The organism is Klebsiella sp. R390, from assembly GCF_051131745.1.
In the GTDB taxonomy this organism is placed as follows: domain Bacteria; phylum Pseudomonadota; class Gammaproteobacteria; order Enterobacterales; family Enterobacteriaceae; genus Klebsiella.
Genome location: NZ_CP180445.1, coordinates 3,663,710 through 3,721,380, shown reverse-complemented (window position 1 = coordinate 3,721,380; position 57,671 = coordinate 3,663,710). Strand labels below are relative to the sequence as shown.

Genomic DNA, 57,671 nt, shown 5'->3' with positions numbered 1-57,671 from the left:
TTGGCGCCAATGCAGCGGTGACCGACATCACTGTGAATATGGTAGGCAAAGTCGAGCGGCGTGGAACCGGCGGGTAAATCCACCACGTCGCCTTTCGGCGTAAAGACATAGACCCGGTCGTCGAAGACCTGGCTACGGACTTCATCCAGCATTTCACCAGAATCGGCCATCTCTTCCTGCCAGGCAATCAGCTTACGCAGCCAGGCGATACGGTCTTCATAGCCGCGTCCGCCGCTCACGCCCGCGCTGGCGCCCTCTTTGTACTTCCAGTGCGCCGCCACACCCAGTTCGGCATCTTCATGCATCTGCCGGGTACGGATCTGGATCTCGACCGTTTTTCCCCCTGGCCCCAGTACCACCGTATGAATCGACTGGTAGCCGTTCGGTTTGGGGTTGGCAACGTAATCATCGAACTCATCTGGCAGGTGGCGATAGTGGGTATGGACGATCCCCAGTGCGGCATAGCAGTCCTGCAGCCGTTCAGCAACGATGCGCACGGCCCGCACGTCAAACAACTCATCAAAGGTGAGGTGTTTTTTCTGCATTTTCCGCCAGATGCTGTAGATATGCTTTGGACGCCCGTACACCTCGGCCTTGACGCCTTCGGTTTTCATTTCGGAGCGTAAATGCCCCACGAACTCATCAATGTAGTGTTCACGATCGATGCGGCGTTCGTGCAGCAGTTTGGCAATACGTTTGTATTCGTCCGGATGCAGATAGCGGAAGCAATAGTCCTCCAGCTCCCATTTCAGCTGGCCGATACCTAAACGGTTGGCCAGCGGCGCATAGATATTGGTGCACTCTTTTGCCGCCAGGACGCGTTCGTCTTCGGGCTCATCTTTGACTTCCCGCAGATGGGCGATACGCTCGGCAAGCTTGATGACCACGCAGCGGAAATCGTCGACCATCGCCAGCAGCATGCGGCGGATATTATCGACCTGTTCTGAAGAGACGGAATCGGTGTGGGTGGCTTTAAGCTGGCGAATGGCCGCCATATCGCGCACGCCGTGGATCAACGTGACGACAGATTTACCGACGCTCTCTTGCATCACCTCTTCGCTAACGACGTTGCCGTCCGCCAGCGGGAAAAGCATGGCGGCCCGAAGCGTGTCGATATCCATACTCAGCGTGCAGAGTATTTCCACCATCTCCACGCCGCGCCATAGCAGAAGGTCCGCTCGAGGATGTCCCTGTGTTTTCTCGCGACAGTAGTCCCAGGTTTCGGCTAAGCGTTCACACGACTGCTGGCTGGAAATTCCCAGACTCGCGATCCATTTCTTCGGGTCAAATTCACCAGCTTTATTAAGATGTGCACTTCTTACCGCAACCATTGTCCTCTCCTTAAGGGACCTGGCCTGCCGAAGTCGGCAAGCCTCAACTTTTACACGTCATCCTTCAAACCGCATCAGCGTTGGCTTTTTCATTCACCTCAGCCACCGACCTGGGCCAGCGCTTGAGCATTCACTCTGTTGCCACCTCGATACGATTCGAGTGATGTTATGTAAGCTTATGCTCAAACAACACCATCGATTCCAGATGTCCGGTATGCGGGAACATGTCCAGCATCGCCAGGCGTTGGATCGTATAGCCTGCCTGTAACAGGTGTTCGCTATCACGTGCCAGCGTCGCCGGGTTACAGGAGACATAAACCACGCGGCGTGGCGCGAGCTTTATAATCTGTGGGATCACCGCTGGCGCCCCGGCTCGCGCCGGATCGATCAATATTTTGTCAAAGCCACGCTTCGCCCACGCCTGACGGGTGACATCTTCCTCCAGATTTTCATGAAAGAATGTCACGTTGTGCAACTGATTGAGCGCGGCATTTTCCCGCCCTTTCTCTACCAGCGCCGGAACGCCTTCAACCCCGACGACCTCAGCGGCACGTGTCGCCAGCGGCAGCGTGAAATTGCCCATGCCGCAAAACAGATCGAGCACCCGGTCCTGCGGCTGAACGTCCAGCCACGCCAGGGCGGTCTGTACCATCTGCTGATTGACACCGTCATTCACCTGAATAAAGTCGCGCGGACTGAACATTAAGCGTAGTCCGTCTGACGTATACCATGGCGCTTCCCCACGAATATGCTCCAGTATCTCGCTTTGTGGAGCCAGATACAGGGCAAGATCATGAGTTTGCGAAAATCGTTCCAGTTTTTCTCTGTCGCCGGCCGGCAGCGCCGCCGTGTGGCGCAGGATCATCACCGGGCCATTATCCGCCAGCACCAGTTCAACATGCCCCAATTGACGCTGAGATTTCAGCCCCGTCAGGCAGGTGCGCACCGCGGGCAGCAATGCCTCAAGATCGGGCACCAAAACAGGGCATTGCACCACATCGACGATGTCATTGGTGTTGGCCTTGCGAAAACCCATCTGTAATTGTTGGGACTTCGGCTGGTAATTCAAGCTCAGACGCGCACGCCGGCGATATCCCCACGGCGAAGCGGCTATAATATCGTCGACCTCGTGTTTCATGAGCCGAGCAAGCGCGGCACGTTTGCTGTGCTGCTGTAATTCAATGCTGGCATGCTGTTGCTGGCAGCCTCCGCAGACGCCAAAATGCGGGCAGTGCGGTGCCTGACGCTGAGGACTGTCACTCAGACGGCGTTTGACCTGAGCCCGGGAGTACTGTTTTTTGTCTTCCACCAGGACAACTTCGGCCTGTTCCTGCGGCAGTAAACCACTAACAAATAGCGCTTTACCATGGTGACGCGCAACGCCCTGGCCAAAGGGATCGAGGTCGTTTACTGTCACGGTTATGATCTGGCGCGTCGTCACACGCCGTTTTGCAGAGTAGAATTGCGCCATCGTAGAGATTTGTCTCAATCAAATAAACTGACTCTATACACGAGTCCTTTCAAGGTACATCAGCGCGGCGGGCAGCAGTCCACGACGGCGTGTGTAAGCCCGACACTGACGCCACCAACGCAGAGGCACTTGAAGGATGAAGCGTATATTCTCCCATAACGGAACCGCATGACCAACTACAGCCTACGTGCTCGCATGATGATTCTTATTCTGGCACCTACCGTCCTCATTGGTTTGCTGCTGAGTATTTTCTTCGTTGCCCATCGCTATCACGACCTGCAGCGTCAGTTGGAAGACGCCGGAGCCAGCATTATTGAACCACTGGCGGTCTCCAGTGAATATGGCATGAATCTGCAAAACCGCGAGTCAATCGGCCAGCTCATTAGCGTATTGCATCGCCGCCACTCCGAGATTGTACGCGCGATTTCCATCTATGATTCGCAGAATCGCCTGTTTGTCACCTCTAACTTTCAGCTCAACCCCAGCGAACTGCGCCTGCCGAAAGGGGCAAAATTTCCCCAGCAGCTCACCGCGATACGCGAAGGCGACGTGATGATTTTGCGTACCCCGATCGTCTCCGAAAGCTATTCGCCAGATGAATCACCGGGGACCGATGCCAAGATGCCCGGCAATATGCTGGGCTATGTTGCCCTCGAGCTCGATCTGAAATCGGTACGCCTGCAGCAGTACAAAGAGATTTTTATCTCCAGCGTTATGATGCTGTTCTGTATTGGCATTGCGCTCATTTTTGGCTGGCGCCTGATGCGCGATGTCACCGGCCCAATCCGCAACATGGTCAATACCGTTGACCGTATTCGTCGTGGGCAACTGGATAGCCGCGTCGAGGGCTTTATGCTCGGCGAGCTGGATATGCTGAAAAACGGCATTAACTCGATGGCGATGTCGCTGGCGGCTTACCACGAAGAGATGCAACATAATATCGATCAGGCAACTTCCGATCTCCGCGAAACCCTCGAACAGATGGAGATCCAGAACGTTGAGCTGGATCTGGCGAAAAAGCGCGCCCAGGAGGCCGCACGTATTAAGTCGGAGTTCCTTGCCAATATGTCCCACGAGCTGCGAACCCCGCTCAATGGCGTGATTGGCTTTACCCGCCTGACGCTGAAAACCGATTTGAATACCACCCAGCGTGATCATCTCACCACGATTGAACGTTCGGCAAATAACCTGCTGGCGATCATCAATGACGTGCTGGACTTCTCCAAGCTGGAGGCCGGTAAGCTGATTCTGGAAAGCATTCCGTTCCTGCTACGCAATACGCTGGATGAAGTCGTCACCCTGCTGGCGCATTCGGCCCATGATAAAGGGCTGGAACTGACGCTAAACATCAAAAACGATGTGCCGGATAATATTATCGGTGACCCGCTACGCCTGCAGCAAATCATCACTAACCTGGTCGGCAATGCCATCAAGTTTACCGAACATGGCAATATCGATGTGCTGGTCGAACAGCGGGCGCTCAGCAACACCAGCGTGCAAATAGAGATTCAAATCCACGATACCGGCATCGGTATCCCCGAACGCGATCAGTCCCGGTTGTTCCAGGCCTTCCGCCAGGCCGATGCCAGCATTTCCCGCCGTCACGGCGGCACCGGGCTTGGGCTGGTGATTACCCAACGGCTGGTCAAAGAGATGGGCGGTGATATCTCTTTCCACAGCCAGCCGAATCGCGGCTCCACTTTCTGGTTCCACATCAGTCTCGACCTCAACCCGAACGCCGTTCAGGAGAGCCCGATGACGCCGCTTCTGGCGGGCAAAACGCTGGCCTACATTGAGGCCAACGCCACGGCGGCGCAGTGCACTCTGGAGCTGCTGGCTACCACGCCGCTGGAGGTAGTCTACAGCCCGACCTTCTCCGCGCTGCCGAAAGCACACTACGATATTCTGCTGGCCGGGCTCCCGGTGTCGATGCGCGATATTAACCAGCAGAAGGACAATCTGGCGAAAGCCTGTGCCATCGCCGATCATTTGCTGCTGGCGCTCCCCTGCCACGCGCAGATAAATGCCGAAACGCTGAAGCAGGATGGCGTTGCGGCCTGCCTGCTCAAACCGCTGACCGCCACGCGTTTAGTGCCGGCGCTTATCGCCTCCAGCCGCAGCAGAACACCGATCGCCCTTCCCCACACCGACAGCGACAAGCTGCCGATGACGGTAATGGCGGTGGATGATAATCCGGCCAACCTCAAGCTTATCGGCGTGTTGCTGGAGGATCTGGTGCAGCACGTTACGCTGTGCGAAAGCGGTCAGCGTGCCGTAGAGCAGGCCAAAGAGATGCAGTTGGATCTGATCCTGATGGATATCCAGATGCCGGATATGGACGGCATTCGTGCCTGCGAGCTGATTCGTCATCTTCCCCATCAGCAGCAGACGCCGGTGATCGCCGTAACCGCCCACGCCTTTGACGGCCAGAAAGAAAGGCTGATGAACGCCGGCATGAATGACTATCTGGCGAAACCCATCGAGGAAGAGAAGTTACACACTCTGCTGCTGCGTTATCAGCCGGGAGGCCATGTCGCGCCGCCGTTAGCGGCAGAGACCATCGAGCCGCCCATCGACCATAACGTGACGCTCAACTGGCAGCTGTCGCTACGCCAGGCTGCCATGAAGCCGGACCTGGCGCGAGAAATGCTGCAAATGCTGATCGCCTTTATGCCGGAGGTACGCAATAAAGTGGAAGAGCAGCTGGTTGGTGAAAAACCGGAGGGGCTGTTGGATCTGATTCATAAACTCCACGGAAGCTGTAGCTACAGCGGTGTACCGCGGCTGAAGAAGTTGTGTCAGACCCTTGAAAGCCAGCTGCGGGCCGGAACCGCGCCTGAAGATCTGGAGCCGGAGCTGCTTGAATTGCTGGATGAGATGGATAACGTCACCCGGGAAGCCTGTAAAATGCCGGGGATCAAAACGCCTTATAACGGATAGCGCGGTGCCTGTCCGGGCTATCATCAGCCTGCCTCCCGGATAGCATTGCGCTTATCCGGGCTACGCAGGGGCCTTAACGTTGCTGGCCTAGTTTCAACACCGCGGCGACGTTTCGCGCCGTCATGCGTACATTGTCGGCGGCATTGGCCAGCGCCTCCTCAAGGGTGCACACCGAATAGATCACGCTGAATACGGCATCCAGGCCATGCTGATGCACAATACCAACATCAGCGGTCAGGCTCCCGGCGATGGCAATGACCGGTACATTGTAGCGTTGGGCGACCTTCGCGACCCCGACCGGCACCTTGCCGTGAATGGTCTGGCTGTCAATGCGCCCTTCGCCGGTGATCACCAGGTCGGCATCGGCGACCAGTTCAGCGAGATGCAGAGCATCGGTCACTATCTCGATCCCCGGGCGTAATCGGGCACCACAGAAAGCATACAGCGCCGCTCCCATCCCACCTGCAGCACCGCCGCCTTCGAGCTGCAGGACATCAACGGCTAAATCACGTTGAATAATCTGCGCGAAATGCGCCAGCGCCCGATCCAGACGGACGATCATCTCCGCCGTCGCCCCTTTTTGCGGGCCAAATACCGCAGTTGCCCCCTCCGGGCCGGTCAGTGGATTCGTGACATCGCAGGCAACATCGATACGACAATCGGCGAGACGGCCGTCCAGCTCGCTAAGGTCAATACGCGCCAGCTGCTCCAGCGCGCCGCCACCGGCAGCAATCTGCTGGTTATCCTGCGTCAGCAATTTCCCACCCAGCGCCTGCACCATCCCGGCACCACCATCGTTGGTAGCACTGCCGCCAATGCCGATAATAATCTGCTGTACGCCGGCATCCAGTGCGTGACGAATCAGTTCCCCGGTTCCCCAGGTGGTGGTGATTAAGGGATTTCGGTTGGCCACCGGGACGCTTTCCAGGCCGCTTGCCGCCGCCATTTCGATAAAAGCGCAGCGTTCATCACCGGACAAACCGTAAAATGCCTGCACCGGTTCCCCCAGCGGGCCGGTCACGGTCACCTGCACCAGATGCCCCTGCGTGGCGGCGACCATCGCTTCGACGGTCCCTTCACCACCGTCGGCAACGGGCAGTTTGACATACTCCGCGTCAGGATAAATCTCCTGAAACCCCGCCTCTATCGCGGTCGCAACCTCCAGGGCGCTCAGACTCTCCTTGTATGAATCCGGCGCAATCACAATTTTCATACGCTGTCCTTAAATGAACAAACACCCGGTATCAATAGGTCTCCGGTTCCCGCAGGAACCGGATCTTCCTTAGCGCACCATGCACGGGCGCTTGTTATCAAACGTCCAGTTCGGGATCAGATACTGCATGGCCATCGCGTCATCGCGCGCCCCCAGCCCATGCTTTTTATATAGCTCGTTTGCCTGCATCACGCGGTCCATATCCAGCTCAACGCCCAGACCCGGCGTTGACGGAACCTGCACCATCCCACCTTTAATTTCAAAAGGTTGTCTGGTTAAGCGCTGGTTACCTTCCTGCCAGATCCAGTGGGTATCGATCGCCGTAATATTGCCTGGTGCCGCCGCGGCGACGTGGGTGAACATCGCCAGCGAAATATCGAAATGGTTGTTGGAGTGTGAGCCCCAGGTCAAGCCAAATTCATGGCACATCTGCGCCACACGAACCGATCCCTGCATGGTCCAGAAGTGCGGATCCGCCAGCGGAATATCCACCGATTGCAGAGAAAGAGTATGCCCCATCTGACGCCAGTCGGTGGCAATCATATTGGTGGCCGTCGGCAAACCGGTGGCGCGACGGAACTCCGCCATCACTTCGCGACCGGAGAACCCTTGCTCTGCACCACAAGGATCTTCAGCGTACGCCAGTACGCCCTTCAACTGCTTGCCAATCTGGATGGCTTCATCCAGCAGCCAGGCACCGTTGGGATCCAGGGTCACTCGCGCCTGCGGGAATCGCTTCGCCAGAGCAACAATCGATTCGGCTTCTTCCTCACCCGCCAGCACGCCGCCTTTGAGTTTGAAATCGTTGAAGCCATATTTTTCGTAAGCGGCTTCCGCCAGTCGGACCACGGCATCCGGCGTCATCGCCTCTTCGTGACGCAACCGGTACCAGTCGCAGCGCTCGTCGGTCTGGCTTTGATAGGCCAACGGCGTGGCATGACGATTGCCGACAAAGAACAGGTAGCCCAGCATTTCGACTTCACTACGCTGCTGACCGTCGCCCAGCAGAGAGGCCACGTTGACGCCAAGATGCTGCCCTAGCAGATCCAGCAATGCGGCTTCAATTCCGGTCACGACGTGAATGGTGGTACGTAAATCAAATGTTTGCAAACCGCGACCGCCGGCATCCCGGTCGGCGAAGCGCTGACGCACGGCGCCCAGCACGTTTTTATATTCACCCAGCGTCTTACCGACCACCAGCTCCGCCGCCTCTTCCAGCGTCTGGCGGATTTTCTCACCGCCGGGGATTTCACCGACCCCGGTATGGCCGGAGTTGTCTTTAATAATCACAATATTACGGGTGAAATAGGGGGCGTGCGCCCCGCTAAGATTCATCAACATGCTGTCATGACCGGCAACCGGAATAACTTGCATGGCAGTAACGACGGGCGTAGAAAATAATGTACTCATCTTGAATCCTTTTCTTATAACGTGGCGACTTAACCACGACCAAATACGGGACGTTTGCGATCGAATTTCCAGCCGGGGATCAGATACTGCATCGGACCCGCGTCATTTCGCGCGCCTCCAGGCAGCGTCTTATAGGCTTCATGGGCTTTTTGCAGCTGGTCCCAATCCAGTTCAATACCCAGTCCTGGCGCCTGCGGTACGGCAATTTTTCCGTGAGTAATCTGCAACGGATTTTTCGTCAGGCGGCAATCGCCTTCCTGCCAGATCCAGTGGGTATCGATAGCGGTCGGGTTGCCCGGCGCAGCGGCGCCCACATGGGTAAACATCGCCAGCGAAATATCAAAGTGGTTGTTCGAATGACAACCCCACGTCAGCCCCCAGTCATCGCAGAGCTGTGCGACCCGAACCGCCCCGGAGAGAGTCCAGAAGTGCGGATCCGCCAGTGGGATATCCACCGCGTTCAGCATCACGGCGTGGCCCATTTCGCGCCAGTTAGTGGCGATCATGTTGGTGGCAACCGGCAGCCCGGTCGCACGACGAAATTCGGCCATCACCTCACGCCCCGAGAAGCCCTGTTCAGCACCGCACGGGTCTTCGGCATAGGTCAGCACATCCTGCATCCCCTTGCACAGCGCAATTGCTTCATCAAGCAGCCAGGCGCCATTGGGGTCGACGGTGATGCGCGCATCCGGGAAGCGCTTCTTCAGCGCACGGGCGGTATCAATTTCCTGCTCGCCGGGCAACACGCCGCCCTTGAGTTTGAAATCCTTAAAGCCATAGCGGTCCTGCGCGGCTTCGGCAAGACGCACCACCGCATCACTGTTCAACGCTTCCTGATGGCGTAGCTGATACCAGTCATGATCGCCTGGGGTTTTCTCCAGGTACGGCAGGTCGGTTTTGTTACGATCGCCAATGTAGAAGAGATAACCCAGCACGGTGACCGCATCACGCTGTTTTCCTGGCCCGAGCAGTTCGCAGACCGGGACCTGCAGCGCTTTACCGAGCAGATCCAGCAGTGCCGCTTCCAGCGCGGCTACCGCGTTCACCCGTAGCTCAAAGGTCCAGGCACCGTTGCCAAAGCTATCGAAGTCTGAAGCCTGATTTCCTTTGTGTACCTGCTGAACCACTTTGTTCAGGCGGGCAATCTCCTGCCCGACCACCAGCGGAACGCTATCGAGCAGGGTCTGATAAATCACTTCGCCGCCCGGAGCCTCGCCGATGCCGGTATTTCCGGCATTGTCGGTCAGCACCACGATATTGCGGGTAAACCAGGCATTATGCGCGCCGCCGATATTCAGCAGCATGCTGTCATGGCCGGCCACCGGAATAACTTTCATATCGATGACGACGGGACTTGACTGTGTATTCATCTTTAGCGCTCCGTTACCGGTTTGAGTTCAATACGTTTGATATCGCCCACCAGCACCAGATAGCTCAGTACCGCCACCAGCGCATGCACCCCAACATATATCAGCGCGCCGTTAAATGAGCCCGTGGTCCCGACAATGTAGCCAATCGCAATCGGCGTCACGATGCCGGAGATATTGCCGAACATGTTGAACAGACCGCCAGACAGGCCGCTGATCTCTTTCGGCGCGGTGTCCGCCATTACGGCCCAGCCCAATGCGCCAATCCCTTTGCCGAAGAAGGCCATCGCCATGAAGCCAATAATCATCCATTCTGCGCTTACGTAGTTGCAGAACACCATGACCATCGACAACAGCATGCCTAAGACAATCGGGGTTTTACGGGCAATATTAAGTGAACCGGTGCGCCGCATTAACCAGTCGGAGATGATCCCACCCAGCACGCCACCGGCAAAGCCGCAGATCGCCGGGATCGAAGCGACAAACCCGGCCTTAAGGATCGACATACCGCGCGCCTGAACCAGATACACCGGGAACCAGGTGATAAAGAAATAGGTCAACGCGTTGATGCAGTACTGGCCGATATAGATGCCAACCATCATGCGGGAACCGATCAGCTGTTTGATTTGCCCCCATTTTTCGCTCATCGGGACTTTATGGGTGCCTTTCTTCTGATCCATGTTGATCAGCGCACCGCCCTCAGCAATATATTCCAGCTCTTTCTTGTTCACGCCGGGGTGCTGATTCGGCTCATGGATGACTTTCAGCCACACAAAGCTGATAACAATCCCCAGCCCACCCATAAAGAAGAACACATGTGACCAGCCCACTTCATGGGTTAACCAGCCCATGATGGGCGCGAAGATCACGGTGGCGAAGTATTGTGCCGAGTTGAAAATCGCTACCGCCGTGCCCCTTTCCTGGGCAGGGAACCAGGCCGCGACGATTCGGCTGTTGCCGGGGAATGACGGGGCTTCCGCCAGGCCGACCAGAAAACGTAGGGTAAACAGCGCGATAATAATGCCGAAGCCGCTGAAGATATCGACGAAACCCTGCAGCAGGGTAAACATCGACCAGATGAAAATGGACCAAAAATAGACGCGTTTAGAGCCGAAGCGGTCGAGCAACCAGCCGCCGGGGATCTGACCAATAACGTAAGCCCATGAGAAGGCAGAAAAAACGTATCCCATGCCAACGGCATCAAGGCCAATATCTTTGGCCATTTCCGAACCGGCGATCGACAGCGTAGCGCGATCGCCATAGTTAAAGGACGTGACGATAAACAGCATCACCACTATCCAGTAGCGAGCATTGGTGCGTTTTTCCGCGCCGCTCGCAGCCTGACTTAATGTACTCATTGTTGCACTCCTGAATCATAGCCGATAGCTACGTTCATTCTGAACGGCACAACCTGTAGGGTAATCAGAATGACGTGTTCGTGTTTCTGTTCATTTTTGTTATGTCTGACGTACTGTTTTTTTAACTGGCTCGGAGAGTATAGAAAGAGGCCCTGGCTGGCTCACCGTGCATATACACAGCTTTCACGGGCATTTAGAAATAGATTTATGGCTTTTGTCTGAGAAGATGGGGGGTAGTTCACGGAAATGAAAAGCAACGGCCGCCAGCCTGGCTAACGGTGAAACAATCCGCAGGAGTGTGAATTGTCTCTCTTGACCCGGTGGAAATGTCGCGGAAAAAACCAGATAAACCTCAAGGTTATCGTGCAAATGCCATAACCATGGGTCAGACGAGGTATACAGGCGCCGGTAGCGGCGAAAAGGCCCCCTGCGACGCAGAGGGCGCAAGTGTTATGATGTTATTCCAGCAGGCTCGCCCACTGTTGCACCCACGGGTTGGAAACACCCTCGGGTTCCGGATCTTCACTGGCATCAATCATCAGCATATCGCCGATCCGTTTTGCGCCCTGCTCCTGCAACAACACATCAAAGGTCTTACCGCCGCCGCAAAAATTGGCGTAGGTGCTATCGCCCAGCGCGATGATCCCGTAGCGCAGATGCGGCTGGTACATGTCCTTCATCCCTTCATACAGTGGGACGATGCTGTCCGGCAGATCGCCCTGCCCGGTGGTGGATGTCACCACCAGCACATATTTGCCGCTGTACGGTTCCCAGTCCTGGATCTCCGGGTCTTCGTACACCTTCGCTTTATGGCCCAGTCCGCTCAGAATGGCTTCCGCCTCTTCGGCGACCAGCAGCGCGTTGCCATACATCGTGCCTACAAAAATCCCGACTTCTGCCATGATTATCTCCCTGGATTGCCCTCAATATCTTCATCCTGACCGCTGTCGTCAGCAAACTCAACCCTTTCATTTAACGGCAGAAGGCCGCGCCAGCCAAACTGCGACAGCGCACGCATCCAGACCTCATCCAGGCCCGCGCGGATCACCAACGGTTCGCCGGTAAAGGGGTGAATTAACGATAGCTGGCTGGCGTGAAGCATCAGGCGGTCTACGGCAAAATGTTCGGCGGCGCTACGATTCTGCCGGAGGTCACCGTGTTTACTGTCGCCAATAATCGGATGGCGCAAATGGGAGAGATGGCGGCGCAGCTGATGTTTTCGTCCGGTTTTCGGTTCCAGCTCCACCAGGCTGTAGCGCGTCGTCGGATAACGCCCTGTCGCGACCGGCATTTCGACCGTCGCCATCCCGCGATAATGGGTGACCGCCGGTTGAGGATCTTTGTCATCGCGGGCGAATTTATCGGCGATTTTATCCAGCTCTTCCACTAGCGGATAATCCAGGACCTCATCGTCGGTCAGCCAGCCGCGCACCACCGCGTGGTAGCGCTTTTGCATCTGGTGTTGTTCAAACTGTTGCGACAGTCGCCTTCCCGCTTCGCTGGACAGCCCCATCAGCAGGACTCCGGAGGTCGGGCGGTCGAGACGATGAGCGGTAAACACGTGCTGACCAATCTGGTCGCGGACGCTCTGCATCACCACCACTTTTTCATCGCGATCCAGCCAGCTGCGATGCACCAGCCATCCGGAGGGTTTGTTCACCGCCACCAGCCATTCGTCCTGATAGATAATTTCCAGCATCAGGCGTCGTCGCTCGTAAACAGCGTATCGAGCAGCAGCAGTTCCGCCAGTACCCGTTCACGCAGCGGATGGGTGGCATCAAGGGCCATCTCATAATAGGGGGCCACGGCAAAATTCTGCGGCAGCGGCTGTTCGCTATCGAGTAGGTGGTGCATCCGCGGGATCAGGACCCACTGAAGCCACTCCAGTGGTTCCAGAGTGTCCATACAGAAAGGTTGATCGCTGGCAAAAGCCCGGCTTTCCGGCGCATTGACTTGCCAGTGTTCTGTTTCGCGCAGCAGCGCTTCAAGGGCGTGCAAACGCTCGCGCACGCTAAGGTGAAGAGTCATGGGAAACCTCGATGAGTTGTAAACCGGACGCAGAATAGCAAATACCGCAGTGAAAACGACTGTATTATACCCAAAATAATTCGAGTTGCTTTTCCCCTGGAGCTTACTCGGGTAAGTGACTGGGGTGACAAATCTGTGTGGAACAGATTTAAACGCTGAGAGCAGCGGCCCTGATAAGAGTGAGGCTCATGGATGAGCCGAATAACGGGTGCAGCCAACACCCAGGCAACTTGAAGGATGAAGGGTATAGAGGCATAAAAAAAGGGAGCACTGTGTTAACAGTGCTCCCGGTTCGTTTCGCAGCAATCCAGCTACATTGGTGCTCCCTGCTCGTCCATGAAAACTTTTCCTGTGGTCTCCTGACCATGTTCATCCATAAACTTGCGCATCCTGCTCCCACACCACCCCGATGTGAAATGACTTATCCCTAAGTGTGTCCCGATCTTCCTGATCCACCGTTCATCATGAGCGGCTCACGTTCTCCATCCTGGAGGTGTCCTTTACGCGTTCCTGCGTGATCCTGTGCTTCATCCTGAAGCCTGTCCTTGCAACGCCTTCCCGGCGGGTCCTGCAAGAAGTGTCATCATCCTGATGTTCACTTCTTCTCGCGACTCCCTGTCGACGTACATAGGATCACTGATTCCGCTTCGTCTTACAAGCCTTCTTGAGAGAATCTCTTAAGATTAACCCCACACAACAAAGCGACAAAAAAGAGTAACAATTTGAATTTTATGAATTTATTACAAATCAATTGATTTAAAAATTGCGTAAATGATGACGATCTCTTACAGGTCTTGTAAGAGATCTCTCACAAACAGGTTGGTAAAATGGATTACAGCACTGGCTCAAGCTGATTAAGGAAACTCGCAAGAGAGGGAGAAAGGGTTGTCCGTTTGCGCGTGCCGAGCGTCTCTTTAAGGACCTCGCCGCTCACGTTACAGACCGAAATCACATCCAGCTCGCTGTCCAGCGTCGCGATAAACAGCGTCGGCGACAGCTTGAGCCGTTTTTGCACCAGCAGATGACCGATTAAATTCTCCTGCACGCGCTGGAAGTCATCCGGACTCCACGTTTGCAACAGCGTCATCGTCTCACCAGCAAAGCTGGCCGCCATATCACCGGCGAACTGAGTGGTATAATAACTATGAATCGGCTGTTGTACCACAATATCAAGCGCTCGTTCAACTGCGTTGATATTGGGTTCTAAAGAAAAACGCTGCGGCTGCCAGAAAACTGCATCATCGTCCGTCGCGCTGATACAGGGGGACGGGACACCATAAAGCTCTTCGCTTCGCGGCAGGCTGGCGTATTGCTGCTGCCAGGCAGCGCAATAGCGTTGAGTAAAGGCTTGCAGCGCTTCTGCAGTTTGATGGTCCACCGGTTTCTCTCTTCACGTTAGCCAGGATACACTTGGTTGCTAGTGTACCCGCTTTCCTATGGTGAAACATGTCTTCTTACGATAATCATCAGGCTCTGGCCGGCCTGACGCTCGGTAAATCAACGGATTACCGCGATACTTATGATGCCTCGCTGCTTCAGGGCGTGCCGCGCAGCCTGAACCGCGACCCGCTGGGGCTGCACGCGGATAATCTGCCGTTTCACGGCGGTGATATCTGGACCCTGTACGAGCTCTCCTGGCTGAACGCCAAAGGTCTGCCGCAGGTCGCCGTCGGTCACGTTGAGCTGAATGACACAACCGTTAACCTGGTGGAATCGAAGAGCTTTAAGCTCTATCTCAACAGCTTTAACCAGACCCGTTTTGCCAGCTGGCAGGATGTTCAGGCAACGCTGACGCGCGATCTCAGCGCCTGCGCCCAGGGCGAGGTCACGGTGTCGCTCTATCGTCTCGACGAACTCGAAGGCCAACCGGTGGCACATCTGCACGGTACCTGCATCGATGAGCAGGATATCGAGATTGATAACTATGAGTTCAGTACCGACTATCTGCAGGATGCCGCGGGCGGCAAGGTCGTCGAGGAGACGCTGGTCAGCCATCTGCTCAAATCCAACTGTCTGATCACCCACCAGCCCGATTGGGGCTCGGTACAGATTCAGTATCGTGGGCCTAAAATCGACCGCGAAAAGCTGCTGCGCTATCTGGTGTCGTTCCGCCACCACAACGAATTCCACGAGCAGTGCGTCGAGCGAATCTTTAACGACCTTCTGCGTTTCTGCCAGCCGGAATCCCTTTCCGTCTACGCCCGCTATACCCGCCGTGGGGGGCTGGACATTAACCCGTGGCGCAGCAACGGCGAATTTGTGCCGGCCATCGGCCGACTCGCCCGTCAGTAGTAAACATTTTCACAATTTGCGTGCGTTAACGCGTGCGCAAGGTTGTGGAAACGTCACCGGCAAGGCTATTGTAATCTCAGGAAGACGATAATCGTCCTGTAAGGAGTTCACTTGATTACACATGTTAGCCCGCTTGGTTCAATGGATATGCTGTCACAGCTGGAAGTGGATATGCTTAAACGCACCGCCAGCAGTGACCTCTATCAACTCTTTCGTAACTGCTCACTTGCTGTACTCAATTCGGGGAGCCTGACCGATAACAGCAAGGAGCTACTGTCTCGTTTTGAAAACTTCGATATTAACGTCCTGCGCCGCGAACGTGGCGTGAAGCTGGAATTGATCAACCCGCCGGAAGAGGCCTTCGTGGACGGGCGGATTATTCGCTCCCTGCAGGCCAACCTGTTTGCCGTGTTGCGCGATATCCTGTTCGTCTACGGGCAGATCCACAATACCGTGCGCCTCCCAAATCTTGATCTCGAAAGCTCGGTACATATCACCAACCTGGTGTTTTCGATTCTGCGTAATGCCCGCGCCCTGCACGTCGGCGAAGCGCCGAATATGATTGTCTGCTGGGGCGGCCACTCGATTAACGAAAACGAATATCTGTACGCCCGTCGCGTCGGCACCCAGCTCGGCCTGCGTGAGCTGAACATCTGCACCGGTTGTGGCCCGGGCGCCATGGAAGCACCGATGAAAGGCGCCGCGGTCGGCCATGCCCAGCAGCGTTATAAAGACAGCCGCTTTATCGGTATGACCGAGCCGTCAATTATTGCCGCCGAGCCGCCAAACCCGCTGGTGAACGAACTGATCATCATGCCGGATATCGAAAAGCGTCTGGAGGCGTTCGTGCGCATCGCCCACGGCATTATCATCTTCCCGGGCGGCGTGGGGACGGCGGAAGAGCTGCTCTATCTGCTGGGTATTTTAATGCACCCGGCTAACCAGTCGCAGGTGCTGCCGCTGATCCTGACCGGACCAAAAGAGAGCGCTGACTATTTCCGCGTGCTGGATGAATTCATCGTGCACACGTTGGGTGAATCGGCCCGTCGCCACTATCGCATTATCGTTGACGATGCCGCAGAGGTGGCACGGCAAATGAAAAAAGCGATGCCGCTGGTGAAAGAGAACCGCCGCGAGACCGGGGATGCCTACAGCTTCAACTGGTCGATCCGTATTGCACCTGACCTGCAAATGCCGTTCGATCCAACACATGAAAACATGGCCAACCTCAAGCTCTATCCGGACCAACCGGTAGAAGTGCTGGCGGCGGATCTTCGTCGCGCGTTTTCCGGCATCGTGGCCGGCAACGTCAAAGAGGTGGGTATTCAGGCGATTGAGAAGTTCGGTCCTTATAAGCTGCACGGCGATCCGGAAATCATGCGTCGGATGGACGAGCTGCTGCAGGGCTTCGTCGCCCAGCATCGTATGAAGCTGCCAGGCGGCAGTGCCTATATTCCTTGCTATGAAATCGGCTCCTGACAGGTAGCCCATTTCCCTGTCATTCCGGGTTACGACGCGTGGTGCCGTAACCCGCTTTTCCTGCTCTGGTTCTTCCCTGGCTCTTCCCTGGCTCTTCCCTGGTTCTTCCCTACGCCCTCCCTTGCTTTCTCCTGCGTGTTGCCTTGCCTTTCCCCGGCGCGGCTTTCCGAATGATTCAATTATTTTAAGAATCGTTTGTTCTGTTTTTACAAAGCCAATCGTTTGCGTTTCCATAAACAGCGATAAATATCACTAATAAAAACGCATTTAAGCGTGAAAACATCGTCTGCATCTCATTTTTACAGCAAAAACATCGTTATTACGCCCCACTCCTTTTATCTCATATCCTGTAAATGATAGCCTTCGCGCCACAAATATCTGGCTGATCACCAGAAACAGACTGTTGAACTAAAAATACCCACATCGAAAGTGGATTATTGCAATTGGGATCGCGATCACTGATGCATTTACCAGATAAATGTATCTTCCCGCCCCACTTGTTACGGAGAAAATCATTAAAAAACCGTAAACAAACGAATTTAGTATTACTTAATTGATTTTAATCATTATATTTGGTCGCTTCCTCCAGGAGAAACAGATGGAAACCACTCAAACCAGCACTATCGTTACGGGCGAAACCCGCAGCGGATGGCGCAAAACTGACACCATGTGGATGCTGGGCCTGTACGGCACGGCAATCGGTGCGGGCGTGTTGTTCCTGCCGATTAATGCCGGTGTCGGCGGTATGATCCCCCTGATTATCATGGCAATCCTTGCCTTCCCGATGACCTATTTCGCTCACCGCGGAATGACCCGTTTTGTGCTTTCCGGTAAAAATCCGGGCGAAGACATCACTGAAGTCGTTGAAGAACACTTTGGCGTTGGCGCAGGTAAACTGATTACGCTGCTCTATTTCTTCGCCATCTACCCGATTCTGTTGGTGTATAGCGTCGCGATCACCAATACCGTTGAGAGCTTTATGACGCACCAGCTGCAGATGACGGCACCGCCGCGTGCGATCCTGTCACTGATTCTGATCGTGGGCATGATGACCATCGTGCGTTTCGGCGAGCAGATGATTGTTAAAGCGATGAGTATTCTGGTATTCCCGTTTGTCGTCGCCCTGATGATTCTGGCGCTATACCTGATCCCTCAGTGGAACGGTGCGGCACTGGAAACCCTCTCCCTGAGCAGCGCATCCGCTACCGGTAACGGCCTGTGGATGACGTTGTGGCTGGCGATTCCGGTGATGGTGTTCTCCTTTAACCACTCACCAATTATCTCCTCCTTCGCCGTGGCGAAGCGCGAAGAGTACGGCGACGGCGCAGAGAAGAAATGCTCCAGCATCCTGGCTCGCGCCCACGTCATGATGGTTATCACCGTGATGTTCTTCGTCTTCAGCTGCGTACTGAGCCTGTCTCCGGCAGACCTGGCGGCGGCCAAAGATCAAAACATCTCGATTCTCTCTTACCTGGCGAACCACTTTAACGCACCGCTGATTGCCTGGATGGCCCCGATCATTGCAATGATTGCCATCACCAAATCCTTCCTCGGCCACTACCTTGGCGCACGTGAAGGCTTTAACGGCATGGTGATTAAGTCCCTGCGCGGTAAAGGCAAAAGCATCGAAATCAACAAACTGAACAAAATCACAGCGCTGTTCATGCTGGTTACCACCTGGATTGTGGCGACCCTGAACCCAAGCATTCTCGGCATGATCGAAACCCTCGGCGGCCCGATTATCGCGATGATTCTGTTCCTGATGCCGATGTACGCGATTCAGAAAGTCCCGGCCATGCGCAAATACAGCGGCCACATCAGCAACGTCTTTGTTGTGATTATGGGCCTGATTGCCATCTCCGCTATTTTCTACTCTCTGTTCAGCTAATCCCCCTTCGCGCCGCCCGCGGGCGGCGCGCTTCCCGACAGTACTGGATGCATCATGATCAGCGTATTCGATATTTTTAAAATCGGCATTGGCCCGTCCAGCTCCCATACCGTTGGACCCATGAAAGCGGGCAAACAATTCACCGATGACCTTATTGCACGTGGGCTGCTTGCCGACGTCAGCAAAGTCGTTGTCGACGTTTACGGCTCTCTTTCCCTGACCGGTAAAGGCCACCACACCGACATCGCCATTATTATGGGCCTTGCGGGCAACCTGCCAGACAGCGTCGATATCGACGCCATCCCGGGGTTTATTCAGGACGTCAACACCCACGGACGTTTGATGCTGGCAAACGGCCAGCATGAAGTCGACTTCCCGGTTGACCAGTGCATGAATTTCCATGCCGACAACCTGTCGCTGCACGAAAACGGTATGCGTATCACCGCCCTTAACGGCGACAAGGTGCTCTATACGCAAACCTACTACTCCATTGGCGGCGGTTTTATCGTCGATGAGCAACACTTCGGCCAGACTAATGAAGCCCCGGCCGTAGTACCTTACCCGTACAAAAATGCGGCAGATCTGCAACGACACTGCCGTGAAAGTGGGCTCTCTCTGTCCGGCCTGATGATGCAAAACGAACTGGCATTGCACAGCAAAGCACAGTTGGAACAGCACTTCGCGGCGGTGTGGGAAGTGATGAGCGGCGGCATTGAACGTGGCATTACCACCGAAGGCGTTCTGCCGGGCAGATTGCGGGTACCGCGCCGCGCCGCCGCACTGCGCCGGATGCTGGTCAGCCAGGACAATACCAACAGCGACCCGATGGCGGTTGTTGACTGGATTAATATGTTTGCTCTGGCGGTCAACGAAGAAAATGCGGCCGGTGGTCGCGTGGTCACGGCGCCCACCAACGGCGCCTGCGGTATCGTGCCGGCGGTACTCGCCTATTACGATAAGTTTATCCGTAAGGTGAACGCTAACTCGCTGGCTCGCTACCTGCTGGTCACCAGCGCCATCGGCTCGCTGTATAAGATGAATGCCTCTATTTCCGGTGCCGAAGTGGGCTGCCAGGGCGAGGTCGGCGTAGCTTGTTCAATGGCGGCGGCTGGTCTGGCAGAACTGCTAGGCGGCAGCCCGGGCCAGGTGTGTATCGCTGCGGAAATCGGCATGGAACACAATTTGGGTCTGACCTGCGATCCGGTAGCAGGCCAGGTGCAGGTTCCCTGCATCGAGCGTAATGCTATCGCCGCCGTGAAAGCGGTAAACGCCGCGCGCATGGCGCTTCGCCGCACCAGCGAGCCGCGCGTCTGTCTCGATAAAGTTATCGAAACTATGTACGAAACGGGCAAAGATATGAACGCCAAGTACCGCGAAACTTCTCGCGGTGGTCTGGCAATGAAAATCGTCGCCTGCGATTAATCAGCGCAAAAAACGCCCTGAGCAGCAACGCTCAGGGCGCTATTATCTTGCTTCAGACAGCCTTGTTCAGGCGTTAGCGCAGGTCACCGACTTTGACGTGGTCCATATCGTCAAACACCTGGTTCTCCCCGACCATCCCCCAGATAAAGGTATACGCGCGCGTCCCCACACCCGAGTGAATCGACCAGCTCGGTGAAATCACCGCCTGTTCGTTTTGCACCACAATATGCCGCGTCTCCTGCGGTTGTCCCATCATATGGAACACGCAGCTGTTCTCTTCCAGACCGAAGTAGAAATAGACCTCCATCCGGCGCTCATGCGTATGGCACGGCATCGTATTCCACAAATTGCCAGGCGCAAGCTCGGTCAGCCCCATGCTCAGCTGGCAGGTTTCCAGCACATCCGGTACGAAATACTTGTTAATGGTGCGACGGTTACTGGTCACATCCTCACCCAACACAACGGGCGCGACATCCGCAGGGGTCACGCGTTTTGTCGGATAAGTGGTATGGGCTGGCGCGCAGTTATAATAGAAACGGGATGGCTTCGCCGCATCGACGCTGGCAAAGACAACCTCTTTTGCCCCTTTCCCGACATACAACGCGTCGCGATGGCCGATTTCATAACAGGTACCATCGACGGTAATGGTGCCCGGCCCCCCAATATTGATAACCCCCAGCTCGCGGCGTTCAAGGAAGTAACTAACGCCGAGCTGTTTGCCCACTTCGCCGCCTACGCTCAGGGTCTGGGTCACCGGCATCACGCCGCCGACGATAATGCGATCGATATGACTGTAGGTCATGGTATAGCGATCGGCGGTAAAGATGGTCTCAACCAGAAACTCTTTGCGTAAGCCTGCAGTATCAAGCGTTTTGGCATGATCGCTGTGAATGCTTTGACGGATATCCATTTATGACTCCTCACTGAAAAGATCAATACAGGCGCGGCAACCACCTCTATCTCATTCATAAAAAACGATATTTAATTAAATCAATTACCCATTATTCACATTTAGTTGCGTTGAAAATATCTTATCAGTGCGGTAATAAAAACAATGTGATCCAAATTGAAATGTTATTTCAATTTTGTTTGGTTATAGTTTTTAAAAAGGATGGCATACCCAGACAGGTCACCACATTTAAGGCTATAGCCTTGTCATTTAGAACCTATCCCGGTCAGTATTCATCGCCGCTGAATATGACGCCTTTGCGCGGCGCATTCCTGAATATCCGCATGCCGATAGCCACTCCCGCACGGCTTTGATACCCTTAGGGTTTAGAGAACACCGGGCGCTAAGGGGGCATCTGTGGCCGTTCATCTGTTAATTGTCGACGCACTCAATCTGATCCGTCGCATCCATGCCGTTCAGGGCTCTCCCTGCGTGGATACCTGCCTGCATGCGCTGGAACAGCTCATCGTCCATAGTCAGCCCACACATGCCGTGGCGGTGTTTGATGATGAAGACCGCGCTCACGGCTGGCGCCACCAGCGTCTGCCGGAATACAAAGCCGGGCGCTCCCCGATGCCAGAAACGCTGGAGGCTGAAATGCCCGCGCTACGTGCGGCCTTTGAGCAACGCGGGATCCGCTGCTGGACCTTAGCAGGCAATGAAGCAGACGACCTCGCCGCCACCCTGGCGATAAAAGTCGCGCATGCCGGGCATCAGGCGACCATCGTCTCCACCGATAAAGGCTACTGTCAGCTGCTGTCACCCCCGATCCGTATCCGCGACTACTTTCAAAAGCGCTGGCTGGATGCCCCTTTCATCGCCAACGAGTTTGGCGTCACGCCCGAGCAGCTACCCGATTACTGGGGACTTGCCGGGATCAGTAGTTCAAAAGTGCCGGGGGTGGCAGGGATCGGCCCAAAAAGCGCGGCACAGCTGTTGACGGATTTTCAGGATCTGGAGGGGATCTACGCCCGTCTGGCCGACGTGCCAGAGAAGTGGCGCAAGAAGCTGGAAATGCATAAAGAGATGGCGTTTACCTGCCGCGAGGTAGCCCGTCTGCAAACTGACCTGCAGCTCGACGGCAATTTACAGCAGCTACGACTGGTGCAGTAAACGGGCATGCAACGACAGGGCGATAGCAGTATCGCCCTGTGTACTGGCCGGCAGCGTCACCTACCAGGCCGTATGATACAGCGCCACGATATCTGCCAGGCTGGCTTCCCGCGGATTGCCGCCGGTGCAAACATCGTCAAAAGCCGCCTGCGCCAGCGCCGGAATATCCTCTTTGCGCACTCCGACATCGCGTAAATGCAGCGGGATCCCAACATCGCGGTTAAGATGAAAGACCGCCTCAACCGCGGACTGACGGGCCTGCTCCAGGCTGAGCCCCTCAACGTTCTCCCCCATTGCCCGGGCAATATCGCGAAACTTCTCGCCGCTGAAGTTGGCGTTATAGCGCATCACATGAGGCAATAAAATGGCATTTGCTACCCCATGCGGGGTGTTGTAAAACGCCCCTAAAGGATGCGCCATGCCGTGCACCAACCCCAATCCCACGTTGGAGAAGCCCATGCCGGCAATATACTGCCCCAGCGCCATCGCCTCTCCCGCCTGGCGATCGCCGGCGACAGAGTCTCGCAGCGCCCCGGCAATTATCTCGATGGCTTTAATATGCAGCGCATCGGTCAGCGCCCACGCCGCCCGCGTGATGTAACCTTCAATGGCATGGGTCAGCGCATCCACCCCGGTCGCCGCTTTTAATGCCGGCGGCATGCCGTCCATCATATCGGCATCAATAAAAGCCACCTGCGGAATATCATGCGGGTCGACACAAACAAATTTGCGCCGCTTGTCTTCATCGGTGATCACGTAGTTAATGGTCACCTCAGCCGCCGTCCCGGCGGTGGTCGGGATGGCCATGATCGGCACGCTCGGCTGGCGGGTCGGCGACAGACCTTCCAGACTGCGCACATCAGCAAATTCCGGGTTATTGCTAATAATGCCGATCGCCTTCGCGGTATCCTGCGGAGAGCCGCCGCCTATTGCGATCAGATAGTCCGCACCACTGTGTTGGAATACCCGCAGCCCTTCCTGTACCACGGCAATCGTTGGATTAGGGATCGCCCCTGCAAAGAGATCCCACGTCAGCCCCGCGGCATCCATCTTGCGGGTCACCTGCTCAACCGTACCGCATTGCGCCAGATTTTTGTCGGTCACAATCAGCGCCTTACGATATCCCCGACGGGCCACTTCATCGGTTAATACGGCGATCGATCCCCGCCCAAACCATGCCGTCTCATTTAAAATCATTCTGTTCGCCATCGCTGCCTCCCGCTTGCTTTGCGAATCACTCTTCAATCCGTAACCCGTAGGTTTTGAATTTTTCCAGCACGATGGCAATCGCCTCGTCGCCCAGCACCGGAACGGGATCGACTATCGCCAGGGTACTGAGATAAAGCTGGGCCAGGACTTCCACTTCGTGGGCCAGCCACAGCGCCTTTTCCAGATTCTCTTCGCAGGCAATCAGGCCATGGTGTTGCAGCAAGGTCGCTTTGCGATTTTTTAACGCCACGGCGACAAACTCAGACAGCTCACGGGTGCCAAACGTGGCATACGGCGCGCAAGGAATCGAGTTCCCTCCGGCGGCGGCAATCATGTAGTGGATCGCCGGGATCGGACGATTGAGGATCGACACCGCCGTGCAGTGCACCGCGTGGTTATGAACAACCGCATGGGCGTCGGGCCGGGTCTGGTAGGCCGCCATATGGAAACGCCACTCGCTCGACGGCAGTTTCCCCTGCTCGTGCTGGCCGTTTGCATCGATCCACACAATGTGCGATTCGCTCAGCTTTTCATAAGGAATGCCCGTCGGGGTAATCAACATTCCCCCCTGATAACGCACGCTGACATTCCCTGCGGTACCCTGGTTCAGCCCCAGTCGGGTCATCTCCAGGCAGGTATCAATAATCTGCCGCGCCAGTCTGTTCCGTTCCATTCTTAACCTCTCTCAGTGATTCATAACCCGACCAACAGAACCGTTCTCACGCTGCTCTGGTTCTGTTGAATAAGCTTTATAGTTACTCGCTATGATCATATTGAATAATCAGAATGGAATTTACATCAGCGTATTCTGTGACCCCCATCAACTAATTCCAGTGGTTTAATACCAACATCATCTCTTTCACCATATAAAAATGACCGTTATTTATTTTCTATTTTTAAACGGTCATTTTTCAATGAGATTTAACAACTGACCGTTTTCACCACAATAAATTAAATCGGTCACTCCGACTGTGGCTTTTAAATTAAATCATCGCAAACGGTCATTCTTTTATGAAATTTAAAGTGATAGCTATCACATAAAACCACCGTTACCTGGGGAAATGTGACCGCTATCATATTAAAAGCCCTTTTTTATTTGAAAATGACCTCCACGAATTCATTTACCCCGCGATTTATTCAAAATGCAGTGTCGTGGCAAACGGTGAATAACGAGTCTGTACGCCCAGGCACTCACCCTGTTGATGGTCTGGTGAACAATATCAACCGCACTCTTAAGATGCTGATAATGCTTCTGAACTAATGAGGATGCTATGGGAAACACAACAATACAAACGCAGAGCTTTCGCGCGGTCGATGTCGGCCAACGCCAGCGCTATATCATTCCATTTGCCTTACTGTGTTCATTATTTTTTCTGTGGGCTGTCGCCAATAACCTTAATGATATTTTGCTGCCACAATTCCAGCAGGCCTTTACCTTAAGTAATTTCCAGGCCGGTTTGATTCAGTCGGCATTTTATTTTGGTTACTTTGTCATTCCTATCCCTGCCGGGATACTGATGAAAAAGCTTAGTTATAAAGCGGGTATTATTACCGGATTGTTCTTATATGCTTTCGGTGCGGCGCTATTCTGGCCCGCTGCTGAAATAATGAATTACACTTTATTTCTGATCGGCCTTTTTATTATTGCAGCCGGACTCGGGTGCCTTGAAACCGCAGCCAACCCTTTTGTCACGGTATTAGGGCCGGAAAGCGGCGGCCACTTTCGTCTCAATCTGGCACAAACGTTTAACTCCTTTGGCGCCATTATTGCGGTGGTATTCGGGCAAAGTCTTATTTTGTCACGCGTGCCGCATCAATCTCAGGACGTGCTCGATAAACTGACCCCTGAGCAACTCAGCGCCTACAAACACAGCCTGGTCTTGTCGGTTCAGACCCCGTACATGATTATCGTCGCTATCGTGCTGCTGGTTGCTCTGCTGATCATGCTGGCAAAATTCCCGGCGCTACAGAGTGACGACCACAGTGAAACCGAACAGAGCTCCTTCATGGCCTCATTTGCCAGACTTGCCCGTATTCGCCACTGGCGCTGGGCGGTGCTGGCACAATTCTGCTACGTCGGTGCGCAAACCGCCTGCTGGAGCTATCTGATCCGCTACGCCATTGAAGAGATCCCCGGCATGACCCCAGGGTTCGCCGCTAACTACCTGACCGGCACGATGGTGTGCTTCTTTATCGGTCGTTTTAGCGGAACCTGGCTTATCAGCCGCTTTGCCCCGCATAAAGTGCTCGCGGCCTACGCCCTGCTGGCCATGGTGCTGTGTCTGATCTCTGCCATCAGCGGTGGGCATATCGGCCTGCTGGCCTTGACGTTGTGCAGCGCATTTATGTCCATTCAATACCCAACCATCTTCTCGCTGGGGATCAAAAATCTCGGCCAGGACACCAAGTACGGGTCGTCGTTTATCGTGATGACGATTATCGGCGGTGGGATCGTCACGCCGGTGATGGGCTTTGTCAGCGATGCCGCCGGCAATATCCCGACCGCAGAACTGGTCCCGGCGCTGTGCTTTGCCGTCATCTTTATTTTTGCCCGCTTCCGTTCACAAGCGGCAACACACTGAACATTTTCCGAATAACGTGAGGAGTCTGAAATGAAAAGTATCAGCTTACCGAAAATTGGTATTCGCCCGGTGATTGACGGACGTCGTATGGGGGTTCGCGAGTCGCTGGAAGAACAAACCATGAACATGGCGAAAGCCACCGCCGCGCTGATCGGCGAGAAGCTCCGTCATGCCTGCGGCACGCAGATTGAGTGCGTGATTGCCGACACCTGTATCGCTGGCATGGCGGAATCCGCCGCCTGTGAAGAGAAGTTCAGCCGTCAAAACGTCGGCGTGACGATTACCGTCACCCCTTGCTGGTGCTACGGCAGCGAAACCATCGACATGGACCCGATGCGCCCGAAGGCCATCTGGGGCTTCAACGGCACCGAGCGTCCCGGCGCCGTGTATCTCGCCGCCGCGCTGGCCGCCCACAGCCAGAAAGGCATTCCGGCCTTTTCTATTTATGGCCATGACGTTCAGGATGCCGACGACAATACCATTCCGGCCGACGTCGAAGAAAAACTGCTGCGTTTTGCCCGCGCCGGGCTGGCCGTTGCCAGCATGAAAGGCAAAAGCTACCTCTCTGTTGGCGGGGTGTCGATGGGTATTGCCGGTTCCATCGTCGACCATAACTTCTTTGAATCCTGGCTTGGGATGAAGGTCCAGGCGGTGGACATGACCGAGCTGCGCCGCCGCATCGACCAGAAGATCTATGACGAAGTCGAACTGGAGATGGCGCTGGCCTGGGCGGATAAAAACTTCCGCTATGGCGAAGACCAAAACGCTCAGCAGTATAAGCGCAATGAGGAACAGAGCCGCGCGGTACTGAAAGAAAGCCTGCTGATGGCGATGTGCATTCGCGACATGATGCAGGGCAACAGCAAACTGGCGGAAAAAGGGTTGGTTGAAGAGTCGCTGGGCTTTAACGCCATTGCCGCCGGCTTCCAGGGTCAGCGCCACTGGACCGATCAATACCCCAATGGCGATACCGCCGAAGCGCTGCTCAACAGTTCCTTCGACTGGAACGGCGTACGTGAACCGTTTGTGGTCGCCACCGAGAACGACAGCCTTAACGGGGTGGCGATGCTGATGGGCCACCAGCTAACCGGTACCGCACAGATCTTTGCCGACGTGCGTACCTACTGGTCGCCGGAAGCCGTCGAACGCGTCACCGGCCAGCCTCTCACCGGTCTGGCACAGCACGGCATTATTCACCTGATTAACTCCGGTTCAGCGGCGCTCGACGGATCTTGTAAACAGCGGGACGGCGCCGGTAACCCGACGATCAAACCACACTGGGACATTACGCAACAGGAGGCCGATGCCTGCCTGGCGGCCACCGAATGGTGCCCGGCGATCCACGAATATTTCCGCGGCGGCGGCTTCTCTTCCCGCTTCCTGACCGAAGGCGGCGTGCCGTTTACCATGACCCGCGTGAACATCATCAAAGGACTGGGGCCGGTACTGCAAATTGCCGAAGGCTGGAGCGTCGAATTACCTGAAGATGTTCATGCTCAATTGGATGCCCGGACCAACTCCACCTGGCCCACCACCTGGTTTGCGCCACGCCTGACCGGCAAAGGCCCGTTCGCCGATGTCTACTCGGTGATGGCTAACTGGGGCGCCAATCACGGAGTCCTGACCATTGGTCACGTCGGTGCTGACTTTATCACCCTGGCGTCGATGCTGCGTATTCCGGTCTGCATGCACAACGTGGATGAGGGCAAAATCTACCGTCCTTCCAGCTGGTCGGCACACGGCATGGACAGCGAAGGCCAGGATTATCGCGCCTGTCAGAATTACGGACCGCTGTACAAACGTTAATGCGCTGCGCCCTCCCCACACGGGAGGGCGTAATTGTTTGCTGGGAGAGATTATGAAAAATGAAGTCATCCTGGTCCTCGATTGCGGCGCCACCAACGTGCGGGCCATCGCTGTCGATCGCCAGGGGAAGATTGTCGCCCGCGCATCGACCGCCAACGCCAGCGAGAGTGCCTACGAGAATGCGGCCTGGCACCAGTGGTCGCTGGAAGCCATTCTGCAGCGCTTCGCCGAGTGCTGCCGGCGTCTGGCCGCGGAACTGGCTCACTGTCGGATCCGCGGCATCACCGTCACCACTTTCGGCGTGGACGGCGCGCTGGTCGATGAACAGGGCGAACTGCTCTACCCGACTATCAGCTGGAAATGCCCGCGTACGCTCGCGGTGATGGAAAACATCGGCCGCATCATGACCCCGCAACGGCTACAGGAAATTTCCGGCGTCGGCGCATTCAGCTTCAATACGTTATACAAGCTGGTATGGCTCAAAGAGAACCACCCGCAGCTGCTGGAAAAAGCGCACGCCTGGCTGTTTATCTCCTCGTTAATCAACCACCGCTTAACCGGAGCCTTCACCACCGATATCACCATGGCGGGCACCAGCCAGATGCTCGATCTTCATCAGCGCGATTTTAGCCCGGCGATCCTCGGTGCCGCCGGGATTCCTCGTCGCCTGTTTCCTGCGCTGGTTGAAGCCGGTGAGCAAATTGGCGTCCTGCAACATGCGGCCGCCACGCTGCTAGGGCTGCCTGCCGGGATACCGGTATTCTCTGCCGGTCACGACACGCAATTTGCCCTGTTTGGCGCTGGCGCGCAGCAGGATGAGCCGGTGCTCTCCTCCGGGACCTGGGAAATCCTGATGGTGCGTAGCGCCAGGGTTAACACATCATTGCTCAGCCAGTATCCCGGTTCTACCTGCGAGCTGGACAGTCGGGCCGGACTGACTAACCCCGGCATGCAGTGGCTGGCATCCGGCGTGCTGGAGTGGGTACGCCAGCTGCTCTGGAGCGCAGAAACTCCGTGGCAAACCCTGATTGACGAGGCCCGCAGGATCCCCGAGGGTGCCGGGGGGGTGACCATGCAGTGCGATCTGCTCGCCTGCCAGAATGCCGGCTGGCAAGGCGTCACGCTCAATACCACCCGCGGCCATTTTTATCGCGCCGCGCTGGAAGGCTTAGCCGTCCAGCTGCGAAATAACCTGCGTACCCTTGAAACCATCGGCCACTTTAAGGCCAGCGAACTGCTGCTGGTCGGCGGCGGCAGTCGCAACCTGCTGTGGAATCAAATCAAAGCCAACATGTTGAATATCCCAATCAAAGTCCTGGATGACGCCGAAACCACCGTCGCCGGCGCGGCAATGTACGCCTGGTCTGGCGCGGGGGAGTTTGCCACGCCCGAGGAGGCCAGAGCCCAGGTGAACTATCATTACCGTTACTTTTATCCGCAAACCGAACCTGAACTGACAGAGGGAGCCTGAAATGTTAAAAACGATCTCTCCACTTATCTCTCCGGAACTGCTTAAGGTGCTGGCTGAGATGGGCCATGGGGATGAAATTATTTTCTCCGATGCGCACTTTCCTGCCCACAGTGTCGGGCCGCAGGTACTGCGTGCCGACGGTCTGCTGGTCAGCGATCTGCTGAGCGCGATTATTCCGCTGTTTGAGCTCGACAGCTACGCACCGCCGCTGGTGATGATGGCGGTGGTTGAGGGCGATACGCTCGACCCGCAGGTGGAAACGCGCTACCGCGACGCGCTTTCGTACCAGGGCTCCTGCCCGGAGATCACGCGTATTGACCGTTTTGCCTTCTATGAACGGGCGCAAAAAGCCTTTGCGATCGTTATCACAGGCGAGCGAGCTAAGTACGGGAATATTCTTTTAAAAAAAGGAGTAACGCCGTAATCTCATGCCGGAGCGTCCGCCTGATGCGGGCGCTCATCGAATGACAGGATGAGACAATGAAAGCGGCACGCCAGCAAGCGATAATAGACCTGCTAATCAGCCACAGTAGCCTGACGACCGAAGCCTTATCGCTCCAGCTTAACGTCAGTAAAGAGACGATTCGCCGCGATCTCAGCGACCTGCAGTCCAGGGGCAAAGTGTTGCGTAACCACGGGCGGGTCAAAATCATTCATCGGGAGAGCCAGGACAGCGGCGATCCGTTTCACATCCGCCTCAAAAGCCATTATGCCCATAAAGCGGACATCGCCCGCGGCGCGCTGGCGTGGATCGACGAAGGGATGGTGATCGCCCTGGATGCCAGCTCCACCTGCTGGTATCTGGCCCGCCAACTGCCGGACATCAACCTGCACGTTTTTACCAACAGCCAGCCCATTTGCCAGGAGCTGAGCAAACGCGAAAATATTCAGCTCACCTGCTCCGGCGGCACTCTGCAACGCAAATATGGTTGCTACGTCAGTCCGTCGCTGATCTCCCAGCTCAAGTCGCTGGAGATCGATCTGTTTATTTTTTCCTGCGAGGGCATCGATAGCAACGGTGCATTGTGGGATTCGAACACCGTAAATGCCGAGTTTAAATCGCTGCTGCTCAAACGCGCGGCACAGTCGTTATTGTTGATCGATAAAAGTAAGTTTAACCGTTCAGGAGAAGCCAGTATTGGCCATCTTGATGATGTGACACATATCATTTCTGATGAACAACTGGCGGTGAAGTAGCGCCATCGTCGCCGCGGACACGGCGCCGACAAGCGGCGCCGTGATACCCTCATCATGCTGCAACTGAAGGTAAGTCTTTCCGGGCGTGCTTTTGCGCTTAGCGCTCGTCCCGACGCCCGCCAACCGCCGCCCACAGGCGACGGATGTGTACGGTCACTTCTTCACGATCGTGATACAGCTGACGCGCCTGAATCTGCGCATTGATGCCATGTTCGTCCAGCTGTTCCTGGATAAAGGCAAGGTTACGCGACAGCTCTTCGTAACGCTTTTTCATCGGCAGTTTGAGGTTGAAAATGGTTTCACGGCACCAGCCATTCACCAGCCATTGGGCCATCAGCGCCGCCACTTTAGCCGGTTTTTCCACCATATCGCACACCATCCACGAGATGTTGTTACGGGTTGGGCGGTAGCGGAATCCATCTTCACGTAACCAGGTCACCTGCCCGGTATCCATCAGGCTCTGTGCCATCGGGCCGTTGTCCACGGAAGAGACCCACATATTGCGTTTGACCAGCTGATAGGTCCAGCCGCCAGGGCAGGCCCCCAGATCCACCGCATACATGCCGTTACCCAGGCGCTCGTCCCACTCATCGGCCGGGATAAAGACGTGGAACGCCTCTTCCAGCTTCAGCGTTGAACGGCTCGGCGCATCGGACGGGAACTTAAGACGCGGGATCCCCATATAAAATGGCGAATTGTTGGTGGTGTAGGAATAACCGGTGTAGCAGCAGCCCGGGGCAATAAAGAACACGTGTACTACCGGGCGTTTTGGCGTTTCGTAGTTGGTCAGCACGCCAGCTTCACGCAGCGCGGCGCGCAGCGGAACCGTCAGTTTGCGGCAGAACTTCATCAGCTCTTTGCTTTCGTTGGTGTCGGCAACTTCAACCCGTAGATCGCCCCCCTTCTCCACCACGCCCTGCAGCATGCCGACAATCGGTGTGATGCGGTCTTCTGTCGGCAGGTCGCGCAGCAGCTCACCAACGACAAACATCTGACGGGCAAAGACCAACGAGCTGAACGGCAGTTCGCGCACCAGCTTGTCGCCATCTTCCATCTGATAGCATTCAAAAATGACATAGCCAGAGTCTTCTTTAACTCTGGCAAAGCCAAAGACGTCAAGGCGGGAAGCCTTGTCCGTAATTTCTGCTGCGCACTCCTTCTCAAACCCGGGGCGACAATAGAGGACAACCTTATTCATGAACAACGCCCTTACGTTTCAGACGAATTGCACCAATTAACATTAATACCCAACCGGCGAGGAAGCTCACGCCTCCCACCGGCGTAACAAACGCCCACAGGCGTAAATGCGACAGCGCCAGGCAATAGAGGCTGCCGCTGAATAATACGGTACCGAGCGCCATAAACACGCTGCTCCAGTAGAACCAGATGCTGATGCGACGCTGCATCGCCACCGCCAGGCCGAAAATCGCCAGCGTATGGAACGCCTGGTACTCAAGCCCGGTATGGATCCAGGCCATTTCCGTCGCCCCTATGGTGCGACTCAGCACATGTGCGCCAAAGGCGCCCAGAGCAACAAAAATAAAACCGCTGATCGCGGAGAATATCAGCATAAAACGGCTGGTCATGTTTTTACCCTACAATCATCTATTGTTCGTAACGAAAACGAAATTTTTCTTGTTCGCTCGCCGCTTTCGCCAGAATCCACTGCCGGAAGGCGGCTATTTTACCCAGTTCAGCCTGACTGTCATGACAAACCAGATAAAAAGCATTCTTACTGACCAGGACATCATTAAACGGGCAGACCAGTCTTCCGGCTTCAATTTCGGACTGGGACATCACGTTATTCGCGAGCGCCACCCCTTGCCCGTGAATCGCCGCCTGCAGCACCATCGCGCTGTGGCTGAAAATAGGCCCCTGTTGCACATTAATATGGCTTAGACCTAGCTGGCGGGTATAAGTTTGCCAGTCACGACGGGAAGCATCGTGCAACAGCGTATGTTGCGCCAAATCGGCAGGCGTTTTCAATGCTCTGTCGCCGGTCAACAATGCCGGTGAGCACACGGGCAGCAGATATTCGGCGTACAGTTTTTCGACGCGTAGCCCCGGCCAGTTGCCCCGGCCATAGAAAATCGCCACGTCGACGTCATCCGCCAGCTTATCCTCCTGACGGTCCACCGCCTGGATCCTGACATCGATCCCCGGATAAGCTGAGTTAAAGCTTGACAGTCGCGGCACCAGCCACTGAATCGCAAAACTGGGCAGTAAACTGACCGTTAAGGCCCCTTTTGCACTGCGGGCCTGCAGTTTACGCGTCGCTTCGGTCAGTTGCGAAAAAATCTCTTTAATATCCTGAAAATAGCTCTGTCCTTCTTCCGTCAGCAGCAGCGAACGGTTGCGGCGTCGAAACAGCTTCAGCCCTAGAAAATCCTCTAGTGACTTGATTTGATGACTTACTGCGGCCTGGGTCACAAAAAGCTCATCGGCGGCGCGAGTGAAGCTTAAATGACGTGCGGCTGCATCAAAAACACGTAATGCATTCAGGGGGGGTAATCGCTTTGACATAGTTATTCTGGCTTAGATGTTAAGGCAATTTAACAAACAGGAAACAACAGTTAACCTATTAGTTTTTTTTATCTGAGACATTATAATTTGTCCGTTGAGGTTCTACCAGCAAATACCTATAGTGGCGGCACTTCCTGAGCCGGAACGAAGAGCTTTTTTTGGAATGCGTGTTCCAACAAGCTTTTGGCTTACGGTTGTGATGTTGTGTTGTTGTGTTTGCAATTGGTCTGTCTTTGCGGACCATGGTAGCTAAGCTACCCCTTTTCACTTCCTGTACATTTACCCTGTCTGTCCATAGTGATTTAATGTAGCACCGCAACAAGCGGTGCTTTTTTTTGCCTGTCCGTCACCACACGCTCACGTTTCCCCCCACTCTTCTTCTCTCCAGCCTTGCCCTGATGGCTAATTTGCGCGACGATCGTCGTATATCACCTAAATAATTCGAGTTTCCGTCTTCCTGCGACTTGAAGTATGAGGGGTGTAGCAACGAGGAGCTCCATGAACGCATTCAACCCTGCGCAATTTCGCGCCCAGTTTCCTGCGCTGGCCGATGCTGGCGTTTATCTTGATAGCGCTGCGACGGCGCTGAAGCCGCTTGCAGTGATCGACGCCAGCGACCAGTTTTATCGCCTTAGCGCAGGTAACGTGCATCGTAGTCAGTTTGCCGCCGCCCAGCGGCTGACCGAGCGCTATGAAGATGCCCGTGAACGCGTAGCAACGCTGCTCAACGCGCCATCCGCCAAAGACATCGTCTGGACCCGCGGCACCACAGAAGCCATTAATATGGTGGCGCAAAGCTATCTTCGCCCGCGCCTGAAGCCCGGCGATGAGATCATCGTCAGCGAGGCGGAGCATCATGCCAACCTGGTGCCCTGGCTGATGGTGGCAGAGCAGACCGGTGCGCGGATCGTTAAACTGCCGATCGGCGCCGATCGCCTACCGGATGTCACCCTGCTGCCTTCGTTGATCACCCCGCGCAGCCGGCTGCTGGCGATCGGTCAGATGTCCAACGTCACCGGCGGCTGTCCGGATCTGGCGCGCGCGATTCGTCACGCCCATGATGCCGGGATGGTAGTCATGGTTGACGGGGCGCAAGGCGCAGTTCATTTCCCCGCCGACGTACAGGCGCTGGATATCGATTTTTATGCTTTTTCGGGCCATAAACTGTATGGCCCGACCGGGATTGGCGTGCTCTATGGCAAAAGCGATCTCCTCGACGCCATGTCACCGTGGCTTGGCGGCGGCAAGATGATTTCGCAGGTGACCTTCGAAGGATTCACCACCCAGCCGGTGCCCTATCGCCTGGAGGCGGGTACGCCCAACGTCGCCGGGGTAATTGGCCTGAGTGCGGCGCTGGAGTGGCTGGAAGATTGCGATATCACCCAGGCCGAAAGCTGGAGTCGTAGCCTGGCGACGCTGGCCGAAGAGGCGTTGGCCAAACGACCAGGGTTCCGTTCGTTCCGCTGCCAGGATTCAAGCCTGCTGGCCTTTGATTTCGCCGGCGTACACCACAGCGATATGGTCACCCTGCTGGCAGAATCCGGTATTGCGTTACGCGCCGGGCAGCACTGCGCCCAACCGCTGCTGGCGGCACTGGGCGTCAGCGGTACCCTGCGGGCCTCGTTTGCCCCTTATAATACCCAGGACGACGTTTACGCGCTGGTTCACGCCGTTGACCGCGCCCTGGAAATACTGGTGGATTAATGACAGCTTCACATCCGTTCGGCACCGCCGTCACCGACGCAACATTACGGCAAACCTTCGTCCCGCTGACCCAGTGGGAGGATAAATACCGGCAGCTGATTTTACTCGGCAAAAAGCTTCCCGCGCTGAGCGACGAATTAAAAGCTCAGGCTCGGGAGATCACCGGCTGTGAGAACCGCGTCTGGCTGGGATATCAGGTGGTTGATGGCAGGATGCATTTCTTCGGTGACAGCGAAGGGCGTATCGTGCGTGGACTGCTGGCGGTGCTGCTGACCGCCGTCGAAGGCAAAAGCGCAGCCGAGCTGCTGGCGCAGGATCCGCTGGCGTTGTTTGATGAGCTGGGGCTTCGCGCTCAGCTGAGCGCTTCACGCAGCCAGGGGCTGTCGGCCCTCAGCGCTGCGGTGCTTGCCGCCGCCCGCGAGGTATAGCAACTGATTCCCCCGGCTGGCGCTGCGCCTGACCGGGGAAAGCAAAACGCTTATCCCTGACGTTCGGCCTTCGCCAGCATTTTCTTCAATGCATGGGATACGGCAACAAAACCAAAGGTGGCGGTCACCATCGTCGCCGCGCCAAAGCCGGAGGCGCAATCCATCCGTTTCGGGCCTTCGGCGGTGCTCTTCATGGCGCATACGCTGCCGTCGGCCTGCGGATAGACCAGCGCTTCGGTAGAGAAGACGCAATCAATCCCCAGCTTACCTTTGCTGTTTTTCACCACGCCAAACTGCCCTTTCAGCCGCTCACGCAGCTTTGCCGCCAGCGGATCCTGGATGGTTTTCGCCAGGTCAGCCACCTGAATCTGCGTCGGGTCGATTTGCCCACCCGCACCGCCGGTGGTCACCAGAGGCACTTTATAACGACGACACCAGGCAATCAGCGCTGCCTTGGGACGCACGCTATCGATGGCGTCAATCACGTAACTAAAACCGCCGCCCATATACTCAGCCACGTTTTCCGGCGTCACAAAATCGTCAATCACCGTGACCCGACATTCCGGGTTAATCAGGCGGATACGCTCGGCCATCACCTCGGCTTTCGCCAGCCCGACGTTGCCGCCCAGGGCGTGAATCTGCCGGTTAGTGTTGGTAACACAGACATCGTCCATGTCGATGAGGGTGATCGCGCCGATACCGGTCCGTGCCAGCGCTTCCGCCGCCCAAGAGCCAACGCCGCCAATGCCAACGACGCAGACGTGCGCCTGCGCAAAACACAGCAACGCTTTTTCACCATATAAACGCGCCGTACCGCCAAAACGCTGGCGCCAGGCATCGCTGATTACAACAGACATAAAACCTCAGAATAAGTGGAAAAACCCGGAGGGTGCCACAGGCGCCGTAGCGGGCTACCGTCGCCCCGGTACGCACAGCGGCGACCGGGGAACGAGGAAAAGGTGGCGTTAACCGCTAAAGACGTTGCCAGCGCCCGGTGCGTTCTTCAGCACCCATACGCGGCCATAGTGGTTATACCAACCGGCACGATGGCCAGCGTCCGCCCCGATGCCCTGATAAATATCGAAATGCTGTCCTTTAATTGCCCCGCCCACATCCAGAGCCACCATCAGACGCAGTTCGTACTGACCGTTAAACTTGCCGTTATTATCCAGCAGCGGCACTTCTGCCAGCAGGGTAGTTCCCGGCGGAATAATGCTGCGGTCAGAGGCCACCGACGCACGGCCAATCAACGGAACGGCGCTCGCCCCTTTCACCGGTGCGAAAGACTGCGGTTTAAAGAAGACGAACGACGGGTTCTGTTCGAGCAGTTCACGCACTTCCGCTTCGCTATGGGTTTCGCCCCATTCACGAATCGCCTGCATCGACATGTCTTCTTTCTTCACTTCGCCGCGGTCGATCAGCACTTTACCAATACTGCGGTACGACCAGCCGTTTTTGCCGGCATAGCTGAAGAAGTTCAGCGGCGAGCCGTCGCCAAAATCAATATAGCCGCTGCCCTGTACGTCCATAATAAAGTTGTCCATCAGCGAATTGCTGTAGGCCAGAATATAGGCGTCGCTCAGTCCACCGGCATAAATGCTGGCGCGGGACGGCAGCTTACCGCGCTTCGGTGGCATGCGATAAATCGGGTACTGGAATTCACCCTGGCGGGTATGGCGCGCCTGCACCACCGGGGTGTAGTAGCCGGTGAACTGCACGTTACCGTAGCTATCGGCACCCTGCATCTGCCAGGCGTCAATGCCGTACTGGCTTAAGGTGCGAGTATCACCACCGGCGCTTAGCCACTGCTGCAGCGCACTATAAACATTACTCTGGCTATTATAGAGGCGCGGCGAGGCACTGCGAATCTGCCTGACCTGCTCTGAGAAGTCACCGGCGTTAATGGGCGAACCCACCGCATCAGGCTGGTTAACCAACGAAAACGGCTGGGTTAACTTCCCTTCATTATACTGCTGGCCGCGATCGGTCGGTTTTGAGGAACAAGCGGCAAGCATTGCCATCATTGCCCCGGTCACTACATACTTTGCCCAACGTCCTTTCATGGTATCTCTTCTTTACGCTGCTTAGTCGCGGTTCGTGAGGAGGGAAGATAACAAACCCCCAGGGCTATTGAAATGCGCTAAAGCATCACAAATACAAATTTGAGCAAAAAACCAGCGAAAGGCGCTCTTTTATACATCAGTTATTACAAAATTGCTGTTTTAGATGAAAAAGGGTTGCATCAGAACGTTAGCGGAGTATAGTGCGCATCCACGGACGCGGGGTGGAGCAGCCTGGTAGCTCGTCGGGCTCATAACCCGAAGGTCGTCGGTTCAAATCCGGCCCCCGCAACCAATTAAAATCAGATAAGCAGTAAACTTTACTCGATGGAAGAGTAAAGACGGACGCGGGGTGGAGCAGCCTGGTAGCTCGTCGGGCTCATAACCCGAAGGTCGTCGGTTCAAATCCGGCCCCCGCAACCAATTTAAAATCTGATAAGCAATTTACTCGATGAAGAGTAAAGACGGACGCGGGGTGGAGCAGCCTGGTAGCTCGTCGGGCTCATAACCCGAAGGTCGTCGGTTCAAATCCGGCCCCCGCAACCAACACAATGAACACCCTGACGGGTGTTTTTTTGTTTCTGCGCCCCGCTCATCCTCACAGCCATCCAATAACTCTGATGTCAGATACGCCATCGCCACCCCATGCGGAGCGACCATGGCGCACGGTTACTCGTCCTGACTCACAGCAGCGCCAGCAGGAAAATCAGCTCACCCAGTTCTATCGCGGCTCCCAGCGTGTCGCCGGTTTGCCCGCCGAGAGTACGTTTCAATAATTGCCCAATGGCAAAAATCGCCACCATGGTGATCCCCAACGCTAAGACGCCCTGCATACCTGGCAGCAATATGGCCGCAAGAATGGCAGTCACGCCCAACGTCACGCAGGTTTGTTTACCGCTCACTTTGCCGATAAACACATTGCCCAGCCCCTCTTCACGGGCATAGCGATGGTGATACATCAGCAGTACGGCGACCCCTCGCCCCGCCGCACAGGCAGCCGCCAGCGCAGCCAGTACCGGCGCCCCGCGCAGCGCCAGTTCGCTAATCACCAGCACCTTTGCCAGCAGGACAAAAATCAGCGCCAGCCCGCCGTGGGTGCCCAACCGACTGTCACGCATGATCTCCAGCATCCGTTCCCGGCCACGGGCGGAAAACACCCCGTCGCAGGTGTCGGCCAGGCCATCGAGATGAAAACCACCGGTCAGCAGCGCCAGCGCCAGCACACAAAACAGCGCCGCCAGCGGCACACCGCACCACGACGCCACGGCCAGAAATACCAGCCCGCTCAGCCCACCCAGCAAGACCCCGACCAGCGGGAACATCACAATCCCGCGCACGTAGTTTTCGATCTCAAGCCCTTGCGACCAGCGTCCCGGTACCGGTAAACGGCTGATAAAAGAGAGCGTTGCCCAGAATAATTTGATCATTTAATTTTGACTCCAATACCTGATACTACCCACCAGACTTCATCCGCTGCTGACGCCAGACGCTGGTTGACCCGCCCGGCAATATCGCGGAAATGCCGGGCGAGACGATTTTCCGGGACAATCCCCATCCCCACCTCATTGGTGACCAGCACCACCGTCGACGGGCAACGCTGGCAGGCGGCGATCAGCGTGTGGATCTCGTCGTCTATCATCCGCTCCATCGCTGCAAAATCCCAGTTGTCCGGGGAGCTTTCGCCGCCATGAGCGAACAGCAGGTTAGTCACCATGGTGGTGATGCACTCCAGCAACACCGCTTCTTGCGGGTCGTTATACGGCGTAATCAGTTCATCGAGATGTTGCCAGCGCTCGGCGGTTCGCCAGTGCGCCGGTCGGCTATCGCGATGGTGCTGGATCCGCTCGGCCATTTCGTCATCAACAATCTGCGACGTCGCGAGATACAGAACCTGCGGCGAGTCGGCAATCAGCGCTTCGGCATGGCGACTCTTGCCGCTGCGGGCGCCGCCGGTAACCAGAATCAGCATGATGGCTCCTGATGCTGCTGCATAATGTGGTAAATTTTATCGATATCAATATGTTGGCGCATGGCGGCGGCCAGCACATCAAACTGCTGTGATTTGTATTGTGCGTAATGGACCGCCAGATCCAGCGCGTCCAGACCTTTACGCTCGCGCAGACCGTTGACCAGCGCACGAGTGAAATCATCGCTGTCGAACAGCCCGTGCAGATAGGTTCCCCATACCAGGCCATCGGGGGTTATTGCTCCGTCCGCAACCCGCTGGCCGTTTTTCTCCAGCGCCAGCACCGGCTGGCTGTCCCCGTGGAGTACCGTCTCCCCCATGTGGATTTCATAGCCGCGCACGCGCAGGCCGCCGGCCCCAGCCAGCCAGCCCGGTAGCGCGGACGACATCGTCGCCTCAACCTGGGTGGTAGTTTTATGCTGGGCAAACCGGGTCACGGTGTTAAGCAGACCCAGCCCGGGTAAGGTCTCCAGACCGGACTCGACGCCATCGACGATCGTCTCGCCCAGCATCTGATATCCCCCGCAGATCCCCAGGACAGGGATCTCCTGCTGATGCGCCTGCAGTACCGCCAGCGCCATCCCGCTTTCGCGCAGCCACAGCAGATCGCCCAGCGTATTTTTGCTGCCGGGCAGGATAACCAGATCGCAGCCCGCCAGCTCTTGTGGATAACGGACGTAGCGGACGCGGACATCCGGCTGCGCCGCCAGCGCGTTGAAATCGGTGAAGTTCGAGGTATGGGGTAGCTGAATGACCGCGATGTCTATCTCGCGCTGCGCGGTGCTCAGGTATTTGCCTTTCTGCAACGCGACGCTGTCTTCATCCTCCAGGTCGACCTCCAGCCACGGCAGTACGCCCAGCACGGGAACGCCGGTTAATGCTTCGATTTGTTCGATCCCGGAGTAGAGCAGCGCGATATCACCGCGGAATTTATTGATGATCACCCCTTTAACCCTGGCGCGCTCTTGCTCCTGCAGCAGCGCCAGAGTGCCATAGATGGCGGCAAACACCCCGCCGCGATCGATATCGGCCACGAGGATCACCGGACATTGCGCCATCTCCGCCATGCCCATGTTGACGATATCGCGGTCGCGCAGGTTAATCTCCGCCGGACTGCCAGCCCCTTCCAGAACCATGACATCGTACTCCTGCGCCAGGCTGCGATAGACCTCAAGGATCTGCTCGCGCAGGCGCGGTTTGTACTCGTGGTAGCTCACCGCGTCCATGTTGGTGGCCACTTTTCCCATCAGCACCACCTGGGCTTTGAGATCGCTGGTCGGTTTCAACAGTACCGGGTTCATGCGCACGTCCGGCGCAATGCCGGCCGCTTCGGCCTGGAAAATCTGCGCCCGCCCCATCTCTTTCCCGTCGGCGGTAATACCGGAGTTCAGGGCCATATTCTGCGATTTAAACGGTGCCGTGCGCAGGCCATCCTGATAAAAAATACGGCATAATCCGGCCACCAGCACGCTTTTGCCGACATCGGACGCCGTCCCCTGCAACATGATTGCCTGCTTCATAAGGCTTCCTCGCTCGCGTTTTCTCGCATGTCATTACCATCCATTTTGTGTTCTCTGCCGGCGCTCAGGCTGCACCTGTCCACAGATAGCGCAGCAGCATAAACAGCACCAGGGCTAAGGTCGAGGCGACCCACATCAGGCGAATGGTTCGGGGAATATCATCGACCGAAATATCGCGCACGGCGTCGCCAATCCACGGCTTTTCAACCCGCTCGCCAAAATAGTCATTCGGGCCACCGAGGCGAATTCCTAGTGCCCCCGCCACGCTGGCTTCTGACCATGCGCAATTGGGGCTACTGTGACAGTAGCGGTCGCGCCAGCCAATCCGCAGGGCGTGCGCGCCGTCATCGCGGCATAAAAACGCCGCGAGGCCGATCAGCAACCAGCTCAGGCGGGCGGGAATATAATTTGCGATGTCGTCGAGACGGGCGCTGACCATACCAATAGCACGGTATTTTTCATGCTTATACCCCACCATCGAGTCGAGGGTGTTCACCGCTTTGTAGGCCATCGCCAGCGGCACACCGCCCAGCAACAGGAAAAACAGCGGCGCAATAATGCCATCGACGGTGTTCTCGGCCACCGTTTCCACCACCGCGCGGTTAATCTGCTCAGGCTGCAGCTGCGAGGTATCGCGCCCGACAATCCAGGAGAGCTTTTCGCGGCTTTGCGCCAGATCGCCAGCGCGCAGCGGACGTTCGACCTCCCGGGCAGAGTCCGCAAGGCAACGACCGGCCAGCAGCGTAAAGATCAGCCACACTTCAATGCCCCAGCCCAGCCAGGGATGGATATGCCGGGCGACATTCAACACCGCCCAGCTCAGGCCCCAGGTCAGTCCGACGACGGCCAGCCACAGCAGCGCGCCGCCGATGCGCAGCGCGCGGTCGCTGCGACAATACCGACGTACGAGAGACTGAATAACGGTAATGAGATTGCCCATCCAGCGCACCGGATGCGGCCACCGCGGGGGATCGCCGATCAAAACATCGAGAACCCAGGCGACACACCAGGCCAGCAGCGTCATGGCTTACGCCTCGCGGTTGCCAGCCGGTGGATGAAAATGTATGGATGGAGTGTTACCGCCATACCCTGTTCCTGTTCAGAGTGGTCGCTGCGGGGAAGTGTTACCCCCTTCCCTGGCACCTGTTGGTGATAGTCAGCCCCGATGATAGAGGCATCAGGGGGCGCTATTATGCCATGATAGTGCGGAGCGCCGTAAGCAGGCGCTGATTCTCTTCCAGGCTGCGAATCGCCACACGATAATAACCCTCACCCAGGCCCGGATAGTTCGCGCAGCTGCGGATCAAAATATGCTGTTGCAGCAACGCCTGTTGCAGGTCCAGCCCCAGGAGATTGCAGCGTAAAAACAGATAGTTGGCCCGCCCCGGATAGACGGTCAGATCATCAAACTGGTTCAACGCCTGGTAAAAGCGTGCCCCCTCCTGCGCCAGCCATTGCCAGGTCGCCTGTTGATAAGCGCGATCCTTGAGGACGACCTCTCCGGCCAGCGCGGCAAAGGCATTGATCGACCAGGGCATCTGCTTCTCGCGCAGCCGGGCCACGGCTTGTTCATCGCTGTTCACCAGATAGCCCAGACGCAGGCCGGGAATGGCGTAAAACTTGGTGAGCGACCGCAGCACCCAGATATGCGGATTGTGCTGCAGGAAAGGGATAAAGCCCGGCTGGTCGGGAATAAAATCAAGAAATGCTTCGTCCAGAATCAGCGCAATACCGGCGGTCTGGCAACGGGCAGCAATGGCCTCCAGCAGCGGGCGATCCGGCAGCAGGCCGGTAGGATTATTGGGGGTACAAAGGAACAGACAGTCCAGATCTGGCGTCAGCACCTCAAGAATGGCCTCGCTCAGTTGCCAGCCATCTTCTTCACGCAGCGCATAGCTCCGGGGAACGCAATCAATCGCCAGCAGCGCGCGGCGATACTCCGCAAAACCGGGCGTCACCACCATCGCCGAACGCGGTTTCAGGCCGTTGACCAGCGTAAAAATGGACTCGGTTTCGCCATTGCCCGCGAGGATCCAGGCGGCGGGGATCTGGTGATGTTCGGCCAGTGCAAGATGCAGCTGCTGATAATCAAGATCGGGGTAATGCTGGGCGCACGCGAGGTTATCAATCAGCGCACGCCTGAGGCTTTCCGGCATGCCGGCCGGATTAATATTGGCGCTAAAATCCAGCAGCTGTTCCGCCGTAATCCCCAGCAGCGCTGCGGCCTCCCGGGTATTACCGCCATGCGCGCTCTTCAGTAGCGCCATTTCCTGCTCCCGTGTTGATTAACCACGTCTTGCCAGCGTTGCGCCATCGGCGAAGTAGGCTTTGATCCCCGCCAGAATGGACTCGGCAACCTGCTGCTGGAAGGTGGCGGTTTTCAGCTTACGCTCTTCTTCAACGTTACTGATAAACGCCGTTTCCACGAGGATCGACGGAATATCCGGCGCTTTCAGCACCGCAAAGCCCGCCTGCTCGACCTGGTTTTTATGCAGGTTATTCACCTTACCCATTTTTTGCAGCACCGCTTTCCCGAATTTCAGGCTATCGGCGATGGTCAGCGACTGCACCATATCGAACATCGTATGGTCGACGTAGCGATCGCCGCTCTTGCTCACGCCCCCCACGAGGTCAGAGGCGTTCTGGGTTTGCGCGAGATACTTCGCGGCGGTACTGGTCGCCCCTTTGGTCGACAGGGCAAAGACCGAAGACCCCCGCGGCTGCCGGCTGGTAAAGGCATCGGCGTGAATGGAGACGAACAGATCGGCGCGCTGTTTTTGCGCCTTGGCAACGCGCACCTTTAACGGAATGAAGACATCTTCATTGCGGGTCATGTAGGCCCGCATATTGCCCTCTTTTTCGATTAACGCCCGTAGCCGGCGGGCAATCTGCAGCACCACGTCTTTCTCGCGGGTATGGTATTTGCCTACCGCACCGGAGTCTTCGCCGCCGTGGCCCGGATCGAGCATGATCACAATCGGCCGATCGCGCCCGGCTTTCCCCGGCTTCGGGCCGCTCTCGGCAGGCGGCACCTGCCGTTCGAGATCGCCTTTGTTGTAATCTTCCAGCAAGGCCAGCAGGGGATCCTGAACATCGGTGGCGTTGGACGGATAGAGATCCATCACCAGACGCTCCTTAAAGCCGGCCACCGGCGCCAGGGCAAACAGTTGCGGTTTGACGTTTTGCTTCAGCTCAAACACCATCCGCACGGTCTGGGGATCAAATTGCCCGACGCGCGCGGATTTAATATAGGGATCGTCATCGCGGATGCTCCCCCCCATGCCTTTGAGCACGGAGTTCAGGTTCACCCCTTCCAGATCCACCACCAGCCGTTCCGGATTGCTCAAAGCAAACTGCCGGTATTTCAGCACATGATTAGATTCTACCGTCACGCGGGTATAGGTTGACGATGGCCAGACGCGGACGGCGACGACCTGTGCCGCCGCAGCGAAACCTATCGGGCTGACGCTCATTAACCACATCGCACCCGCCCCTTTTAACAGGCGACGGCGGCTTAATCCTGACTTGTATCCCGGCATGCCACTCCCAAGCAATAAAACGTACTGGTATTCAAAACAAACAGATTGACCAGAAACTTTAACCAAAGCGGCATAACCTGTCATCAATAAAAGGGTAAACAAACTTAGAGAACGCGGATTTGGCCACAGATTATTATCAATTTAGCCCTAAATTTAGGCTTGCGTTTAATCGCAAAACAGAATAAAAATACACTTATTACGAATAATCATGCATTGAGGGTTTGTCATGGTGAAGGAACGTCGCACCGAACTGGTAGAAGGATTCCGCCATTCAGTCCCCTATATTAACGCCCATCGGGGAAAAACGTTTGTCATCATGCTTGGCGGTGAAGCGATTGAGCATGAAAATTTCTCCAGCATAGTCAATGATATTGGTCTGTTACACAGCCTGGGCATCCGCCTGGTTGTGGTCTATGGCGCCCGTCCGCAGATTGACGCTAACCTGTCGGAGCACCGTCACGAACCGGTCTACCATAAACAGACTCGCGTAACCGACGCCAAAACCCTCGAACTGGTGAAGCAGGCTGCCGGTATGCTGCAGCTGGAAATTACCGCGCGCCTGTCGATGAGCCTGAACAATACCCCGTTACAGGGCGCCCATATTAACGTGGTCAGCGGCAACTTTATTATCGCCCAGCCGCTGGGCGTTGATGACGGCGTTGATTATTGCCATAGCGGGCGCATCCGCCGCATCGATGAAGAAGCTATCCATCGCCAGTTGGATAACGGCGCCATCGTCCTGATGGGACCGGTTGCCGTTTCGGTGACCGGCGAAAGCTTCAATCTGACCTCGGAAGAGATCGCCACCCAACTGGCGATTAAGCTGAAAGCCGAAAAAATGATTGGTTTCTGCTCCTCTCAAGGCGTTTACAACCAGGATGGCGAGATTGTTCCCGAGCTCTTCCCAAACGAAGCCCAGGTTCGGGTGGAAGAGCTGGAAGCGGAAGAAGATTACAACTCCGGCACGGTGCGTTTTCTGCGTGGCGCAGTGAAAGCCTGTCGTAGCGGCGTCCGTCGCTGCCACCTGATCAGCTATCAGGAAGATGGCGCACTGTTGCAGGAACTGTTCTCACGCGACGGCATCGGGACCCAGATCGTGATGGAGAGTGCGGAGCAGATTCGCCGCGCCACCATTAACGATATCGGCGGGATCCTCGAACTGATTAGCCCGCTGGAGCAACAGGGGATTCTGGTGCGCCGCTCCCGCGAGCAGCTGGAAATGGAGATCGATAAGTTCACCATTATTCAGCGCGATAACACCACCATTGCCTGTGCCGCACTTTATCCGTTCCCGGAAGAGAAAATCGGTGAAATGGCCTGCGTGGCGGTGCATCCGGATTACCGCAGTTCATCCCGCGGTGAAGTGCTGCTAAACCGGATTGCCACCCAGGCGAAGCAGATGGGGCTGAGCAAACTGTTTGTTCTCACCACCCGCAGCATTCACTGGTTCCAGGAGCGCGGCTTCACGCCAGTGGATATCGACCTGCTGCCGGAAAGTAAGAAAGAGATGTACAACTATCAGCGCCGTTCAAAAGTGATGATGGCCGACCTCGGCTAAAGCGACCAGCCCGGATAGCGGCGTAAACGCCTTATCCGGGCTGCTGCCGTCCGTCGCCCGCCGCGTCTATTGATGACTGGCGAAAATATCCGCCAGCCCGCTGCGCCGCTCGGTGCGGGCAACGATGGCCTGGAGCAGTACCTGCTCGTCGGCATACATCGATAAACGCTGTTTTGCGCGGGTGATCGCGGTATAGACCAGCTCACGGGTCACCAGCGGGACGCTCTTCGCCGGCAGAATCAGTGCCGCATGATCAAACTCTGAACCTTGTGATTTATGCACCGTCATCGCCCACGCGGTGTCATGCTCTGGCAAACGGCTCGGCTGTACCGACTTGATACTGCCATCCGGCATCGGGAACCAGACCCGCAGCCCTTCCCCTCGTTCCAGCGCAATGCCGATATCACCATTAAACAGCCCCAATGCACTGTCGTTGCGCGAAATCATCACCGGGCGTCCTTCGTACCAACGCGAATGGCGCGGCAACGAAATCGCCCGATTGCGGTTTAGCCGTTGCTCTAGCTGTTCATTGACGCCGCTGACGCCATATGGGCCATCACGCAGAGCGCACAGCAGCTGGAACTCCGCGAAAGCGGCGAGCAGCGCTTCGGGCTCCGCCCGTTCACGCAGCAGCTGTAAATAGCGGCTATACCCATCCTGAGACTGGGCGAGCATCGCAGAGTACTCCTCGGTGGTGCTCAGCGGATGCAAAACGATATCGTCAAACGGCTGACGTAACGTCGCCCTGACCCCCTGACGATCGCCATTATTCACCGCACGCGCCAGGTTGCCGATCCCGGAATGACGACCAAAACGATAGCTTTTTTGCAGCAGGCACAGGCTGTCGCGCAGCGCACCGGCAACCTCACCTTCGCCGGCAGGCAGCGGATAGCCGGTCAGTTTCGTCAGCTGCGCCGCACGCCCGGGGGTATAGCCGGCATTCACCCAGGCACAAATATCGCCCAGCACCGCCCCGGCCTCTACCGACGCCAGCTGATCGCGGTCGCCGAGGAAAATAACCCGCCCGTGTTCCGGCAACGCGTCAATCAGCCGCGCCATCATCGGCAGGTCAATCATTGAGGCCTCATCCACGACCAGCACGTCCAGATGCAACGGGTTACCGGCGTGATAACGCAGACGCTGGCTGCCAGGCTGGGCGCCCAGCAGACGGTGCAGCGTACTGGCCTCGCTGGGCAGCAGCGCTTTTTGTTCATCGCTCAGCGGGAGACGACGCAGCGCTTCCCCCAGCGATTCGGTTAATCTGGCGGCGGCTTTCCCGGTCGGGGCCGCCAGACGGATACGACAACGGGGCTGGCGAGTGGTCTGAATCAACGCCGCCAGCAACCTGGCGACGGTCGTGGTTTTCCCGGTGCCGGGGCCACCGGAGATCACTGAAATACGACGGGTCAATGCAACCGCGGCGGCGACTTTTTGCCAGTCGATCTCATCGCTTGTCGGGAACAGAGCATCCAGTGTGGCGGCAAGTTGGCCATCGTCCACTTCGATAACCTGGTTCGCATCGGTAAAGAAATGGGCCACGGTCAGCTCATTTCGCCACATGCGGTTAAGGTAGAGCCGTTCACCGCAGAGGATCATCGGCGTTGGGCGATCGCCGACGCTAACCGCAGGCGATGCCAGCAGCAGCGCCGACCAGTCATCCGGCGATCCCGCCAGCGCCAGCAGTTGTTCGCGCATCTCGCTGGCTTTACCACTCAGAAATTCCGCTGAGCGCAAGCGCGACACTGGCAGACAAACATGGCCTTCTCCGGCATCGCGGCTCAGCACCGCGGCCGCCAGTTTCACCGCCGGATGCGCATCATGCGCCACCATCAGCGCAAACTGTACGTCTAGCGGGCGTAACACCCGCTGATTCGCCGCCTCCAGCAACAGTTCATCCATTGTCATGACATGCTCTCCTGATCGTCTCCGGCAAACAGCGCATCCAGGCCGTCAATCAGCGGCTGAACGGGACGGGTGGTAAAAATCCCCTGCTCGCCGCCCTCGCCATCCATGCCGCGTAAAAAGAGATAAATCACGCCGCCGAAATGGTGTTCATATTGGTAGTCAGCGATGCGGTGTCGCAAATAGCGGTGCAGCGCCAGGCTATAAAGCTGGTACTGCAAATCGTAGCGATGCCCGCGCATGGCCTGCTCCATCGCCTGGCGGGTGTAGGCCTCGCGGTCGGGTCCCAGCCAGTTCGATTTGTAATCCAGCAGGTAGTAGCGGCCGTTATGGCGGAACACGAGGTCAATAAAGCCTTTTAACATGCCGCGAACCTGGCGGAAATCCAGCGGTGGGCAATCGACGGAGAGGGGATCGTAGCGGCGAATCAAGGCATCCAGCCGCTGTGGGTCCAGCGGCTGTTCAATTGGCAAGTAGAATGCCATCTCCACCTGTTTATCGCCCGCGCTAAGCTGATTTAGCGCAATACCGGCACCCGGCAACGGCGTACGCAGAACGTCGTCCAGCCACTGGGTCAGGACCGGCGTCCACTGCTCGCCGAAACCGCCGGACTGCAGTTGTGCTGCCATCCACTCGGCCGGCACTGTCTGGGTAAAATCGAGGTTTTCAAACAGGCTGTGCAGGAAGGTTCCCGGCGATGCGCCACGTGGGAACTGATGCGGAGTGAGCTGTGGATCTTCGGCCACATCACCGACGCCAGCGGCATCGACGTCAAGACGAGGCAGCAGATCCTGGGCCTGGCTATGGCCATGCTGCTGTAACCCGGAATAGCTGGTGACGCGCCAGTCGTCCGTCACCTGCCGCGTCAGGAATCTCGCTGACAGCGGTGGCAACGACTCCTGCGGCGCCTGCCAGGGCGTCGGGTCCAGCGCCGCAGGGGTTTGCAGCGCAATATCTTCGCAGCATAAGGCCTGCAGACGCGCCGTCAGCCCGGCGGCATCCATCGCTTCACCGCCCTGCAACAGGCGTCCCAGGGCGCTTTGGTGAAAATCACTGGCGCCAGGTTTGTCGCTGCGGCGGGTACTGAGCGGCGCGACACCGAGACTGCAATGCCAGACCGCACGGGTCAGCGCGACGTACAGCAGACGTAAGTCTTCCGCCAGGCGCTCCGCTTCCGCCAGCTCCAGGCTGCCTTCGTTCTCGTCGAGATCAAGTACCGCGGCAAAGGAGTCACGGTCGTGATAAAACGCCTGATCCTGCTTACGGAAACGCGCGATAAACGGCAGCCAGACCAACGGGTATTCCAGACCTTTCGATTTATGCACGGTGACGATTTGCACCAGGTGCTTGTCGCTTTCCAGGCGCATCTGCTGGCTTGAGGCATTGCTGTCCGGCTCGGTGATATGCTGCGTCAACCAACGGACCAGCGCATGTTCGCTCTCCAGTTGGCTGGCCGCTTCCTGAAGCAGTTCGCTGATATGCAGAATATCCGTTAACCGGCGCTCGCCGCCGACCGTCACCAGCAGGTTTTCCGCAATGTTCCGCGCGCTCATGAGCGCCCGCAGCATCGGCATGACGCCACGCTGGCGCCAGATTTGTCGATACTCGCTGAACTCCTCAACCAGCGCATCCCATGCGCGTTCGTCCTGATTAAGGCTTTCAATATCCAGCGCGTTCAGGCCAAATACCGATGTCGCCAGCGCGCTACGCAGCGTATTTTCGCGCTCCGGGGCCAGCACCGCCTGCAGGATCCACAATATCTCCTGCGCTTCCGGGGTTTCAAACACGCTGTCGCGGTTAGAGAGGTATACCGACGGGATCGCCAGCGCCCGCAAGGCGTCCCGGATCAACGAGGCTTCCTGACGGTTACGCACCAGCACTGTCATATCCGAGGCCTGGACCGGCCGGGCATCTTCGCCGCGCCAGAGCAGCGCACTTCCCTGCTGACCGGCGCTTAACCAGTCACGAATTTGCGCCGCGCACAGTTGCGCCATATACGCCTGATACTCGCCTGCCCCGACGGCCTCCCCCGGCATCAGCCAGATGTTCATCGCCGGCACCGCGGCGTTATCCACGGTAAACCGCAATCCGTGATTCTTCCCGGCCGCTTTGACCGGCAAAAAGGGGATTTCCCGGAACATAAAAGGGTTGTCGCTGAGGCCAAACAGGCGGTTAACGCTGTCCACCATCCCTGGGGCTGAACGCCAGTTGGTATCCAGCGTATAGTGAGCCGCAACGTCACCACGGGCTTTCATATAGGTGAAAATATCCGCCCCACGGAAGGCATAGATGGCCTGTTTGGGATCGCCGATCAACAGCAGTGCCGTCTCCGGCTGGTGCCGCCAGATGCGGCGGAAAATGCGATACTGCTGCGGATCGGTATCCTGGAATTCATCGATCATCGCTACCGGGAAACGCTGGCGGATAGCGCTGGCCAGCGCGTCTCCACTTTCGCTATGCAGCGCATCATCCAGCCGGCTGAGCATGTCGTCAAAACCCAGCTCGCCGCGGCGACGTTTTTCCCGAGCCACGGCGTCGCGGATTTCCACCATCGCCCTGGCAATCACCAAATCCGTCAACGTCAGCGGAGAGGACAGCAACTGTTCCACCGCGCTGAACAGCGGATGCACCGGCGGCTCACCGCCGGCCTTGGTGCGTTCATACAGGAAGGGCTGAGAGAATTTCTCCAGCGCGTCGGGCAGCAGATAGCTTAGCGTCTCCTCCTGGGCCCAGACGTTGATCTTGTCGATCCATTTACCCTGATTGCCACGATTAAACTTGCGCCGGTCAATACCGGAACTCTCCAGTACGCCGTCGATCTCGCCAACCTGCTCGCGCCACTGCGCTTTCAGCGCATTGATGCGGGTGATGATTTGCTGATGACGTTCAGCCAGCGTCTCTTCGGGCGCGGGTGGGGATTTGAGCTGCGGGGCTTCGCCCTGTAACCAGCGGTCGAGAGATTTCAACAGATCGCGCGGGCCTTTCCACGCTTCGTGGATCACCGCGGCAATGTCGCGCGGCAGCGGGTAACAGTGGCGGCGCCAGAAGTCGGCGCAGGCCTGGTAGCGCAGCCGGGATTCATCTTCGATCAGCTGCTGTTCGAACAGCATGCCTGACTCAAAGGCGTTCAGGCTCAGCATCCGTTGGCAGAAGCCGTGAATGGTGAACACCGCCGCTTCGTCCATCTGCCGTTCTGCCAGCAGCAGCGTGTTCGCCGCCTGCGTTTTATCCGGGATTTCAGCCAGCAGCGCGGCATACAGGGGATCGGTCGTGCTTTCACGCAGGCAGGCAATGCGCAGGTCATGGATATTGCTGCGGATACGGCCACGCAGTTCTTCGGTGGCCGCCTCGGTGAAGGTCACCACCAGCAGCTCTTCCACGCTGACCGCCCTGGGAAAGGCGGATTCACCGCCGAGTCCCAGCAACAGCCGCAAGTAGAGTGCGGCGATGGTAAAGGTTTTTCCGGTGCCCGCAGAGGCTTCTATCAGGCGCTCGCCCGTTAAGGGCAAGCGCAGAGGATTCAGAGGCTCGGCGGTTTCGGTCATTCGTTCTCTCGCATCAGGGGTAAGGATTTCTGCAATGCGCTGACGTTTTCCCAGACTTTGCCCCCCTCAGGGTGGACGTAATCGGTCTTGCCATTCTGGCTGCCGGAGACCTGGGACAATATCGCCATGCCTTGCGGATCCACCACCGTCTGATGGAAGAAGTCGGCAAGTTTTTGCGGCGTCAGCAGTTTTATCTGAGCCACTACTTTATCACGTGAATCAAAACGCATATTACCGCGATCGAAATCTTTGCTCAGCTGCGAAGCCTCCCCGCCGAGAGTTTGCGGCGCCTGGGTCATCTGGCCAATCACCGCCTGCTGGATTTGCGCAAACTCTGCCGGGCTCATGGCCCGCAGTTTGGCTTCAGCCGTAGGGAAAAAGGCCTTAAAGCGCTGCCAGAGGAACGCCGGCTGTTTATCGCTGCTTTGCAGCAGGAAGCCCATCCCCCACTGGCGGCCGATGTTCATCGGGAAGGCAAAGACCGCGTAGCCAAGCTGCTCTTCGGTACGCAGTTGGGTATAGAACCACGGCTGGATAATCTGCCCGAGCAGGGAGCTGGCGGCGGAGCTGCTGTACTCATCGGCGTCAGGTGGCGCAAAGACCGCGGCCAGCGCCGAGTCGGTGCTGTTACCGGCTTTTTCAAAAATCGCCAGCTGTTGGCTGTTAATCAGCACATCTTTGTTCCGGCACCACTCGTTACCATCGGCCCCCAGCTGTTGCTGGATCTGGCGCGCCATCGCGGTGGACTGCTCGGCGCTGAGATTACCGATGACCATCAGCTCCGGTCGCCCTTTGGCTTTCAGGTTGTCCCGGTAGGCCAGGACCTCTTTCAGAGTGATCGACGGCAGCAGCCCACGGCGTTCTTCCCGCTGGAAATAAGGCACCTGAGACAGCATCTGCACCGGCATAATCGCCAGGTCGTACGCTTTCCCTTTCTCCGCCGAGTCCATCATCTGGGCGTACCAGGACTTAGCCTGCGCCAGCTGTTCTTCGGTCGGCGTGTAGCTGAAATAGCCATCCAGCAGCGCGGTAAACAGCTGCGGCAGGCGCTGGGTGTAGCCATTGGCGTTGACCATTAACCCGTTATTGGCGCCGGTAGAGAAGCTGATTCCCCCGACCGCCGCCTGATTACTGAGCTGGTCGAGTGCGATACCCGCCAGATAATCATTCAGGGCAAACATCACCTGGCTGCGGGCGCTATCCATGGCCTGCGGGTTGCGCAGCACCAACGAGACATCGGCCTTCGGCTCACTGGCGAAGTACTGGCTTGGCGCGTAGACCACGCGCAGCGTCGGCTCATCCACGATCAGCTGCGGATGCGGGTAGGCTTTGTCGCTTTTGATCAGCGTAAAATCGTCAGGAATATAGGGGTTCAGCACCGGCAGTTTCAGACCGATAGCGCTCGCCTTCTGCTGCCAGTCGCTAAAGGTCTGGGTGCCAATCTTGTCGACCTGATAGGGCGCATTCACAAAATAAGCGGTTTTGTTATGCGGTTCTTGCGGGCTGATATACCAGACGCGCGCGTTTTGCGGCGTCATCATCGCCAGCCGGTCTTTAATCGCCTGCGGATCGTACTGGTCGGCAATATTCACCACGTCCAGCGTATGCTCTACCGGCACGCGGATCATGGTATCCGCCAGCCATTCAACGTAGTCCATATCGCGGTTGATCGAGGGATAGCGAAAATCGAGCGCCAGAACGTGGGACAGCTCATCGAAATAGCGTTTGTCGATGCCCTGGCTACGCAACAGGTTAAGGTAGCTGAAGATCGCCGCAGCAACTTCATCGCGGTTCGCCAGGCCTTTATCTGTCAGGGTCGCGGAAATCGCCAGTACGCCGCTGTTGCCATTTACCGCCGGGTCAGAGTCTGCGCGAATGCCTTCCACCAGGCCTTGCTGCTGCAGCCAGTCGGATAACGTCCCCGGGCTGCGGTTACCTATCATGTAGGTCACCAGCTCGTCGGTTTTGCTGCGGAACTGGTCGCTATTGTTATCAATACGGAATTCAATGCGCAGCACTTTACGCGGCATCGCCGGGACGTAGTGGATGATGATGCCCTTTTGCGCATCGGTCACCACCGGCACGGTGATCTCCGGTTTGCTGATATTGTGGTTGGGAACCCGGCCATAGGTATTAGCCGCGATACTCGCCAGCTCCGGCAGCGGTTTATTGCTGTAAATCACCGCTTTCATCAGATTTGCGGAGTACCAGCTATCGCGGAAAGCATGCAGGGCGTCGAGCACCGGTTTGCCGGGCTTGTCGCTGAGCGTGTCGAGGTTACCACCGGAAAAATGTGATGCCGGGTGAGCCGGGTTAATGGTTTCGGCACTGACCTGTGCCATACGCATCCCGTCCCGGGTCCGCGCCATGGTCAGCTCGGCATTGACGGCGTTGCGCTCACGGTCGGCATATTTTTTATCCAGCAGCGGCGCCGCGATGGCATCCGCCAGACGATCGACCGCACCATCCAGCGCATCGTTCTCGACTTCAAGATAGAACGCGGTGCGATAAGGCGCGGTACTGGCGTTATGACTGCCGCCGTGCATTTTGAGGAATTCCGCGAGGCTGTCGGGCTGCGGGTATTTTTGCGAGCCCATCAGCGTCATGTGCTCGAGAAAATGCGCCAGCCCTTGATGTTCGACGGGATCCTGCAACGATCCCACGGGCACCACCAGCGCAGACAGCGATTTCACCGCCTGCGGGTCGGAAACCAGCAGAACCACCATGCCATTATCCAGACGAATTGCCTGATACTGCCGGGGATCTTTTTCACTTTTACGGATAGTGTCCTGAATCGGTTGCCATCCGGTATCTGCCTGACTTAACGGCGCCCAAAGGGCCGCCAGCACTAAAATAACCTTGAACCATACACTGCGGGGCATTCACGAACCTCATCATTAACAAACTTGCGCCGGTTGCATCGGCGCGGTGCACATCAGTCCGTGATTGGTTGCGCATGATAATTGAACACCTTAATCTGCGCAATTTTTATACTATTACAATTTATTCGGACTGATGGAAACGAAATATCGGCAACAGGTAGCGCTGTGTTTGGGTAATAATCTCGTCATAGTATTCCGGTTCAAGGGTACGCCACAGGCGTTGGTACCAGACATCCGTACCTTCACCACTGACCACCATATTGCCTTCATAGACCTGCAGAAATTTACTCCGCGCTTTTTGTTGTGTCTCTTCGTCCGTTAACATGACATCCTTTTCAGCGTCATAACAGACTTTTAGCCATGCGCCGCCGCTTTCAGGCAGCAGCAGGAGCGGTCTGGACATGCCTTGCAGGTAACCCGCTACCAGTTCATCAAGATATGCTTTTGCCTGTTCTTGCGCCAGCGGTGGGAAACGCCACTCGCCTTCTTTTCGCACCAACAGCCGACTTTCGCCGGTTCCGCCACCAGCACAGTAGACAAGGTGTTCCAGCCAAAGTTGCATCCCCTGCGCCACGCTCAGCAGCGAAGGCCGCCAGCGTAACAGGCCGTCCGATTGTACCTGCTGCAGCCAGCCCGTAATGTTAACGCCGTGACATTGCAGATCGATTTCCACGCTCTGCCCTGGCTGGCGGCTGGCAATAACCCGCTCCGCAAGGTTTTGCATCTCCTGACGTTGCGTCTCCCAGGCCAGTTCGCCAAAAGCACCGAAAGGTAGCTCGCCCGCAGCCCGGAAACGACGATACATCGTTGCGGCATCCTGTTGCTCAATCAAGGTATTCAGCAGCTGTTGATTCAGCTGATAACGGCTAAGCCCTTCCAGGGTAAAGGGTTCGTCATCGGGGATATCGCTCTCTTCAGAGCGGAAGTTAACCCGCAGGCGTTGCTGGAAAAAGGCCCGGACCGGGTGCTGCCAGAAGCGCAACAGCTGTTCAAACGGCAGGATGTCAATGGGCGGCACCGGCAGCGGCTGGATAAAATCACTGTGCGCCTCGCCTTGCTGGCTGGCGGCCGCCAGCCATTCCCGGGCGTAGCTTCGATGTTCATCGTCGAGGAAATTGGCCGCATCGAAGGGCATCCGGGTATGCAGATGGGTGATGTGCGCTTTGACCCGCCGCTCGCTGGCGTCGCAATCCAGCGCTTCATCACCTTCCAGGCAGTGACTCTGGCCAATATAGTCCGCCAGCTCCTGTACCAGCACCGACGGATAACGTTCGCTATTGTCCTGAATCGAGCGGCCAATATAGCTGATATATAAGGTCTGTTCGGCAGACATCAGGGCCTCGAGGAACAGATAGCGGTCGTCATCGCGACGGCTGCGGTCACCGCGTTGCGGTTTCTGGCTCATTAAATCGAAGCCCAGCGGTGCCAGCGTGCGCGGGTAGATGCCGTCGTTCATTCCCAGCAGGCATACCACTTTGAACGGGATCGAACGCATCGGCATCAGGGTGCAGATGTTGACCGGTCCGGCGAGGAAACGCTGGCTGATGCGCTGTTGGTCCAGGCGCTGGGCCAGCTCATCACGAAGTAATGACAAGGGAACGCTCTGCGCATATTGCGCCTGAACGCCTTCGCTAATGACCGCCTGCCACTGCTGCTCGATCAGCGCCAGCGCGGCTTCCGTGTCGCTATCAGGCAGGAAAAAGTCGTCCAGCAGTTCGCGACACAGCGGTAGCCATTCGGCCAGCGGGCGCTCCTGCGCCAGCGTGTGGCGCCACTGGTTGAGCCTCATCAGCAGTGAAGCCAGATTGCCGACCAGTTCGGCAATCAGCCCGCTGGATTCGTCATACGGTAATACCGATTGCCACTCACCCTGACTGCTATCCATCGCATAGCCCAGCAGCATACGCGTCAGACCAAAACGCCAGGTATGTTGCCCGGTGGCGGGCAGATCCAGCTCACGCACGTTATCGTCGTCCATTCCCCAGCGTACGCCGGACTCGTTAACCCACTGACGCAGGTAGCGTAGCCCCGCTTCGTCAATGCTGAAGCGGGCGGCAAGGACCGGTACATCCAGCAGAGCCAGGACATCTTCACTGGCAAAGCGGCTGTCGGGTAGCGACAGCAGCGTGATAAACGCCTGCAGCGCCGGGTGCGATTCACGGGCGCGGCGGTCGGAAATCGCCCACGGCAGCCAGCGTTCGCCGCTGGCGCTGCCGAATACCGCCTGAATGTAGGGGCTGTAACTGTCGATATCCGCCACCATCACGATAATATCGCGCGGCGTCAGGGTGGGATCCTCTTCGAGCATCGCCAGCAGCCGGTCGTGCAGGACTTCGACTTCGCGCTGCGGGCTATGGCACACCTGAATAGTCAAACTACGATCGTCCTGGGCAAGCATGCGCTTGCTGTCACTGCGGGCAAACTCTTCGGCGTTACGCCCGGCCACCGCCGCATTGCGCAGATCGAGAATATCGGCCTGTACATTGTGCAGCAGATTATCAGGCGTGATATCGACGAAGGCATCCAGCTCTTCATAGCGTTCCAGCCCGGCCAACAGATAGATATAGTCCCGGCCCAGCTTGCCCCAGGAGGCCAACAGCGGGTTGCCGACATCCTGTTCCCCGGCGTCGTTAAACAACCCCGGCGCCTGTTCGGCATCGCGGAACAGCGGCAGCTCCCGTGATTCGCGGTGATGACGGCGCTGGCGCGACATCAGTTTCGCCAGAAAAGCCGGGTCTTTAATATCGCCCCAGTAGTAGCGACAAGGGTTGGTGAACAACACGTAGACATCCACGTGCTTGCCCAGCGCCTGTAGCGCCTGCAGATAGACCGGCGGCAGCGCCGAAATACCACAGATAAACACCCGTGAAGGCAGCCCGACCGGCGGTTCATCTGCCGCTTCCAGGGCGCTGATAAAACGCTGGTACAAATTCGCACGGTGCCAGGACTCTTGTCCCAGTTCGGCGGTGTGTTCGACCAGCGCTTTCCACAGCGGCGCCTGCCACTGCTGCGCGTCGCCAAGGCCATCAACCCGTTCGTCAGCCTCCCAGCGCATCAGCCATTCCGGGCGATAGACCAGATACTGGTCATAGAGGTCAGCCACCCTCGAGGCAAGCTGGAACAGCTTGCGCTTATCGCTGTCGTCGCTCAGATAGTGGCGCAGCAGCGTAAAGGCGTCATCGTCGAGGCGCTGCGGCAGCAGGGTCATGAGTTTCCAGCTCATGCTCTGTTTGTTAAAAGCGCTTTCACCGGGGATATCCGCCAGTACGCGAACAAACATGTCCCAGATAAAGCTGGCTGGCAGTGGAAATTCGATATTGGCCGCAATGCCAAATCGCTTTGCCAGGGTCATCTGGAGCCACTGCGCCATACCGGTACTTTGCACCAGAACCATCTCCGGTTTGAAAGGGTCGTCCAGCCGCTGGCGCTCGACGATAAACTCCATCAACGCTTCAAGAACATCCAGACGGTTTGAATGGTACACCCTTAACATATTCGCTCCTGACTACTGACTTACC

43 protein-coding genes and 3 tRNA genes (2 of these 46 running past the window's edge) are annotated in these 57,671 nt (G+C 56.8%); 17 read left to right on the top strand and 29 right to left on the bottom strand.

All coding sequences use genetic code 11. From position 1 onward, the window contains the following. Positions 1 to 1,331, bottom strand: partial view of a GTP diphosphokinase gene (gene relA / locus ACMYSP_RS17425; RefSeq protein ID WP_434583296.1) — the 5' portion only. It extends 907 nt beyond the left edge of the window; only the first 1,331 of its 2,238 coding nucleotides appear in the window; its start codon is at positions 1,329 to 1,331; its stop codon lies off the left edge, out of view. 166 nt (positions 1,332 to 1,497) lie between these two features. After that, the gene (gene rlmD / locus ACMYSP_RS17420; protein ID WP_434583295.1) at positions 1,498 to 2,802 is read right to left on the bottom strand and encodes a 23S rRNA (uracil(1939)-C(5))-methyltransferase RlmD; all 1,305 of its coding nucleotides are present in this window, start codon (positions 2,800 to 2,802) and stop codon (positions 1,498 to 1,500) included. Positions 2,803 to 2,970: 168 nt separating this feature from the next. Between rlmD and barA the strand changes: the two genes are divergently transcribed. Further along, positions 2,971 to 5,742, top strand: coding sequence for a two-component sensor histidine kinase BarA (gene barA / locus ACMYSP_RS17415; RefSeq protein WP_434583294.1), 2,772 nt, complete (start codon positions 2,971 to 2,973; stop codon positions 5,740 to 5,742). A gap of 73 nt (positions 5,743 to 5,815) precedes the next feature. On the opposite strand, the gene ACMYSP_RS17410 is transcribed toward barA, so the two are convergent. From ACMYSP_RS17410 to syd, 8 genes are all read right to left on the bottom strand, one after another. Beyond that, entirely contained in the window at positions 5,816 to 6,955 is a 1,140-nt protein-coding gene (locus tag ACMYSP_RS17410; protein ID WP_434583293.1) for a glycerate kinase, read from the bottom strand. A 69-nt stretch (positions 6,956 to 7,024) separates the two neighbouring features. Beyond that, complete coding sequence (gene gudD, locus ACMYSP_RS17405; RefSeq protein WP_434583292.1) at positions 7,025 to 8,365, bottom strand: glucarate dehydratase; 1,341 nt, start codon at positions 8,363 to 8,365, stop codon at positions 7,025 to 7,027. 29 nt (positions 8,366 to 8,394) lie between these two features. Continuing rightward, positions 8,395 to 9,735 (bottom strand): enolase C-terminal domain-like protein, encoded by a 1,341-nt coding sequence (locus ACMYSP_RS17400; protein ID WP_434583291.1) that lies wholly within the window; start codon positions 9,733 to 9,735, stop codon positions 8,395 to 8,397. A 2-nt stretch (positions 9,736 to 9,737) separates the two neighbouring features. Next, entirely contained in the window at positions 9,738 to 11,090 is a 1,353-nt protein-coding gene (gene gudP / locus ACMYSP_RS17395; protein ID WP_123756711.1) for a galactarate/glucarate/glycerate transporter GudP, read from the bottom strand. Positions 11,091 to 11,548: 458 nt separating this feature from the next. Further along, positions 11,549 to 11,992, bottom strand: a complete 444-nt coding sequence (locus tag ACMYSP_RS17390; RefSeq protein WP_434583290.1) for a flavodoxin — start codon at positions 11,990 to 11,992, stop codon at positions 11,549 to 11,551. A gap of 2 nt (positions 11,993 to 11,994) precedes the next feature. Continuing rightward, positions 11,995 to 12,789, bottom strand: a complete 795-nt coding sequence (truC, locus tag ACMYSP_RS17385; protein ID WP_434583289.1) for a tRNA pseudouridine(65) synthase TruC — start codon at positions 12,787 to 12,789, stop codon at positions 11,995 to 11,997. After that, positions 12,789 to 13,118, bottom strand: coding sequence for a YqcC family protein (locus ACMYSP_RS17380; protein WP_434583288.1), 330 nt, complete (start codon positions 13,116 to 13,118; stop codon positions 12,789 to 12,791). The genes truC and ACMYSP_RS17380 overlap by 1 nt, the downstream gene beginning before the upstream one ends. 832 nt (positions 13,119 to 13,950) lie before the next feature. Beyond that, positions 13,951 to 14,496: a SecY-interacting protein gene (gene syd / locus ACMYSP_RS17375; RefSeq protein WP_434583287.1), complete on the bottom strand. Its 546-nt coding sequence runs from the start codon at positions 14,494 to 14,496 to the stop codon at positions 13,951 to 13,953. 68 nt (positions 14,497 to 14,564) lie between these two features. Here syd and queF point away from each other — a divergent pair, with 68 nt between their 5' ends. The 4 genes from queF to ACMYSP_RS17355 all read left to right on the top strand — a co-directional run bounded on the left by queF (position 14,565) and on the right by ACMYSP_RS17355 (position 20,199). Continuing rightward, positions 14,565 to 15,410 carry an NADPH-dependent 7-cyano-7-deazaguanine reductase QueF gene (queF, locus tag ACMYSP_RS17370; protein WP_123756706.1) on the top strand — a complete coding sequence of 282 codons (846 nt, stop codon included), beginning with the start codon at positions 14,565 to 14,567 and terminating at the stop codon, positions 15,408 to 15,410. Between the two features lie 111 nt (positions 15,411 to 15,521). Beyond that, entirely contained in the window at positions 15,522 to 16,889 is a 1,368-nt protein-coding gene (gene ppnN, locus ACMYSP_RS17365) for a nucleotide 5'-monophosphate nucleosidase PpnN (protein ID WP_434583285.1), read from the top strand. A 598-nt stretch (positions 16,890 to 17,487) separates the two neighbouring features. Next, positions 17,488 to 18,777 carry an HAAAP family serine/threonine permease gene (locus ACMYSP_RS17360; RefSeq protein ID WP_123756704.1) on the top strand — a complete coding sequence of 430 codons (1,290 nt, stop codon included), beginning with the start codon at positions 17,488 to 17,490 and terminating at the stop codon, positions 18,775 to 18,777. 54 nt (positions 18,778 to 18,831) lie between these two features. After that, a complete protein-coding gene (locus ACMYSP_RS17355; protein ID WP_434583283.1) occupies positions 18,832 to 20,199 on the top strand; it encodes an L-serine ammonia-lyase in 1,368 nt (455 codons plus the stop codon). Between the two features lie 73 nt (positions 20,200 to 20,272). On the opposite strand, the gene kduI is transcribed toward ACMYSP_RS17355, so the two are convergent. Beyond that, positions 20,273 to 21,109 (bottom strand): 5-dehydro-4-deoxy-D-glucuronate isomerase, encoded by an 837-nt coding sequence (kduI, locus tag ACMYSP_RS17350; RefSeq protein ID WP_434583282.1) that lies wholly within the window; start codon positions 21,107 to 21,109, stop codon positions 20,273 to 20,275. A 396-nt stretch (positions 21,110 to 21,505) separates the two neighbouring features. Here kduI and xni point away from each other — a divergent pair, with 396 nt between their 5' ends. Continuing rightward, positions 21,506 to 22,261: a flap endonuclease Xni gene (gene xni / locus ACMYSP_RS17345; protein WP_434583280.1), complete on the top strand. Its 756-nt coding sequence runs from the start codon at positions 21,506 to 21,508 to the stop codon at positions 22,259 to 22,261. 60 nt (positions 22,262 to 22,321) lie between these two features. Here xni and fucO read toward each other — a convergent pair whose 3' ends face one another. Beyond that, entirely contained in the window at positions 22,322 to 23,470 is a 1,149-nt protein-coding gene (gene fucO, locus ACMYSP_RS17340) for a lactaldehyde reductase (RefSeq protein WP_434583278.1), read from the bottom strand. A gap of 25 nt (positions 23,471 to 23,495) precedes the next feature. After that, on the bottom strand, positions 23,496 to 24,143 hold the full coding sequence (fucA, locus tag ACMYSP_RS17335; RefSeq protein WP_434583277.1) for an L-fuculose-phosphate aldolase: 648 nt from the start codon (positions 24,141 to 24,143) through the stop codon (positions 23,496 to 23,498). A 598-nt stretch (positions 24,144 to 24,741) separates the two neighbouring features. Here fucA and fucP point away from each other — a divergent pair. The 5 genes from fucP to fucR are packed head-to-tail and all read left to right on the top strand — an operon-like array spanning position 24,742 to position 30,526. Further along, positions 24,742 to 26,052, top strand: coding sequence for an L-fucose:H+ symporter permease (fucP, locus tag ACMYSP_RS17330; RefSeq protein WP_434583276.1), 1,311 nt, complete (start codon positions 24,742 to 24,744; stop codon positions 26,050 to 26,052). Positions 26,053 to 26,082: 30 nt separating this feature from the next. After that, positions 26,083 to 27,858: an L-fucose isomerase gene (fucI, locus tag ACMYSP_RS17325; protein ID WP_434583275.1), complete on the top strand. Its 1,776-nt coding sequence runs from the start codon at positions 26,083 to 26,085 to the stop codon at positions 27,856 to 27,858. Positions 27,859 to 27,910: 52 nt separating this feature from the next. Continuing rightward, entirely contained in the window at positions 27,911 to 29,329 is a 1,419-nt protein-coding gene (gene fucK, locus ACMYSP_RS17320) for an L-fuculokinase (protein ID WP_434583274.1), read from the top strand. A 1-nt stretch (position 29,330) separates the two neighbouring features. After that, positions 29,331 to 29,753: an L-fucose mutarotase gene (gene fucU / locus ACMYSP_RS17315; RefSeq protein ID WP_434583273.1), complete on the top strand. Its 423-nt coding sequence runs from the start codon at positions 29,331 to 29,333 to the stop codon at positions 29,751 to 29,753. 56 nt (positions 29,754 to 29,809) lie between these two features. Continuing rightward, positions 29,810 to 30,526 (top strand): L-fucose operon activator, encoded by a 717-nt coding sequence (fucR, locus tag ACMYSP_RS17310; RefSeq protein WP_434583272.1) that lies wholly within the window; start codon positions 29,810 to 29,812, stop codon positions 30,524 to 30,526. 97 nt (positions 30,527 to 30,623) lie between these two features. On the opposite strand, the gene rlmM is transcribed toward fucR, so the two are convergent. Genes rlmM through gcvA form a run of 3 tightly spaced genes read right to left on the bottom strand, consistent with a single transcriptional unit; the run spans position 30,624 to position 33,049 of the window. Beyond that, complete coding sequence (gene rlmM / locus ACMYSP_RS17305) at positions 30,624 to 31,724, bottom strand: 23S rRNA (cytidine(2498)-2'-O)-methyltransferase RlmM (protein ID WP_434583271.1); 1,101 nt, start codon at positions 31,722 to 31,724, stop codon at positions 30,624 to 30,626. Beyond that, complete coding sequence (locus ACMYSP_RS17300) at positions 31,717 to 32,112, bottom strand: DUF423 domain-containing protein (protein ID WP_123756691.1); 396 nt, start codon at positions 32,110 to 32,112, stop codon at positions 31,717 to 31,719. The genes rlmM and ACMYSP_RS17300 overlap by 8 nt, the downstream gene beginning before the upstream one ends. 19 nt (positions 32,113 to 32,131) lie before the next feature. Continuing rightward, on the bottom strand, positions 32,132 to 33,049 hold the full coding sequence (gene gcvA, locus ACMYSP_RS17295) for a glycine cleavage system transcriptional regulator GcvA (protein WP_123756690.1): 918 nt from the start codon (positions 33,047 to 33,049) through the stop codon (positions 32,132 to 32,134). A gap of 498 nt (positions 33,050 to 33,547) precedes the next feature. Between gcvA and csdA the strand changes: the two genes are divergently transcribed. Continuing rightward, entirely contained in the window at positions 33,548 to 34,753 is a 1,206-nt protein-coding gene (csdA, locus tag ACMYSP_RS17290; protein WP_434583269.1) for a cysteine desulfurase CsdA, read from the top strand. Beyond that, entirely contained in the window at positions 34,753 to 35,181 is a 429-nt protein-coding gene (csdE, locus tag ACMYSP_RS17285) for a cysteine desulfurase sulfur acceptor subunit CsdE (protein ID WP_434583268.1), read from the top strand. The genes csdA and csdE overlap by 1 nt, the downstream gene beginning before the upstream one ends. Positions 35,182 to 35,231: 50 nt before the next feature. Here csdE and tcdA read toward each other — a convergent pair whose 3' ends face one another. Then, positions 35,232 to 36,038 (bottom strand): tRNA cyclic N6-threonylcarbamoyladenosine(37) synthase TcdA, encoded by an 807-nt coding sequence (tcdA, locus tag ACMYSP_RS17280; RefSeq protein WP_434583267.1) that lies wholly within the window; start codon positions 36,036 to 36,038, stop codon positions 35,232 to 35,234. 108 nt (positions 36,039 to 36,146) lie between these two features. After that, positions 36,147 to 37,244 carry a murein transglycosylase A gene (mltA, locus tag ACMYSP_RS17275; RefSeq protein WP_123756686.1) on the bottom strand — a complete coding sequence of 366 codons (1,098 nt, stop codon included), beginning with the start codon at positions 37,242 to 37,244 and terminating at the stop codon, positions 36,147 to 36,149. Between the two features lie 215 nt (positions 37,245 to 37,459). Here mltA and ACMYSP_RS17270 point away from each other — a divergent pair. The 3 genes from ACMYSP_RS17270 (at position 37,460) to ACMYSP_RS17260 (ending at position 37,787) form a co-directional block, all read left to right on the top strand. Beyond that, positions 37,460 to 37,536: transfer RNA gene (locus ACMYSP_RS17270), tRNA-Met, on the top strand. A gap of 51 nt (positions 37,537 to 37,587) precedes the next feature. Beyond that, positions 37,588 to 37,664: transfer RNA gene (locus ACMYSP_RS17265), tRNA-Met, on the top strand. A gap of 46 nt (positions 37,665 to 37,710) precedes the next feature. After that, positions 37,711 to 37,787, top strand: a tRNA-Met gene (locus ACMYSP_RS17260). A gap of 137 nt (positions 37,788 to 37,924) precedes the next feature. Here the strand turns inward: ACMYSP_RS17260 and cobS are convergent. The 6 genes from cobS to amiC all read right to left on the bottom strand — a co-directional run bounded on the left by cobS (position 37,925) and on the right by amiC (position 44,266). Next, entirely contained in the window at positions 37,925 to 38,668 is a 744-nt protein-coding gene (cobS, locus tag ACMYSP_RS17255) for an adenosylcobinamide-GDP ribazoletransferase (RefSeq protein WP_434583266.1), read from the bottom strand. Further along, the gene (gene cobU, locus ACMYSP_RS17250) at positions 38,665 to 39,210 is read right to left on the bottom strand and encodes a bifunctional adenosylcobinamide kinase/adenosylcobinamide-phosphate guanylyltransferase (protein WP_434583265.1); all 546 of its coding nucleotides are present in this window, start codon (positions 39,208 to 39,210) and stop codon (positions 38,665 to 38,667) included. Before cobU ends, cobS begins: the two co-directional genes overlap by 4 nt. Beyond that, positions 39,204 to 40,727: a cobyric acid synthase gene (locus ACMYSP_RS17245; protein ID WP_434583263.1), complete on the bottom strand. Its 1,524-nt coding sequence runs from the start codon at positions 40,725 to 40,727 to the stop codon at positions 39,204 to 39,206. Before ACMYSP_RS17245 ends, cobU begins: the two co-directional genes overlap by 7 nt. 64 nt (positions 40,728 to 40,791) lie before the next feature. Then, positions 40,792 to 41,751, bottom strand: a complete 960-nt coding sequence (cbiB, locus tag ACMYSP_RS17240; RefSeq protein WP_434583262.1) for an adenosylcobinamide-phosphate synthase CbiB — start codon at positions 41,749 to 41,751, stop codon at positions 40,792 to 40,794. A 166-nt stretch (positions 41,752 to 41,917) separates the two neighbouring features. Further along, positions 41,918 to 42,994, bottom strand: coding sequence for a threonine-phosphate decarboxylase CobD (gene cobD, locus ACMYSP_RS17235; protein WP_434583261.1), 1,077 nt, complete (start codon positions 42,992 to 42,994; stop codon positions 41,918 to 41,920). Positions 42,995 to 43,012: 18 nt separating this feature from the next. Next, on the bottom strand, positions 43,013 to 44,266 hold the full coding sequence (gene amiC / locus ACMYSP_RS17230) for an N-acetylmuramoyl-L-alanine amidase AmiC (protein ID WP_426617428.1): 1,254 nt from the start codon (positions 44,264 to 44,266) through the stop codon (positions 43,013 to 43,015). Between the two features lie 226 nt (positions 44,267 to 44,492). Here amiC and argA point away from each other — a divergent pair, with 226 nt between their 5' ends. After that, positions 44,493 to 45,824, top strand: coding sequence for an amino-acid N-acetyltransferase (argA, locus tag ACMYSP_RS17225; RefSeq protein ID WP_123756679.1), 1,332 nt, complete (start codon positions 44,493 to 44,495; stop codon positions 45,822 to 45,824). A 66-nt stretch (positions 45,825 to 45,890) separates the two neighbouring features. Here argA and recD read toward each other — a convergent pair whose 3' ends face one another. The 5 genes from recD to ACMYSP_RS17200 form a co-directional block, all read right to left on the bottom strand. Continuing rightward, positions 45,891 to 47,729, bottom strand: coding sequence for an exodeoxyribonuclease V subunit alpha (gene recD / locus ACMYSP_RS17220; protein ID WP_434583260.1), 1,839 nt, complete (start codon positions 47,727 to 47,729; stop codon positions 45,891 to 45,893). After that, positions 47,726 to 51,271 carry an exodeoxyribonuclease V subunit beta gene (gene recB, locus ACMYSP_RS17215; protein ID WP_434583259.1) on the bottom strand — a complete coding sequence of 1,182 codons (3,546 nt, stop codon included), beginning with the start codon at positions 51,269 to 51,271 and terminating at the stop codon, positions 47,726 to 47,728. The genes recD and recB overlap by 4 nt, the downstream gene beginning before the upstream one ends. Continuing rightward, positions 51,268 to 54,153, bottom strand: coding sequence for a pitrilysin (gene ptrA / locus ACMYSP_RS17210; protein WP_434583257.1), 2,886 nt, complete (start codon positions 54,151 to 54,153; stop codon positions 51,268 to 51,270). Before ptrA ends, recB begins: the two co-directional genes overlap by 4 nt. A 121-nt stretch (positions 54,154 to 54,274) precedes the next feature. After that, on the bottom strand, positions 54,275 to 57,646 hold the full coding sequence (gene recC, locus ACMYSP_RS17205; protein ID WP_434583256.1) for an exodeoxyribonuclease V subunit gamma: 3,372 nt from the start codon (positions 57,644 to 57,646) through the stop codon (positions 54,275 to 54,277). Positions 57,647 to 57,658: 12 nt separating this feature from the next. Continuing rightward, a protein-coding gene (locus ACMYSP_RS17200) for a prepilin-type N-terminal cleavage/methylation domain-containing protein (RefSeq protein ID WP_434583255.1) crosses the window boundary here: on the bottom strand, positions 57,659 to 57,671 show its end. Its footprint extends 311 nt past the window's final position; the window shows 13 of its 324 coding nt (coding positions 312-324); its start codon lies off the right edge, out of view; its stop codon occupies positions 57,659 to 57,661.

Bases quoted from the DNA above. Each gene is read 5' to 3' on its own strand.
- rlmD (WP_434583295.1), bottom strand. From the start codon at position 2,802: ATGGCGCAATTCTACTCTGCAAAACGGCGTGTGACGACGCGCCAGATC.
- barA (WP_434583294.1), top strand. From the start codon at position 2,971: ATGACCAACTACAGCCTACGTGCTCGCATGATGATTCTTATTCTGGCA.
- ACMYSP_RS17410 (WP_434583293.1), bottom strand. From the start codon at position 6,955: ATGAAAATTGTGATTGCGCCGGATTCATACAAGGAGAGTCTGAGCGCC.
- gudD (WP_434583292.1), bottom strand. From the start codon at position 8,365: ATGAGTACATTATTTTCTACGCCCGTCGTTACTGCCATGCAAGTTATT.
- ACMYSP_RS17400 (WP_434583291.1), bottom strand. From the start codon at position 9,735: ATGAATACACAGTCAAGTCCCGTCGTCATCGATATGAAAGTTATTCCG.
- gudP (WP_123756711.1), bottom strand. From the start codon at position 11,090: ATGAGTACATTAAGTCAGGCTGCGAGCGGCGCGGAAAAACGCACCAAT.
- ACMYSP_RS17390 (WP_434583290.1), bottom strand. From the start codon at position 11,992: ATGGCAGAAGTCGGGATTTTTGTAGGCACGATGTATGGCAACGCGCTG.
- truC (WP_434583289.1), bottom strand. From the start codon at position 12,789: ATGCTGGAAATTATCTATCAGGACGAATGGCTGGTGGCGGTGAACAAA.
- ACMYSP_RS17380 (WP_434583288.1), bottom strand. From the start codon at position 13,118: ATGACTCTTCACCTTAGCGTGCGCGAGCGTTTGCACGCCCTTGAAGCG.
- queF (WP_123756706.1), top strand. From the start codon at position 14,565: ATGTCTTCTTACGATAATCATCAGGCTCTGGCCGGCCTGACGCTCGGT.
- ACMYSP_RS17360 (WP_123756704.1), top strand. From the start codon at position 17,488: ATGGAAACCACTCAAACCAGCACTATCGTTACGGGCGAAACCCGCAGC.
- ACMYSP_RS17355 (WP_434583283.1), top strand. From the start codon at position 18,832: ATGATCAGCGTATTCGATATTTTTAAAATCGGCATTGGCCCGTCCAGC.
- kduI (WP_434583282.1), bottom strand. From the start codon at position 21,109: ATGGATATCCGTCAAAGCATTCACAGCGATCATGCCAAAACGCTTGAT.
- fucO (WP_434583278.1), bottom strand. From the start codon at position 23,470: ATGGCGAACAGAATGATTTTAAATGAGACGGCATGGTTTGGGCGGGGA.
- fucA (WP_434583277.1), bottom strand. From the start codon at position 24,143: ATGGAACGGAACAGACTGGCGCGGCAGATTATTGATACCTGCCTGGAG.
- fucP (WP_434583276.1), top strand. From the start codon at position 24,742: ATGGGAAACACAACAATACAAACGCAGAGCTTTCGCGCGGTCGATGTC.
- fucI (WP_434583275.1), top strand. From the start codon at position 26,083: ATGAAAAGTATCAGCTTACCGAAAATTGGTATTCGCCCGGTGATTGAC.
- fucK (WP_434583274.1), top strand. From the start codon at position 27,911: ATGAAAAATGAAGTCATCCTGGTCCTCGATTGCGGCGCCACCAACGTG.
- fucU (WP_434583273.1), top strand. From the start codon at position 29,331: ATGTTAAAAACGATCTCTCCACTTATCTCTCCGGAACTGCTTAAGGTG.
- fucR (WP_434583272.1), top strand. From the start codon at position 29,810: ATGAAAGCGGCACGCCAGCAAGCGATAATAGACCTGCTAATCAGCCAC.
- rlmM (WP_434583271.1), bottom strand. From the start codon at position 31,724: ATGAATAAGGTTGTCCTCTATTGTCGCCCCGGGTTTGAGAAGGAGTGC.
- ACMYSP_RS17300 (WP_123756691.1), bottom strand. From the start codon at position 32,112: ATGACCAGCCGTTTTATGCTGATATTCTCCGCGATCAGCGGTTTTATT.
- gcvA (WP_123756690.1), bottom strand. From the start codon at position 33,049: ATGTCAAAGCGATTACCCCCCCTGAATGCATTACGTGTTTTTGATGCA.
- csdA (WP_434583269.1), top strand. From the start codon at position 33,548: ATGAACGCATTCAACCCTGCGCAATTTCGCGCCCAGTTTCCTGCGCTG.
- csdE (WP_434583268.1), top strand. From the start codon at position 34,753: ATGACAGCTTCACATCCGTTCGGCACCGCCGTCACCGACGCAACATTA.
- tcdA (WP_434583267.1), bottom strand. From the start codon at position 36,038: ATGTCTGTTGTAATCAGCGATGCCTGGCGCCAGCGTTTTGGCGGTACG.
- mltA (WP_123756686.1), bottom strand. From the start codon at position 37,244: ATGAAAGGACGTTGGGCAAAGTATGTAGTGACCGGGGCAATGATGGCA.
- cobS (WP_434583266.1), bottom strand. From the start codon at position 38,668: ATGATCAAATTATTCTGGGCAACGCTCTCTTTTATCAGCCGTTTACCG.
- cobU (WP_434583265.1), bottom strand. From the start codon at position 39,210: ATGCTGATTCTGGTTACCGGCGGCGCCCGCAGCGGCAAGAGTCGCCAT.
- ACMYSP_RS17245 (WP_434583263.1), bottom strand. From the start codon at position 40,727: ATGAAGCAGGCAATCATGTTGCAGGGGACGGCGTCCGATGTCGGCAAA.
- cbiB (WP_434583262.1), bottom strand. From the start codon at position 41,751: ATGACGCTGCTGGCCTGGTGTGTCGCCTGGGTTCTCGATGTTTTGATC.
- cobD (WP_434583261.1), bottom strand. From the start codon at position 42,994: ATGGCGCTACTGAAGAGCGCGCATGGCGGTAATACCCGGGAGGCCGCA.
- amiC (WP_426617428.1), bottom strand. From the start codon at position 44,266: ATGCCGGGATACAAGTCAGGATTAAGCCGCCGTCGCCTGTTAAAAGGG.
- argA (WP_123756679.1), top strand. From the start codon at position 44,493: ATGGTGAAGGAACGTCGCACCGAACTGGTAGAAGGATTCCGCCATTCA.
- recD (WP_434583260.1), bottom strand. From the start codon at position 47,729: ATGACAATGGATGAACTGTTGCTGGAGGCGGCGAATCAGCGGGTGTTA.
- recB (WP_434583259.1), bottom strand. From the start codon at position 51,271: ATGACCGAAACCGCCGAGCCTCTGAATCCTCTGCGCTTGCCCTTAACG.
- ptrA (WP_434583257.1), bottom strand. From the start codon at position 54,153: ATGCCCCGCAGTGTATGGTTCAAGGTTATTTTAGTGCTGGCGGCCCTT.
- recC (WP_434583256.1), bottom strand. From the start codon at position 57,646: ATGTTAAGGGTGTACCATTCAAACCGTCTGGATGTTCTTGAAGCGTTG.